This window comes from Teichococcus aestuarii, from assembly GCF_003116135.1.
In the GTDB taxonomy this organism is placed as follows: domain Bacteria; phylum Pseudomonadota; class Alphaproteobacteria; order Acetobacterales; family Acetobacteraceae; genus Pseudoroseomonas; species Pseudoroseomonas aestuarii.
Map to the genome: position 1 here is coordinate 54,993 of NZ_PDOA01000014.1, position 47,329 is coordinate 102,321.

Here is a 47,329-nt window from a genome sequence, read left to right on the forward strand (position 1 = left end):
CCGGGCGCCGATCCTGGTAACGGTCTACCTCACCGGCGCCACCGCGCCGGCCGAGGCGCGGGACGCCGCCATCGCGGCGGTGGCGGAGGCGGTGGTGCGGGCCACCGCCTGAAGGGCGGGGGGCGCCGCCCCCGCCGGCCTCAGCGCAGGGGCGGGGCGAACATCAGCCCGCCCTGGTCCCACAGGCGGTTGTTGCCGCGCTCCAGCCCCATCGGCCGCACATTGCGCTCCCACATCTCGCCATAGTTGCCGACGGCGCGGATGGCGGCCAGCGCCCAGCCCTTCTCCAGCCCCATGCTGGGGCCGACCTCGCCCTCCGCCCCCAGCAGGCGGCGGATGTCGGGGTTGGCCGAGGCCGCCTGATCCGCGGCATTGCCGGCGGTGACGCCCATCTGCTCCGCTGCCACCAGGGCGAGCTGGGTCCAGCGGACGATGTCCAGCCAGCCATCGTCGCCCTTGCGGATGAAGGCGCCGAGCGGCTCCATCGAGATGAACTCGGGCAGCAGCGTGTACGCCTCCGGCTTGCCCTGGCGGGAGCGGAAGCCGGAGAGGCCGGTCAGGTCGCGGGTGAAGGCGTCGCAGCGGCCGCTGAGGAAGGTGGACTGGATCTGGTTCGGGTCGTCGATCACCACGGGCTGGAAGCTGACGCCGTTCTTGCGCGCCCAGTCCTGCATGATCAGCTCGGTGGTCGAGCCGGGCGGCACGCAGACCGAGGCGCCGTCCAGTTCCTTCAGCGTCTTCACGCCGAGCCTGGAATGCACCAGGAAGCCCTGGCCGCTGTAGTAGTTGGCGCCGGCGAAGATGAGGCCGAGCGCGCTCTCGCGCGTCGTCGTCCAGGTGGTGCTGCCGAACAGCACGTCCACCTCGCCGCTCTGCAGCGAGGGGAAGCGCGTCAGCCCGGTGATGGGGCGGATGGTGACCTTCGCGGCATCGCCCAGCGTGGCGGCGGCGAGCGCCCGGCAGGAATCGACATCCATCCCGCGCCACTGGCCCTGGCTGTCGGGCAGGGAGAAGGGCGGATTGTCGTTCTGCACGCCGCAGACGACGCTGCCGCGGGCGCGGATGCCGGCGAGCGTGCGGGAAGCGGTGGGCGGGTCGGCCGCCGGCGCCGGACCGGCCGCCAGCATCCCGAAACACAGGCCCGCCAGGGCCAGGGCCGTCTTGCGCAGCGTCATGACCAGCCATTCTCCGTGGAAAGAAGGGCAGGCTAGGCCGCGCTCCTCCGGCTGTGAAGCCGGCGCCGCCTCAGGCCTTGCGCAGGCCGAGCAGGGTGATGTCGTCCGCCTGCGGCGCCCCGGCGGCGAAGCCCTCCACCGCCCGCAGCACCGCCTCCACCGCCTGCCGGGCCGGCGCCGTGGCGTGCGGGGCGAGCAGGCCGTGCAGGCGCTCGCGGCCGAAGAATTCGCCCCCGCCATCCTCCGCCTCGGTCACGCCGTCGGTGTAGAGCAGCAGCCCTTCGCCGGGGGCGAGGGCCAGCGCGTCGCTGGCGTAGGCGAAGCCCTCCAGCACGCCCAGGGCGGGCTGCCGGGTCAGCCCCGGCAGCGGCGCCACGCCGCCGGCGGCGGAGAGATGGAAGGGCGGCTCGTGCCCGGCCAGGCACAGCCGGCCCGCGCCGCTGGCCGGGTCGATGATGGCGAGCACGAGGGTGACGAAGGTCTGGTCCTCATTGCCGCGCGCCAGGTCGTCATTGGCGCAGGCGACGATGGCAGCGGGGTCGGGCAGCGCGCCGCCGGCCGAGAGCAGCAGCGCGGTGGCGCGGATCAGCCCGAGGCTGCGCGCCATGGTCAGGCCGGCCGGCGCGCCCTTGCCGGCCACGTCGCCCACCGTCACCAGCAGCGCGCCGGAGGGCAGGCGGAAGGCGTCGTACAGGTCGCCGCCCACCTGCCGCGCCGGCACCATCGCCGCCCAGAGGTCGAGGCCGGGGGGCGCGATGGCGGCGAAGTCGCGCGGCACCAGGGAGAGCTGGGCGGCGCGGGCGCTCTCCAGCTCCGCCTCCAGCAGGGCCAGGCGCTGCTCGGCGAGGCCGCGCAGCCGCTTCTTCTCCAGCACCGCGCCGAGGCGGGCGCGCAGCAGCGGCGGGTCGAAGGATTTCGGCAGGAAATCCTCGGCGCCGAGCTCGATGCAGCGGACGATCTTGTCCATCTCGGTCAGCGCCGAGATGACGATGACGGGCGGCGCCGTCCCGCGCCCGGCATGCAGCCGCTCCAGCACGCCGATGCCGTCGAGATTGGGCATCTCGAGGTCGAGCAGCACCACGTCGAAGCGCTGCGCGGCGATGGCGGCGAGCCCCTGCGTGCCGTCCTCGGCCATGGTGACGTTGAGGTAGCCCAGCGCCTGCAGCCGGCGCTGCAGCATCAGCCGGTTGAACGGGCTGTCATCGACCACCAGCAGCGCCACGCCGGCGGCGCCTCCCGCCTCGCCGCTCATGCGCCGCGCCCCGCCATGCTCTCCACCACGCTGCGCGTCTCCGAGGCGAGCTTCGCCAGGTCGATCATGGTCACGGTGATCTCCTCCGCCGCCGTGGCGTTGGACTGGCCGATGCGCGCCAGCGTGTCGACGCGGGCATTGATCTCGACCACCGTCGCCTGCTGCTGCTCCATCGCCACGGCGATGACGCCGGAGAGGCGGGCGCTCTCCGCCACGAAGCGCTCCAGCGTGTCCATGTCCTCGCCCACCGCGGCGGCGGTGCCGCTGCCCTCGCGCGTGCGCCGGCCGGCCACGCGCACGACATCGGCGATCTCCTGCGCCATCTGCTCGGTGCTGGCGGCCAGCGCCCGCACCTCCTCGGCCACCACGGCGAGGCCGCGGCCATGCTCGCCGGCGCGCGCCGCCTCGATCGCGGCGTTGATCGCCAGGATGTTGGTCTGCGTCGCGATCTTGGCGATGGTGGCGGCGATGCGCGTCACCCGCTCGGTGTCGTCGCCCACCGCGTCCACCAGCCCGATCAGGCTGCGCACTTTGGCCAGGTTGGCGGCGAGCAGCGCCTGCGCGTCCTGCGCCCGGTCGTTGGAGAGGATGGTGGTGCGCGCCACCTCGCCGATCGCCTCCCGCGTCTGGGAGAGCGCCTCGCCCACCTGGCGCAGCTCGGTGAGCTGGGTCAGCGCGCCGTCGCTCACCTGGCCGATGGCGTCCGAGGCCTGGGTGGTGGCGATGGCGGTGCGGCGCGCATTCTCCGCCGCCTGCTCGGTCAGCCGCCGCGTCGCCAGCAGGCTGTCCTTGAACACCAGCACGGCGCGGGCCATGTCGCCGAGCTGGTCGGCACGGCCGGTCTCGGGCACCTCGGCCTCCAGCTGGCCGTGCGAGAGCGCGTCCATCGCGGCGGCGATGCGGGTGACGGGGCGGGCGATCAGCCGCACCAGCACCACCAGCACCAGCAAGCTGACGGCCAGCCCGGCGATGGCCACGGCCAGCACGATGCGCCGGGCCTGCGCCGCCAGCGCCTGCGCCTCCTCCACGCTGCGCGCCCCGCGTTCCTGCACCAGCGCGCGGGCGGCCTGGGCGACGCGGCCATAGGTCGTCATGTGGTCCAGCCATTCCTCGTGCAGCGGGCCGAGCGGCTCGCCGGACGGGCCGAGCAGGGCGGCGCGGATGCGCGCCACCAGCGCCGGCAGGCGGGCGGCCATGTCGCGGCCGCCGCCCAGCAGGGCGGGGTCCAGCTCCTGCCGCAGCAGCGCATCGACGCGGGCGAAGCTTTGCAGGACGGCCGCGCTGCCCTCCTCGACGCGGGGCGCCGCCTCGCGGGGGCGCAGCATGCCGGCCAGCACGCCGGCGAAGCGGGCGGAGAACTCGGCCACGTCGTGCGAGAGGGCGTCCACCGCCGCATCGGCCTGCCGGTCACGCACGCCGATCTGCTCGATCAGGGCGGCCTGGTGCCGGCTGGTGAACAGGGCGGTGCCGCTGAGCAGCAGCACGACGGCCAGCACCAGGGCGGCGATCACCATGGCGCGCGCGCCAATGCGGCCGAACCAGATCGACAGGCGGTCGGGCCCGGCCGCGCCGCCACGCACGGCCCATTGCGGCTGCGGAGCGGCGGGTTGCGGCGCGGAGCCGGCTGACAAGGGTGGCGTGGCGGCCGGCCGGCTGGCGTCCATGCTGCTCCAGGTGGTGGAAAGGCGGTGGATGGAGAGGCGGGGTTGCGTGCGCCCGCCACGCTACTCTCTCGGGCCCCGGGGCGCCAAGCCACGGGCCGGAATTCGGCCGCCGCGGGTTTGACCCGGGGCCGGCACGGGGCGAAGCTTCCCGCAGAGCCAGGGGAGGAAACACATGGCCGAATACCCGTTCACCGCCGCCGATCTCGAGGCGCTGCGGGCCTGGGACACCCCCACCATCTGCAACGCGCTGGAGCTGGTGGCGCCGCAGCGGCGCGGCCACGGCTACACGGTGCGGCCGCTGGTGGCGGCCGATGTGACGCTGCGGCCGGTCTGCGGCCTGGCGCGCACCGGCACGATTCGCGCCGCCGCCCCCTCCGGCCGTCCGGCGGAGGTGGACCACGCCGTGCGCACGGGCTGGTACGAATACGTCGCCGAGGCGGCGATGCCGACCGTCGTGGTGCTGCAGGACCTGGACGACACGCCGGGCTACGGCGCCTTCTGGGGCGAGGTGCATTCCGCCGTGCACAAGGCGCTGGGCGCGCAAGGCTGCGTCACCAACGGCTCCTTCCGCGACATCGACGCGCTGGCGCCGGAGTTCCAGATTCTCGGCGGGGTGGTGAACCCGAGCCATGCCTATGTCCACATGGTGGCCTATGGCCAGGACGTGTCGGTGCATGGCATGGCCTGCGTGCATGATGCCGTGGTGCATGCCGACCGGCACGGCGCGGTGGTCATCCCGCACGAGGCGGTGCGCCAGATCCTGCCCGCCATCGAGCTGGGGGCACGGCGGGAAAAGGTGATCCTCGACCTGTGCAAATCCGGCGACTTCTCCGTGGCGAAGCTGCGGGAGGCGCTGTCGCGATCGAAGGAGATCCACTGAGCCATGCCCGCCGCCCTCCGCCGCCTTGGAGTCGTGCTGTCGATCGCGGGCGCCATGCCCGCCCTGGCGCAGGAGGGGGAGGGCGGCTTCGCCCGCCTTCCGCAGATGGCGCCGGCCCTGGTGGCCTGCCTGCAGGCGGCGCCCGGGAGCGCGGCAACGGCGGCGCTGCCGATGAACCATGGCAGGGCGCTGGTGCGGCTGGAGCGGCCAGATGGCGAGCGGCGGGAATGCGTGGCGGAGCTGGGCCCGGCGGGGCGGCCGGCGCGGGTGGAGAGCGACCGCCCGGTGGGGGCGGCGCCGCCGCTGCCGGGCGAGGGAGAGCGGCGCTTCACGCTGCGCCCCCTCTGCGGGGGCGCGGCCGCCGTGCGGGACGAGGCCGGCACGGCGGCAGGCTGGCTGAACCCTTCCGCCTGCCGCTGAGTGGGAGCGGCGGGCGGGCGGGGTTCGGCCTCCCCTTGCTCGGCCCCTTACTCGGCCGGCTGCACCAGGCGCAGCAGGCGGCTGTCGTCGTTGTCCTCGTCCATCTCGATGTCTTCCTCGACCGGCGCGCAGCCGAGGGACATCAGCCGCTCGGCCGCGTCCACTTCCATCAGCGCCTCGAGGATGGTGGACCGGCTGGGCGCGGGGCGCTCCTGCAGGGCGTCCAACAGCAGCGCCTGCGCTGCCTGGATGCGCAGATGCGCCAGAGTCTGAGGATGCTCCATGTCGATCATGTTCGGGACGCCTATGGGGGGGAAAGGATGCGAATTCATCCTATGCGCGCTTTCGGGTAACGCACATGCTCCGTTCACGCTTAACACCTAATGTTGATGCGATTGCGTTACGCTTTCTTACAAGGGAAAGTCTTCGCGAGGAGCGGCCAAATTTTTGTGCGTAGCCACATCTTGGAAAGGAAAAAATGAATTCACGGAGTCGGGAGAGGCCCTGTGGTTTTCTCAGTACTTGCGGGGGCTTCTTCTACCGTTTTCTGTGATCGAGGCCGCCGGGCCGCCCACCGCCGGACCGGAGCGCGCCCGGCCAGGGCCACGCTCCGTCGCTCGCCCCGGCCGGTGCCGCTTCAGTCGAGCAGATTGCCGTAGATCCAGCCCAGCTCCGTTCCGTTCGGCAGGAAGACGTGCTGCCAGCCATATTCCTCGCCGGCGATCCGGACCTCGGCGCCCGTCTGCACGGTGCGCACCACCGGCGCCGATCCGGAGGGTGCCGCGCGGACATTCGCATCCATCCGCACCCGTGCAACCCGGCCCATGGCGGGCGCTGGCGCCGCGGGAGCCGTGGCCGCCGGCGGTTCCGGGGCGGCCGGGGGCGGCAGCGGCAGGGGTGGGGGCAGATCGATGGTCGGCACCGGCTCCAGCGCCAGCGGGGCCGCGGGCACGGCGCCGGAGGGTGGCGCGGCGGCCGATGGAGCCGCGCTGGCGGCCGGCGGCGCGGAAGCCGGGGCGGGGGGCGCGGCGCGCTGGGTCTCGGCCACCCGCGCCGGGGCTTCCGCCGTCTGCTGCTGCGGCGCCACCAGCAGATTCACCAGCAGCCAGGCGCCACCCAAGGCCGGGATGACTCCGAGCCAGGCCCATTTCAGCCCGCCCTGGCGCCGGGCGCGCGCCGGGGAGCCTGCGGCCGGAAGCGCCGGGGCGCTCGCCAGCGGGCCCGCCGCACGGCGCACGATCCGCGCTCTCTGGTTGCGCGGCGGCGGGGGCGGCGGTGTGGCGGGGGCGCTGAGCTGACGATACGGGTGCAGGCTGCGGTAGGGCCGCTCCGCCAGCACCTCCAGATAGTTCCGGTATGCCGCCACGAAGGCGCCGCCCAGCGCCGTGTTGCTCACCGCGATGGATTTCTCCAGCCCTTCGCCGCTGATGTCGATGCGCAGGTACTGGGCCAGCGGCCGGCCATCCTCATGCCCGACGATCTCCGCATCGCCGGAGGGCGTGTTCTCGACGAAGCGGAAGGAGCCGACATCCATCGCCAGGCGCGTGGCATCCAGCACCCGCTCGCTGCCCTGGAAGCGGCCGGGCAGGAATTCCCAGAAGCCGACGCCCATGAGCAGGACGGTGCTCTCATCCTCGCCGAGGCCAGGCTCAGGGCGCGTGGTGATGGTCAGGTGGCGGGGCAGATGCCGGAAGGCACCGCCGCCGGCATCCGGCCGCGTCACGACCTCGAACACCAGCCCGGCCTTGGCAAGGTCGGCGGCGGTGCGGACGAACTGCCGGAAGGCCTCACGCAGGCCAGGCCGCTCCAGATAGGCGCGCGCATCCTGCAGCAGGGCGATCCGGGCCTCATCCGGCGCATCCGGGGTTCCGGATCTCGCTGTTTCCTTCGCCGGAGCCGGGGTGCGGCCCAGGGGGCGTGGGGAGGGGCTGGGCGGGGGAGGTGCTGCCGCCGGGCCGGGCCGGGCCAGGCCGGGGGCCGGGCCTTGCCCGGCTGGCATGCGCAGGAAAGGCTGCGCCCGATCGCCCTGAGCGAGATCCGCCCTCTCGGGGGAAGTGTTGAGGCGGGGTGACATGCCGTGGAACCTCGCACAGCGCGAGAGCCGGTCAAGTCAATAGGAGGGAACAGAACGAGGATACTGGGGTGTGCAAGGTCACAATTAAGAGGAAACGTAAAGTAGAATAAGGCACGTTCTCTGCACCTCCTCTCGACCGGCAAACGAGAACCTCACGGGGGCGTTATTATTTTAATTTCCTTTCTGGTTGAGGCTTTGCGCGTTTTGCGGGACGCCCGGGATTCCTCCCTGTGGGTTTGACAAGACAATGAAAATAAAGGGTTTTCGCTGGTTTTTCTGCCTCGCCCTCCGCCTCTTTCTTCTTGAGCGATGATGCGGCAGATTCGACGGACGACCAAATATTGAGACGCTCTCGTATTTCTGAACACCCGTGGAGGCGCCGCGAGGCATCACGGGGTTTGAACCGGAAGTGGAGTGTCTGTTAAGGAAAAGTCATGAGGAGTTCGTGCTTCCCGCACGGCGCGATCATGACGATCACGCCGCCATAATCTTCCGGACTGGCCCGTGGTGCCAGGCCCGCCGTCGCGTGCGTCTCCGGGGCAGTTCCTGCCCGGCCGGAAGCGTCCGATGTGCCGTGCCGCGCAGACCAGGGCATCCGCCAGGCCATCCGGCCTGACAGCACTCCCGATTCTTCCGACCTGAATTCCCCCACGGGGCCTGCCTGCGCAGGCCGCGCGCGATGAGGAATGGCCGCATTGTCGAACGAGATCCCCCGTGCCCCGACGGGTGCCCCCGATTCCTCGCCGCATCGTACCGCCGCGCCCTCGCCGGCACCCGCCGCGGGCATCTCGGCGCCACATCCCCCACCCCCGCGGGACGGGGGGACGGACCCCTCGGAGCGCCGCGCCGCGCGCCGCTTCCTGCTCACGGTCCTGGCGCTGATCCTGGCCGGGGCCGGCGTGCTGGCCGGCGGGCACATGGCTCTCGCCCGGATCGGCCGGCTGCCGGACCCGCCGCTGACCGCCACCTGGTGCATCGACGAGAAGCTCGCCGCGCTGCGCGACGTGGCGCTGGAGGACCGCGTCCTGCTCGCCCTCGGCTCCTCCGCCACCTGGCGCAACCTCGACATGCCGCTGATCGCCAGGCAACTGGGGGATGAGCGCGTCTACAACGCCGCGCCCTGCTATCTGCACATCGACCAGACCGCCTTCCTGGCCGGCTTCCTGCTGGACCGGGCGCCCCAGGTGCGGACGGTGATGGTGGTGCTGGCGCCGCGCGACTTCGAATCCTGCCCCGCCGAGGCCACCGCCTTCTTCGACACCGCCCTGGGCGATGCCTACCTCTCCGGCCTGGTGCCGTCCTGGCTGCCCTATGTCACCGGCTTCCGGCCGCTCTACCTGGTCCGCGCCGCCGCCGGCGCTGTCGATGGCGCGCCGCTCAGCCCCGAGGCGGTGGCGGAGGACGGGCTGGGCTCCAGCATCCTGCGCAACCCGCATTCCTGGCGCCCCGCCCCCGCCTTCGACGAGGCCTGCTACGCTGGCCTGGCCGAGCTGGAGCGAGTGGTGGCGTCGCACGGCGCGCGGCTGGTTCTGGCCACCCTGCCGGTGATGCCGGAATGGCGCGACAGCTTCGACCCCGATGGCCGGCTGATCGAGACCTGGATGCGCCGCATGCGCGAGACGCTGCGCCAGCCCGACACGCTGCTGGTCGATGGCCGCGGGCTGCGCTGGACGGATGAGCACTTCGCCGACCCGGTGCACCTGCGCTATCCGCACCACACCGCCTTCACCGCGCTGATCCTGCGCGCCATGGCCGCTTCTCCCCACCAGGGCGCCCGCGCGCCGCAGGCCGGGAGCTGAGGCACCCATGCTGTTCAACTCGCATGTCTTCGTGCTGGCCTTCCTGCCCATCACCATGCTGGGCTTCTTCCTGCTCGGCCGGCTGCACAGCACCCGGGCGGCGCGGCTCTGGCTCGTTGCCGCCTCGTTGGTGTTCTACGGCTGGTGGAGCTGGCTCTATCTCGGCCTGCTGCTGCTCTCCATGCTGGCCAACTTCACCCTGGGCAACGCCATCCTCTCGGCGCGGGAAGGGGCGCCGGGGCGCGCGCGCGCGCTGGTGGCGGGCGGCGTCGCGGCCAATGTCGCGCTGCTTGGCTGGTACAAATACGCCACCTTCGTGGCCGAGAACGTCACGGCCCTCACCGGCATCGAGTTCGCCGTCGGCGGCGTGGTGCTGCCGCTGGCCATCTCCTTCTACACCTTCCTGCAGATCGCCTATCTGGTCGATTGCGGGCGCGGCCGGGCGGAGCGCTACAGCTTCCTCGACTACGTGCTGTTCGTCTCCTTCTTCCCGCACCTGATCGCCGGGCCGATCGTCCACCACCACGAGCTGATCCCGCAGTTCCAGCAGCGGGAGAATTTCCGCTTCCGCGCGCCGGAGGTAGCGGCGGGGCTGGCCTTCTTCGCCATCGGCCTGATGAAGAAGCTGCTGATCGCCGACCCGGTGGGGGCGCTGGCCACGCCGGTCTTCGCCGGTGCGGCGCTGGAGGGGGCCGCGCCCGGCCTGGTGGAGTCCTGGACCGCCGCCACCGCCTTCTCGGTCGGCCTCTACTACGATTTCTCCGCCTATTCGGACATGGCGGTCGGCCTGGCGCGGATGTTCGGCATCCGCTTCCCCTACAATTTCAACTCCCCCTACAAGGCCGTCTCGATCATCGATTTCTGGCGCCGCTGGCACATGACCCTGTCGCGCTTCCTGCGCGACTACGTCTACATCCCGCTCGGCGGCAACCGCCGCGGCGCCTCCCGCCGGCACATGAACCTGATGGCCACCATGCTGCTCGGCGGGCTGTGGCACGGCGCCGGCTGGACCTTCGTCATCTGGGGCGGGCTGCACGGCTTCTACCTGCTGGTCAACCATGCCTGGAGCGGCGCCGCGGCACGTGCCCGGGCCGAGGGCCGCAGCCTCGGACTCGGCGCCGCCCCGGCCCGGGTGCTGACGCTGCTGGCGGTGGTGGTGGCCTGGGTGTTTTTCGCCGCGCCCAGCCTCGGCTCGGCGCTGGCCGTGCTGGGCGGCATGGCGGGGCTGAACGGCTTCGCCCAGCCGGAGACGGCGCTGCTGCTGGCCACCGCCCTGCGCGGCCCCGGCGCGCTGGCCGGCGCGATCGGCGGCATGGCCACGCTGAGCTGGGCCATCAGCCTCGGCATGCTGGGCCTGGCGCTGCTGATCATCGCCCTCGCGCCGAACTCGCAGCAGATCGTGGACGGCCGCGCCGCCGAGATCGACGAGCCGCGCCGCTGGCCGCGCCTGCACTTCCGCCCGCGCCTGGTCTCCGCCTGCGCCACGGCCGGCGCCTTCCTCCTCGCCCTGGCACTGATGGCGGACGTCAAGGAATTCGTTTACTTCCAGTTCTGAAGGCGCGCGGTCCCGGTTCTGGCCGTCCGCCGGCCAGGGCGGCAACCGGACCGGGATCGAGGCGTGATGAAGGCAGGGCGAGACGGACGGCACGGCGCGGAGGAGCACCCTGCCAGCCCCGCCCCGGCAGGGCCGAGATCCATCGGCCTGCGCAGCCTGCTGGCGATGGCCTTCGGGCTGATCGGGCTGCTGGCGGCCGGCACCACCGCGCTGGTGGCCTCGCAGGGGGTCTACGCCCAGCTCCGCCAGGATGCGGGCGCGGAACTCGCCGCCGCCGCCGAGCGGGTGGCGGACCTGCTGGACCGTGGCCTGTTCGAGCGCATGCGGGATCTCGAGATCGCGGCGGTTTCCGAGACGCTGCGGAACCCGGGGTACGGCCTGCCGGCCCGGCGCGCCCTGTTGCGGCGGCTGCAGGAGACCTACCCCTACTACGCCATCCTGCTGCAGATCGGGCCCGACGGGCAGATCCTGGCGACGGACCGGGGGCTGCTGGAGGGGCTCGACGTCTCGCAGCGCGTCTACTTCCAGCAGGGCCGCCACAGCACCTTCCTGGGCGATGTGCATGAGGCGCAGCTGATGGCGCCCTACATGCAGCGCTCCGACGATGAGCCGCCGCGTGTCCTGGACCTGGCGACTCCGATCCTGGATGAGGCGGGAAGGCTGAAAGGCGTCCTGGCGGCGCATCTCTCGGTCGACTGGGTGGAGGGAATCGAGCGCAGCGTGATCCAGCCGCTGTTGCAGCGGCACCCCGGCGTGCGGGCGCTGGTGCTGGATTCGCAGGGCAGGGTGGTGATCGGCCCCCGCGGCCCCGGGCGGCGGCAGGCGCCGCTGCTGCCGGAGGAGATCCGGCAGCAATTGCAGAAGGGCCCGGGCAGCCACGTCATCGAGCGGAGGGAGGGTGCGCGGCTCGTCGGCTTCGCCCCGCTCGACGGGCATCGCCATGTGGGCAGCCTCGGCTGGTCCGTGCTCGTCATGCACGAGGCCACGGATGCCTTCGCCCCGGCCGAGGCGCTGCGCTGGCGGCTGCTCGCCATCGGCTTCCTGGCGGCGCAGCTTGCGGCGGCGGTGGGCTGGGTGGTGGCGGGGCGCATCGCCCGGCCGCTGGAGCGGCTGTCCCAGGCGGCGCTGCGGCTGCGCGAGCAGCCCGAGGCCGTGCTGCCCGCGCCCGGCCGCCTGTCCGAGGTGGCGGCGCTGCATGGGGCGCTGGGCGCGCTGCACCGCTCGCTGCGCCAGCGCGAGCAGGAGCTGAGCGACAGCGAGGCCCGGATGCGCGCGGTGCTGGAGCAGATGCCAATAGGCGTGGCCCTGGCCGAGCGGCCCTCGGGGCGGGTGATCTTCCAGAATGCCTGCGCCACCGAGATGCTGCGTCATCCCATCGTCGTGGCGGACAGCGTGGCCGACTATGTGCGCCTGGGGGGGCAGTACCCGGACGGGACGCCGCTGCGGGCCGAGGACTACCCTCTGGCGCAGGCGGTGCTGAAGGGCAGGCCGGTGCAGCATGCCAGCCTCTCCTACCGGCGGGGCGACGGTGTCACGATCTGGCTGTCGGTCAATGCCGCGCCGGTGCGGTCCGCCGGGGATGGCGCGGCCCTGGCCGTCTGCACCTTCGAGGACGTCACCGAGATGCGCGCGGCGGCGGAGCGGCAGCGGCTCCTGGCGCAGGAGGTGGACCACCGCGCCCGCAACGCCCTGGCCGTGGTGCAGGCGACGCTGCGCCTGTCGCGGGCGGACACGCTGCCGGGCTTCGTGCAGTCGCTGGAGGGGCGGGTGGCGGCGCTGGCCCGCGCCCAGAGCCGGCTGGCCGCGGCCGCCTGGAAGGGCATCGAGCTGGGCACGCTGCTGGAGGAGGAGATCGGCGCCGCCGCCCGAGGCATCCCGAAGGTGGCCGAGCGGATCGACCTGCTCGGGCCGCGCCTGGTGCTGGCGGCCGAGATCGCCCAGCCCATCTCCCTGATGATCCATGAGCTGACGGCGAATGCCATGCAGCACGGCGCGCTCTCGCAGCCCGGCGGGCGGATCACGGTGGAGTGGCGGGCCGATGCGGCGCAGGGCATGCTGCGCCTGCGCTGGCAGGAGCAGGGCGGCCCCGCCGCCGGGCCGGAGGAGCCCCGCTCCGGCTTCGGCCTGCGGATGATCGAGGCGACGCTGGGCAACCAGCTCAGCGGCCGCTACCAGTTCGAATGGCGGGAGGAGGGGCTGCTGCTCTCCGCCTGGCTGCCGCTGGCCCGCATCGTCTCGCAGGAGAGGGCGGCCTCCGCCTGAGCGGGGGCAGGGCTGCGCAGCGCGGCCCCCAACCCCCATGGCCCTGCGCGCGGGACGGTCCTAGCCTGGGCGCGTGCCCGACGAAACGAAGCTTCCCGAATCGAAAATCCCCGACCCGCGGGTGATGGCCGCCATCGTGGCCAGCGCCCTGTTCATGCAGAACCTCGACGGCACGGTGGTGGCCACCGCCCTGCCGGCCATGGCGCGCTCGCTGGGCGAGCCGCCCGTCACCATGGGGGTGGCCATCACCACCTATCTGGTGGCGCTGACGGTGTTCATCCCGCTCAGCGGCTGGGTGGCGGACCGGTTCGGCGCCAAGCAGGTGTTCATGGCGGCCATCGCCACCTTCACCGTGGCCTCCGCCTTCTGCGGCCTGGCGGACAACCTGGCCGAGATGGTGGCGGCGCGCGCCCTGCAGGGCCTCGGCGGCGCCATGATGGTGCCGGTGGGGCGCCTGCTGCTGCTGCGCCGCATCCGCAAGGAGGAGCTGCTCTCCGTCACCACCTGGCTGACCATGCCGGGGCTGCTGGGGCCGCTGCTGGGGCCGCCGGTGGGAGGGCTGCTCACCGACCTGATCTCCTGGCGCGCCGTGTTCTGGATCAACATCCCCGTCGGCATGCTGGGGCTGCTGCTGGTCTGGCGCATCATTCCGGCCCTGCCGCCGAGCCTGCCGCCGCCGCCCGACCTGCGCGGCCTGACCCTGGTGGGCACGGCGCTCGCCGCGCTGATGGCCGCCTTCGAGACGCTGGGCCGCGGCCTGCTGCCGCCCGGCGTGCCGGAGGTGCTGCTGGCCGCCGGCTTCGGGCTCTCGGCGCTGGCGGTGTGGCACTGCCGGCGCACGCCGAACCCGGCGCTGGATTTCAGCCTGCTCGCCATCCCGAGCTTCCGCGCGCCGCACACGGCGGGGCTGGTGTTCCGCATCGGCGCCGGCGCCGTGCCCTTCCTGGTGCCGCTGACGCTGCAGCTCGGCTTCGGCGCCAGCGCGGCGCAGAGCGGCATGGTGAGCTTCGCCACCGCCCTCGGCGCCTTCGCCATGAAGCCGATGGCGCAGTTCGCGCTGCGCCGCTTCGGCTTCCGCAACGTGATGATTTGGAACGCCGTCTGCGCGGCGCTGACCATCGCCGCCTGCGCCGCCTTCCGCCCCGGCTGGCCGATGGCGGCGGTGTTCGTGGTGCTGCTGCTGGGCGGGCTGTTCCGCAGCCTGCACTTCACCACCCTCAACACCCTGGCCTATGCCGACGTGCCGCAGGAGAAGCTCTCCGCCGCCACCAGCCTCTACAGCACGGCGCAGCAGCTGCCGCTGGCGCTCGGCGTGGTGGTGGCCTCCGCCTCGTTGCAGGTGAGCATGGCCTTCGCTGGGCGCGACGCCGCCGCCATGCCGGACTTCACCGCGGCCTTCCTGGTGGGCGCGCTGCTGACCCTGCTGGCGGCGCCGCTCTCGGTCAGCCTGCCCCGGGACGCGGGGGAGGGGATCGTCAGCGGTCGGAGGCGCTGAGGCGCGCATGCGCCGCTTCGGCAACCAGCGCGGTGGCCAGGCCGAACAGCACATGCATGCCGAGCCGCTGCGCCGCCAGGGCGGGGCCGGCCCGCCGCTCGCCCTCGGTGATGCCGAGGCGCGGCGCGATGCCGGCGATGCCCACCGCGTAGAGCCCGGCCCCGTAGGCGGTGCCGAGCAGGGCCGGGGAGCCGTGCGGAAGCTGCGCGCGCAGGGCGCCGTAGCCGGCGCCGAAGGCCAGCGAGGCCATGCCGTGGCCGGATTGCTCCAGCAGCGTCGTGCCGGCCTCGCCCAGCCGCCGGCGGGTGCCGGCCATGCGGTCCAGCCAGTCCTCGCCGCGCCGGTCCAGCGTATCGTGCAGCAGGCCGGCCTGGCGGCCGCCCTTCATCGCCACGGACGTCGCCACGCCGCCGGCCAGGCCGCCGAGCAGCCCCGCCACCATCCACCGGATCATCCCGCCGCCTTTCCCGCTCCGCGGCCCAGGAGGCGGGCCGCCACGGGGGATGAACGCGCGGCCGGGCGCCGCGGATGCGGCGGCCCTATTCCGCCGGCTGGTGCGCCCCGGCCGGGCCGCGGCTGAAGCGCCGCGCCAGCCCCTCGAAGGCGAGGTAGAGCACCGGCGTCACGAACAGGGTCAGCGCCTGCGAGACGGCGAGGCCGCCCACCACGGCCAGGCCCAGCGGCTGGCGCAGCTCGGCCGCCGCGCCCCAGCCGGCGGCGATCGGCAGCGCGCCCGCCGCCGCCGCCAGCGTCGTCATCATGATCGGGCGGAAGCGGATGATGCTGGCCTCGCGCACGGCGGTCAGCGGGTCCTCGCCGGCGCGCTGCCGGGCCAGCGCCACGTCCACCACCATGATGGCGTTCTTCTTCACCAGCCCGATCAGCAGCAGCACGCCGATCACCGCGATGACGGACAGCTCCAGCCCGAACCACCACAGCGTGGCCAGCGCCCCCAGCGCCGCCGGCGGCAGGCCGGAGAGGATGGTGAGCGGGTGCACCAGCGACTCGTAGAGCACGCCCAGCACCAGGTACATGATGAGCACGGCGGCCAGCAGCAGCATGCCCTGGCCCGCCAGCGCCTGCTGGAAGATCTGCGCCGTGCCGGCATAGCCGGTGACGATGGTGGGCGGCAGGCCAAGCTCCCGCTCCACCTGGGCGATGGCCTGGGTGGCCTGGCCCAGCGCCACCCCCGGCGGCGTGTTGAAGCCGATGGTGACGGCGGGCAGCTGCCCCTGGTGCGCCACGGTGAGCGGACCCACGCGCCGCTCGATGCGGGCGATGCCGGCCAGCGGCACCAGCCGCCCGCTGCTGCTGCGGAGGTAGATCTTGGAGAGGCCGCTCTCGTCCTGCTGGTCGCGCGGCAGCGCCTCCAGGATGACCGAGTAGCTGTCCGACGCGCCGAAGATGGTGCTGATCTGCCGCGCGCCATAGGCCGAGTAGAGCGCCTGCCGCACCTGGTCCACCGTGACGCCGAGCGCCGCGGCGCGGTCCCGGTCCACATTCACCGAGAGGATGGGGGCGGCCATCTGCAGGTCGGTGTTCACGTCCTGCAGCTCGGGCAGGCGGCGCAGCGCGGTGGCCATGCGCTCGGACCAGTCGTACAGCTCCTCCGAGCGCAGCCCCTGCAGCGTGTACTGGTAGAGGGTGCGGGAGGAGCGGGCGCCGAAGTTCAGGTTCTGGATCGGGTTGAAGTAGACCCGCATGCCGGGGATGCCGCCCGTCTGCCGGCGCAGCTCCTGGATCAGCGCGCCGATCGGCGCCCGCTCGGCGCGTGGCTTGAGCTGCACGAACATGCGCCCCTGGTTCAGCGCCTGGCTGTTGCCGCCGATGCCGACGATCGAGTTCACCCGCTCCACCGAGGGATGGGCGCGGATGATCTCGGCCACGCGCTCCTGCCGGGTCGCCATGTCGTCGAAGGAGGCATCCTGCGGCCCCTCGGTGCCGACGCTGAGCAGGCCGGTATCCTCCACAGGGAAGAAGCCCTTGGGGATGCTCACCGCCAGCCAGACGGACAGCCCGATCGAGGCCAGGAAGGTCAGCCAGACCAGCGGGCGGAAGCGCAGCGACTTGTCCAGCATCCAGCCATAGCCGCGCTCCACCGCCTGGAAGCCGCGCTCCAGCGCGGCGTCGAAGCGGCTGGGCTTGCCATGGGCGGGCAGGCGGCTGGCCATCAGCGGCGTGAGCGTGAGGGAGACCACGCAGGAGACGATGACGGCGAGCGACACCGTGGCGGCGAAGGCGTTGAACACTCGCCCCACCACGCCGCCCATCAGCAGGATCGGGATGAACACCGCGATCAGCGAGAGGGTGATGGAGATGATGGTGAAGCCGATCTCCTTCGCGCCGCGGATGGCGGCGGCGAAGGGCTTCATCCCCTCCTCCATGTGCCGGACGATGGCCTCCAGCATGACGATGGCGTCGTCCACCACCAGCCCCACGGCGAGCGTCAGGCCGAGCAGGGTGATGTTGTCGATGCCGTAGCCCAGCGCGTACATCAGCCCGAAGGTGCCGGCGAGCGAGATCGGCACCGCGATGCCCGGGATCAGCGTGGCGCTGACCTTGCGCAGGAACAGGAAGATGACCAGCACCACCAGCCCGATGGCGATCATCAGGTGGTGCTGCACGTCGTGCACCGCGTCGCGGATCGAGACGGAGCGGTCCAGCATCACGGTGATCTCGGCGCCCGGCGGCAGTGCGGCCTGGAGGGCGGGCAGCGCCGCCTTCACGCCATCGACCACCTCCACCGTGTTGGCGTCCGGCTGGCGCTGCACGGCCAGCGTCAGGCCGCGCGTGCCGTTCATCCAGGCGGCGATGCGGTTGTTCTCCACCCCATCGACCACGGTGGCGACATCCTGCACGCGGATCGGCGCGTTGGGCCGGCCGCCGATGATGAGGCGGCCGAATTCCTGCGCGTCCTGCAACTGGTCGTTGGCGCGGAGCGTGAGCTGCTGGCGCGGGCCGTTCAGCGTGCCGACGGGGGTGTTGGAGTTGGCCGCCGCGATGGCGCGCTGCGCCTCGTCGAAGCCGAGGCCGAGCGCCGCCACCCGGTCCGGGTCGAGCTGCACCCGCACGGCGTATTTCTGCTCGCCATAGGTGATGACCTGCGCGACGCCCGGGATGCGGGAGAGGGCGGGGGAGATCAGCACCGCCGCCACCTCGTTCAGTCGGTAGAGCGGCACGTCGCCGCCGCGCAGGTTCAGCAGCACCACCGGCGCGTCGGCCGGGTTGGATTTGCGGAAGCTGGGCGGCGTCGTCATCTCCGCCGGCAGGCGCCGCTGGGCGCGGGAGAGGGCGGACTGCACGTCGAGCGCCGCCGCGTCGATGTCGCGGCCGAGCACGAATTGCAGCGTGATCTGGGTGGTGCCCTGGCCGCTGGTGGAGGACATCTGGTCGATGCCGGCGATGGTGGAGAATTCGCGCTCCAGCGGCAGCGCCACCGAGTTGGCCATCGTCTCCGGGCTGGCGCCGGGCAGGCTGGCGCTGACCGAGATGACGGGGAAATCGACCCGTGGCACGGCCGCCACGGGCAGCTGAAGATAGGCCACGATGCCGGCGATGATCGCCGCCACGGCCAGCAGCCCGGTCATCACCGGGCGGCGGATGCAAAGCTCGGAGAGGTGCATCGCGGCGGCGCCTTCAGCTCTGCGGGGGGCGGGGCGGGGTGGCGCGGCCGGGGCGCTCGGCCACGCGGGCGCCGTCGGAGAGGAGCTGCGTGCCCTCGATCACCACCTTGTCGCCGGCGGCGATCTCGGCCTCCAGCACGGCGCGGCCGCCCACCACGCGGCGCATCGTCACGGCGCGGCGGCGGGCGCGGCTCTCGGCATCCACCACATAGACGTAGCGGCTGCCCTCGCTGCCGGTCTGCACGGCCTGCACGGGCACGCTCAGCGCGTCCGGCTCCACCCGCGGCACCAGCACCACGTTGACGTACTGCCCCGGCCACAGCGCGTTGTCGGGGTTGGGGAAGCGGGCCTTGAGCTGCACCGTGCCGGAGGTGGTGTCCACCTGGCTGTCGACGAAGACGAGGCTGCCGCGCACCGGCGGGTGGCGGTCCCCCGGCGGGTGGGCGGTGACGGGCGGCTCGCCCTGGCGCATCGCCTCCTTGATCTCGGGCAGCCAGCGCTCCGGCACGGAGAACTGCACCTGGATCGGGTCGGTCTGGGTGATGGTGGCGAGCGGCGTGCTCTCGCCCGCGCGCACCAGATTGCCCTCGGTGATGGGCAGGGCGCCGAGGCGGCCATCCAGCTCGGCGCGGATGGTGGCGTAGTCCAGCGTCAGCCGGGTCTGTGAGATCAGCGCCTCGCCGGCCTTCACATTGGCCTCCGCCGCGGCGGCGTCGGCCTGCGCCTGCTCGTAGCGCTGGGCGGCGGCGAAGCCCTCGCCGCGCAACGCGGTGTAGCGCGTGGCGTCCGAGCGGGCGCGCAGCGCCAGCGCCTTGTCGCGCGCCAGCTGCGCCTCCTGCTGGGCGAGCAGCGCCTGGGCCATGCGGGAATCGAGGGTGAACAGCACCTGACCCCGCTCGACGCGCTGGCCTTCCTGCACGTGCAGCTTCTGGATCTGCCCGTCCACCCGGCTGCGGACGGAGACCGTGGCCTCGGCCACCACATTGCCGTTGGCGGTGATCTCCAGCGGCACAGGGCCGCGCTCGGCGGCGCTGACCACGACGGGAATGGCGGGAGGCCCTGCCGGCGCCTGGGCATGGAGCGGCGCGGGCATGGCGAGAATTGCCAGCCCGGCGCTGAACGCGCCCGCCAGCAGGGGGAAAAGCGAACGCGGTGACTGCATGGACCGGGACGGTAGGGCCGTTGCGCACCGCCGCAAAGCATCCGTTACACGGCGCAACAAAAATTTGCATCCAGACGACGAAACCCGCCAGGCCAGGGGCCGGGCGGGTTGTCGCCGTTCAGGAAGGCGGCGGATGCGCGGGGCATGCCGCCTTGAAACCGGTCCCTGGCCAGCCCGTCCTCCCGAGGGGAGGGACGCCCGCCAGGGCAGGGGGCTCAGAAGCCCTCGCGCTCCAGCCGCTTGCGCTCGACCTTGCGGGCGCGGCGGACAGCCTCGGCGGCCTCGCGGGCGCGGCGCTCGGAGGGCTTCTCGTAGTGGCGGCGCAGCTTCATCTCGCGGAAGACGCCTTCGCGCTGCAGCTTCTTCTTGAGGGCCTTGAGGGCCTGATCGATATTGTTGTCCCGAACGACGACCTGCACGCTGTGCGGTATCCTCTATGAGCAGGCCTGGTCAGCTCTCTGGGCAAACCAGGTTGTGTGAAAACGAAAAGCACGAAGCGACGGGCCAACCGCGCCCGTGCCTTCCTGCAAGGTCCGCGGCGTTTAGCACGGGCCGCGCGCAGATTGAAAGCCCTTCCCGCCGCGCCCCTGCCTCCCAATTCTAGGACTCCCGCAACGGAGACCGCGCATGGCCATCCTGAAAATCGCCCGCATGGGCCACCCTGTGCTGCTCCGCGCCGCCGAGCCGGTGGCCGACCCAACCAGCTCCGAGGTGCGGCGGCTGGTGCAGGACATGGCCGAGACCATGCTCGATGCCGGCGGCCTGGGCCTGGCGGCGCCGCAGGTGCATGTTCCGTCACGCATTTTTGTCTGGCGCAACGGCGACAGCGTGGCCGCGCTGATCAACCCGGAGATCGAGCTGCTGACGCCGCCGGACCAGCGCGGCTGGGAGGGCTGCCTCTCCATCCCCGGCCTGCGCGGCAATGTGGAGCGCGCCGCGCGCATCGCCTTCCGCGGCCTCGACATCGAGGGCGACTCGGTGGAGGGCGAGGCGGAGGGCCTGCTCGCCCGCGTGATGCAGCACGAATACGACCACCTGAACGGCGTGCTCTACCCGATGCGCATGAGCGACCTCGGCCTGTTCGGCTTCACCGACGAGCTGAGCCGGGCCGCCGTGGCGCAGCACAGCGCCGCCGCCCGCGCCGAGGGAGTGGCCGCCCGATGAGCCTGGAGCGCAGCGCCGAGCGCGACGAGGCCCTGCAGGCCATGCTGCCGCATGTGCCCCGGCTGGGCTGGAGCCGGGCCGCCCTGCGGGCCGGCCTCGCCGCCACGGGCGGCAACCCCGATGCCGCCGCCTGGCTGTTCCCGCGCGGCCCGGTGGGGATGGTGGAAGCCTGGGCCGACCTCGCCGACCGCGGCATGGCCGAGGAGGCCGCCACGCGGGGCATCGAGTCCCTGCGGGTCTCGCAGCGCATCCGGGCGCTGGTCGCGCTGCGGCTGGAGCGGCAGGCGCCGCACAAGGAGGCGGTGCGCCGCGCCGTGGCGCTGCTGGCGCTGCCCTGGAACGCCCCCGCCGCCGCCCGCGCCACCGCCCGCACGGTGGACGCCATGTGGCTCGCCGCCGGCGACGCCTCGGCCGACATCTCCTTCTATACCCGACGCGCGACGCTGGCCGGCGTCTATGCCGCCACCCTGGCCTACTGGCTGCAGGACCCGGACCCGGAGCGGCACGCCACGCTCGCCTTCCTCGACCGCCGGCTGGCGGAGGTGGCCCGCCTCAACCGCCCCCGCCGCGCCGCCTGAGCCGGCGGAAGGGCAGGCCGGGCGGGACTCCCGCCCGGCCTGCCGGGGGGCGGATTCGCGTTTTGCGATGGACATTCCGCCCCTGTCGCGGCACAGCCCGGCGCCTGGTCTCTACTGCCGCAGGATCCCCTCCCGTGACCCAATCTCCTCCCGCGCCGCTGGTCGGCATCATCATGGGCAGCCGTTCGGACTGGGAGACGATGCGCCACGCGGCGGAGACGCTCGGCCGGCTCGGCATCGCGCACGAGACGCGGGTGGTCTCCGCCCACCGCACGCCGCAGCGGCTCTATGACTATGCCACCGGCGCCGCCGGACGGGGCCTGCGCGCCATCATCGCCGGCGCGGGCGGCGCCGCCCACCTGCCCGGCATGGCGGCAGCGATGACCCGCCTGCCGGTGCTCGGCGTGCCGGTCGAGAGCCACGCGCTGAAGGGCATGGACAGCCTCCTCTCCATCGTCCAGATGCCCGCCGGCATCCCGGTGGGCACGCTGGCCATCGGCCGGGCGGGGGCGGTGAACGCGGCGCTGCTGGCCGCCGCCATGCTGGCCACCACCGACGCGGCCCTGGCCGCGCGGCTCGACGCCTTCCGCGCCGAGCAGACCGCCGCCGTGGCGGAGGAGCCGGCATGAGCCCGAAGCCCGGCTTCCCGCTGCCGCCCAACAGCACCATCGGCATCCTGGGCGGCGGCCAGCTCGGCCGCATGTCGGCCCTGGCCGCCGCCGAGCTGGGCTATCGCTGCCACATCTACGCGCCGGACGCGGACAGCCCGGGGATGCAGGTGGCCGCCGCCCGCACCGTCGCCGGCTACGAGGACCCGCAGGCGCTGGCCGCCTTCGCCGCCGCCGTCGACGTCGTCACCTTCGAGTTCGAGAACGTCCCCGCCCGCACGCTGGAGATCCTGGAGCCGCTGGTGCCCTGCCGCCCCGGGCGCAAGGCGCTGGCCGTCTGCCAGGACCGGCTGCAGGAGAAGGCGTTCTTCGGCGAGGCGGGCGTGCCCGTGGCGCCCTGGCGCGCCGTGCACAGCCTGGCGGAGCTGGAGGCGGCGATCGGCGAGATCGGCCTGCCGGCGGTGCTGAAGACCACCCGCCTCGGCTATGACGGGCGCGGCCAGGCGGTGATCCGCGCGCCGGAGGAGGCCGCGGCCGCCTTCGCCCGGCTGGAGCCGAAGCCGCTGATCCTGGAAGCCTTCGTGCCTTTCACGCAGGAGATCTCGGCGGTGGCCGCGCGCGGCGCGGACGGCGCCACGGCGGTCTATGACGCGGTGGAGAACCGCCACCACCACCACATCCTGGACCTGTCCTTCGCCCCGGCGCGCATCCCGCAGGCTGTGGCCGATTCGGCCCGGACGCACGCGGCGCGTGTGGCGGCGGCGCTGGAACTCGTGGGCGTGCTGGCGGTGGAGTTCTTCCTGCTGGCGGATGGCCGGCTGCTGGGCAACGAGATCGCCCCGCGCCCGCACAATTCCGGCCACTGGACGATGGATGCCTGCCAGGCCAGCCAGTTCCACCAGCACATGCGCGCCGTGGTCGGCCTGCCGCTGGGCAGCCCGCGCCGCCATTCGGACGCGGTGATGCGCAACCTCGTGGGCCCGGAGGGCATGGCGAAGCTGCCGCTGTTGCAGGGCAGCCCCGACATTTCCGTGCATCTCTACGGCAAGGCCGCGGCGCGCGAGGGCCGCAAAATGGGCCATGCGAACCGGATTTTCCCCCTGGGAAGCCTTGAGACGGCCGGAGACGCGGCGCTGCTCTCGGACCTGTGACCAAAATGCCCACCCCGCCTGTGGCGCCGCTGCCACAGCGTGGCGGAAACTCCGGAGCCTGTGCTGCACACCGGCGAAGGTAGTGCTAATTGAAGTCACACGCGGCGCCGGACTCGAGGGATGACCTTCGCGGATGAGCGCAGCGAGCATGCCTCTGGTGGATCGAGGAGAATTCTAATGAGCCTCAAGAAGGCGCTTCTGGCCGCGACCGTTCTGGCGCTGCCGCTCGCGGCTCAGGCGCAGCCTGTCACGGGCGTGTATGTCGGCGCTGGCGCTGGCTATAACTACCTGCAGGATTCGGACATTTCCGTCTCCGGCGGCGGCGTCCTGGGCACGGCCCGTGGCCCCTCGCGCAAGCTCGACGGCGAGTTCGACAACGGCTTCGGCGGTGTCGTCAGCCTGGGCTACGGCTTCGGCAACGGCGTCCGCGCCGAGATCGAGGGCAACTACCGCGAGAACGACGTCTCGTCGCTGTCCACCAATGCCGGCCCGCTGCCGGGCATCGGCGGCACGGCCCGTAGCTACGGCGTGATGGCGAACGCCCTGTACGACTTCAACCTGGGCCTGCCGATCGTCCCCTACATCGGCGCTGGCGCCGGTTATGTGTGGCACGACTACGACACCGTCCGTAGCCGCGGCAACGCCGGCAACGCCGCGCTGAACAGCGTGACGATCGACGACGAGGAAGGCACCTTCGCCTTCCAGGGCATCGTCGGCGCCGCCTTCCCGATCGCCGCCGTCCCCGGCCTGGCGATCACCGCCGAGTACCGCTTCCTCGGCACGCTGCAGCCCGAGTTCACTGCGGTGTCCCGCTCGGTGACCGGCGCCGCGACCCGCACCAAGGTCGAGGTGGACAACTACAACCACTCCGCCTTCATCGGCCTGCGCTACGCCTTCAACCAGCCGGTGCCGGCCGCGCCCGTGCCGGTCGTGGCCCCCGCGCCCGCCGCTGCCCCGGCTCCGGCCCGCACCTACCTGGTGTTCTTCGACTTCGACCGCGCCGACCTGACGGACCGCGCCCGCCAGATCATCGCCGAGGCCGCCCAGAACAGCAGCCGCGTGCAGGCGACCCGCATCGAAGTGGCCGGCCACGCCGACCGCTCGGGCTCGCCGCAGTACAACCAGCGCCTCTCGCAGCGCCGCGCCGACGCGGTCGCCGCCGAGCTGGTCCGCCTGGGTGTTGCCCGCTCCGCCATCACGGTCCAGGCGTTCGGCGAGAGCCGCCCGCTGGTCCCGACGGCCGACGGCGTGCGCGAGCCGCAGAACCGCCGCGTCGAGATCGTCCTGCGCTAATCCCGCAGAACGGTTCCGCACGGAACGAGAGGGGGGCGCCGCGAGGCGCCCCCTTTTTCGTTCGCCCGGCGCTTCCGCGCCCGGGCATGAAAAAGGCGCTGCCGGCTGGCAGCGCCTTTTTCTGTCTCCGATACCCGGGCGGGACTCAGCGCGTTGCGGCGGCGACCTGGGTCTGGCGCGGCGCCTGGGCCGTGCGCACCGGGCAGGCAGCCGGGCTGTAGGGGTTGGGCACGGCCTGGCCGCTGGAGAGCGCCGCCAGCCCGGCCAGGTCGGGCTTCGCCGCCAGCGCCTGCTGGAAGAGCGGCGCCGCGTTCTGGCAGAAATGCGAGCCCTGGCGGATGCCTTCCTGCGACTGGGCATTGGCCAGGGTGGTGATGAACTGGTCGAGCTGGCGCTGGCCGCCCGCGCCATGCACGCGCCGGAAATGCGCCGCCACCTGCCGGTAGGCCTGGCCCAGCTCACGCTGGTTGCGGGTCACGAAGGCGTTGTAATGGTCGTGCTGCCCGCAGGAGAGCGCCACCACCATCAACTGGCTCTGCAGCGCCCGCACCGAGAAGGCGGTCTGCTCCGCCGGCTGCAGGCAGGTCTGCGCCGCCAGGGGCGAGCTGACAGCCAGCGCCAGGGCGCCGGCCAGGATCGTGCGGATTTTCGTCATCGCGGCCGGGACCCCCATCCCGAAGCTGGTCGGGGCGGTGGCCCCGTTACGGGATCATATCAGAAGCGGGATCGGGCGCGATAGGGCAAAGCGGTTTGTTCACAACCGCTTCCGGCCAGGCTTGAAGATGCCGGATGAGGCGCGCCCCAGGCGCGCGGGGCTCAGGCGATGATATCGGGCACCAGCCGGCTTTCCAGCCAGGCGATCTCGTCCTTCAGCTTGAGCTTGCGCTTCTTCAGCCGCTGAAGCTGAAGCTGGTCCAGAAGGGAGGTCTCCAGGCGCGCGATCACGGTGTCCAGGTCACGATGCTCGCTGCGGAGCTCGTGCAGGCGGCGGAGCAGGCTTTCACGGTCGGCCAGGATGAGCCTCATGGGTTGTCGGTTTGAGTCGCATCTGGGTGGGAAAGCGCCATATCATGTCCGGGCGTGGTCGCCCAGCATGGTCTATCGGTCGCCGGGGCTGCCAGGGTCATGGCAGGGTCGCGAAGAGACCGGGACAGCGAAGCCCACGCCTCGGGGGCCCACCGGCGGCCCGATCGTCGCCGGTTCCAGGCTTCCCGGGTCAACCCTGACTGGAGGATAGCGCGCCGATGATGCAACAGCCCCGCCTGCGCAGCCTGCAGGAGCGTCACGCCACGCTCGAACGGCAGATCGCCGAGGAGGGAAATCGCCCGCAGCCCGATCCGGGGGCGCTCTCGCGCCTGAAAAGGGCCAAACTCCGTCTCAAGGAAGAGATGCACAGGCTGAGCGCCGGCCGCTGACCACGGCGTTTGGCGAAAGGGTGCCCCCGTGGCCGTGATGCCACGGGGGCATTTCGTATGTCGGCTCCGTGACGCTTCGGCTCGCAATCCGTGTTCCGGGCCCTAGGTAAAGGGGACAACCAGGGCCTATAAGCCCGCGACCCCCACAAGGAGCACGTTGCACGGCATGGAAGCCTCGGACATCACGCGGGTGCAGACCTATCTGCGTCGCCTCTTCGGCACGGAGCGCATCAACATCCTGCGCCCGGCCAGGCCCGGCCTGTCCGTCGAGGTGGCGGTGGAGGACGAGGTCATCGGCACGCTGCATCGCGATACCGAGGATGGGGAAATCTCCTATTCCCTCCACCTGACCATCCTGGAGGAAGACCTGCCGCCCGCGCCGAAGGCGGACAAGGCGCCGCCGCGCCGCCGCGCCTGAGGCGCGGAGCCGGCCCGGCAGGGCCGTGCCAGGCGCGGAGGGCGTGGCAGGAGGGCGGCGATGGGGCATGGCCCCGCCCGCCGCCGGGGATCAGGCGGCGTCCTCGTCCTCGCCCAGCGCCGCCGGCGCGGCCGGGTTGCCGCCCGCCGCCAGCACCGCCGCGTTCAGGTCGGACTGGCTGCACAGGCCGAGGATCACCGGGTCGCGCGGCTTGATGTTGGCGCTGTTCCAGTGGGTGCGGTCGCGCACCTTGGCGATGGTGTCCTTGGTGGTGCCGAGCAGCTTGCCGATCTGCGCCTCGGAGAGCTGCGGGAAGTTGCGCAGCAGGAAGGCGATGGCGTCCGGCCGGTCGTTGCGCTTGGAGACGGGGGTGTAGCGCGCGCCCTTGCCGCGGCTCTTCGGCACCGGGCTGGCGGTCTCCATCAGCCGCAGCCGGGCATTCGGGTCGGCCTCGCAGCGGGCGATCTCCTCGCGCCGCAGCTGGCTGTTCTGCACCGGGTCGTAGCCGACAATGCCCTGCGCGACCTCGCCATCGGCGATCGCCTGCACTTCCAGCGGATGCATGCCGACGAAGTCGGCGATCTGCTCGAAGCTCAGGGACGTCTTCTCGATGAGCCACACAGCGGTGGCCTTCGGCATCAGCGGCAGGGTCATCGGAAACCTTACAAGTCTGTCGGGCGGGTCGCGCGGCCACGCCCCGGATGCCGTTGCATATAGAGAGGGGGAGGGAGAGGGTCAAAGCCCGAGCGCATCGGCCGGCCTGAACGCTTGGCGAGAATGTGGCCGGCACCGCATGCTTGGCGCTGCCCGGGCCGCCCCATATCGTCCATGCAGAGGACGAGCTGGAGTTCAGGGCATGACCAAACGACGTCTTGCGGTGGTGTTCGGCGGGGCGGGCTTCATCGGCCGGCACCTGGTTCCGCGCCTGGCGCGGCAGGATTACGAGGTGCGGGTGATCACCCGCAACCCGGAGGCGGTGCGGCCGATGATGACGCAGGGCCGGCTGGCCCAGGTGGTGCCCTGGGCCACCGACCTGCGCTCGGACGCGGCGCTGGCGCGGGCGGTGGAAGGGGCCACGCTGGTCGTCAACCTGATCGGCATCCTGGCCGAGAAGCGGCGCGGCGACTTCCAGCGCCTGCAGGGCGAGCTGCCGGGCCGCATCGGCCGCGCCGCCGCGGCGGCGGGGGTGGAGCATGTGGTGCATGTTTCCGCCATCGGCGCCGACCCGAACAGCGAAAGCGCCTATGCCCGCAGCAAGGCGGCGGGCGAGGCGGCGCTGCGCACGGCCTTCCCCCGCGCCGTGATCCTGCGGCCCTCCATCATCTTCGGGCCCGAGGACCAGTTCTTCAACCGCTTCGCCAATATGGCGCAGCTGCTGCCCTTCATGCCGGTGGTCTGCGGCGCCACGAAGTTCCAGCCCGTCTATGTGGGCGATGTGGCGGAGGCCATCCTCGCCGCCACGCGCCGGCCGGAGGCGGCGGGCCGCACCTATGAGCTGGGCGGGCCGCGCGTCGCGAGCTTCCGCGAGCTGATGGGCTATGTGCTGGAGGTGACGGGCCGGCCGAAGCGCCTCGTCGCCCTGCCGGACGGGCTGGTGCGGCTGCAGGCGCGGCTGGGCGAGTTCCTGCCCAGCCCGCCGCTGACGCGCGACCAGCTCGCCCAGCTGCGCCGCGACAATGTCGTCTCGCCCGGGGCCGAAGGGCTGGAGGCGCTCGGCATCGTGCCGCAGGCGATGGAGGCGGTGGTGCCGGGCTATCTGGCGCGCTTCCGGCCCGGCGGGGGGCGGCGGTCGGTCATCCCCTCCTGATGGACCGAATCGGACCTATCGGCCGGAACGGTTTCTCGTGACCCGGCCTTTTCCGATACTCGGGCTATTTTAAAGGTAAGCATTGCTGACTCTTCGGCGCGAATAGGACTCGCGCATGGCCCCTGACTATGGCAAAGCTGCGTCGGCCGGGGTGAAAGCCCCGCCCGGCGCCCCTGCGCCGTGGCGGCGAGCGCCTTCGGTCCCTAGTCCGACCTGCCTGCCGAAGGACCCGTGCCCATGGCCGAGCGCATGCTGCAATTCGTCCGCCTTTCGCAACAGACGCCGGACAAGCGCTCGGCCGAGGCACGACGGCAGGATTTCGGCGAGATCTACCAGCGCTTCAGCGCCGAGCGCGCCAGCGCCCAGGCCAGCCGTTGCAGCCAGTGCGGCGTGCCCTTCTGCTCCATCCACTGCCCGCTGAACCAGCACATCCCGGACTGGCTGAAGCTGACGGCCGAGGGGCGGCTGGAGGAAGCCTACGAGGTGAACGCCGCCACCAACACCTTCCCCGAGATCTGCGGCCGCGTCTGCCCGCAGGACCGTCTCTGCGAGGGCAACTGCGTCATCGAGAAGGGCTTCGACAGCGTCACCATCGGCGCGGTGGAGAAGTACATCACCGACACCGCCTGGGAGCAGGGCTGGGTGAAGCCGCCGACGCCCACGCGCGAGGTGGCGCATTCCGTCGGCATCGTCGGCGCCGGCCCGGCCGGGCTGGCGGCGGCCGAGCGGCTGCGGCGGCGCGGCTGGCAGGTCACGGTCTATGACCGCTACGACCGCGTCGGCGGGCTGATGATCTACGGCATCCCCAACTTCAAGCTGGAGAAGGAGGTCGTGCTGCGCCGCCACGCGCAGTACGCGGAGGGCGGCATCGAGTTCGTGCTGAACTGCCAGATCGGCCGCGACATCACCCTGGCGGAGCTGCGCGCGAAGCACGATGCGGTGCTGATCGCCACCGGCGTGTACAAGGCGCGCGACATCGGCGGTCCCGGCGCCAATTTGGGCGGCATCGTGCCGGCGCTCGATTACCTGACCGCCTCCAACCGCCAGGGCCTTGGCGATGCCGTGCCGGACTTCGAGAGCGGCGCGCTGAACGCGGCCGGCAAGAAGGTGGTGGTGATCGGCGGTGGCGACACGGCGATGGATTGCGTCCGCACCGCCATCCGCCAGGGTGCCGAGAGCGTCACCTGCCTCTACCGCCGCGACAAGGCGAACATGCCCGGCTCCATGCGCGAGGTGAGCAACGCCGAGGAGGAGGGCGTGCGCTTCGCCTGGCTCTGCGCGCCGGAGGGCTTCGAGGGGGAGGGGCATGTCTCGGCGGTGCGCGCGGTGCGGATGCATCTCGGCCTGCCCGACGCCACCGGCCGCCAGCAGGTGGAGCCGATCCCCGGCAGCGCCTTCGCCGAGCCGGCCGACCTCGTCATCAAGGCGCTGGGCTTCGACCCTGAGGACCTGCCCACCCTGTTCGGCGAGCCCGGCCTGACGGTCAGCCGCTGGGGCACGCTGACGGTGGACCGCCGCAGCATGATGACCAACCTGCCGGGCGTCTTCGCCGCCGGCGACATCGTGCGCGGCGCCAGCCTGGTGGTGTGGGGCATCCGCGACGGCCGCGACGCGGCCGACCAGATCGAGAAGTACGTGGCGGCCAAGAGCGCGCCGGCGATGGCGGCGGAGTGAGCGACATGACCCAGTTCGAGAACGGCGAGGCCTTCGCCGAGACCTATGCCCGCAACGCCGCGCTGCTCTCCGGCAGCGCGCATGTGGACGTCATGGAGCACGATGCCTGCGGCGTCGGCCTTGTCGCGGCGCTCGACGGCAAGCCGCGGCGCGACGTGGTGCAGGCCGGCATCGACGCGCTGAAGGCCGTCTGGCACCGCGGCGCCGTGGACGCCGACGGCAAGACCGGCGACGGCGCCGGCATCCATATCGAGATCCCGCAGGATTTCTTCGCCGAGGTGGTGGAGCGCGGCGGCGACCGGCTGCGCCCGGGCCGCATCGCGGTGGGCCAGGTCTTCCTGCCGAAGACCGACCTCTCGGCGCAGGAGCGCTGCCGCCAGATCGTCGAGACCGAGATCCTCAACGCCGGCTACAGCATCTATGGCTGGCGCCAGGTGCCGATCGATGTCTCCTGCATCGGCGAGAAGGCCAACGCCACGCGGCCCGAGATCGAGCAGATCCTGATCTACGACCCGGAGCAGCGCGACATCGCGACGATGGAGCGCGACCTCTACGTCATCCGCCGCCGGATCGAGAAGCAGGCCCTGCTGGCCCAGGTGCCGGAGCTGTACCTGTGCAGCCTCTCCGCCCGCTCGATCATCTACAAGGGCATGTTCCTCGCCGAGAACCTGACCGACTTCTACCCCGACCTGCTGGACGAGCGCTTCGTCAGCCGCTTCGCCATCTACCATCAGCGCTACTCGACGAACACGTTTCCCACCTGGCGCCTCGCCCAGCCCTTCCGGATGCTGGCCCACAACGGTGAGATCAACACCGTCCACGGCAACATCAACTGGATGAAGAGCCACGAGACGCGGCTCGCCCACAGCCTGCTCGACCCCTTCATGGAGGACATCAAGCCGGTGGTGCAGGCGGGCGGCTCCGACACCGCCACGCTCGACAACGTCTTCGAGCTGCTGGTGCGCGGCGGGCGCGACGCGCCGATGGCCAAGGCCATGCTGATCCCCGAGAGCATCGGCAGCAACGCCACCATGCCGGCGGCGCACCGCGACCTGTTCATGTACTGCAACGCGGTGATGGAGCCGTGGGACGGCCCGGCGGCGGTGTGCGCCACCGATGGGCGCTGGGCCATCGCCGGCCTCGACCGCAACGGGCTGCGCCCGATCCGCTACACCGTCACCAGCGACCGGCTGCTGATCGTCGGCTCCGAGACCGGCATGGTGAAGGTGGCGGAGAGCGAGATCGTCGCCAAGGGCCGCGTCGGCCCCGGCCAGTGCATCGCCGTCGATCTCGACGAGGCGCGCTTCTATGGCGACACCGCGCTGAAGGACCTGATGGCCGCCCGCCACCCCTTCGGCGACTGGGTGAACCGCACCACCCGCATCGACGACATCGTGCGTGCCGAGGTGGACGAGGCGCCGGCGCTCTCCGGCGAGGCGCTGCGCCGCCGCCAGCTCGCCATGGGCGTGACGCTGGAGGACCTCGAGACCATCCTGCACCCGATGGCGGAGGAGGCGGCCGAGGCGATCGGCTCGATGGGCGACGACACGCCCATCGCCGTGCTCTCCAACCACTATCGCGGCCTGCACCACTACTTCCGGCAGACCTTCGCGCAGGTGACCAACCCGCCGATCGACAGCCTGCGCGAGACGCGGGTGATGACGATCAAGACCCGCCTCGGCAACCTGGGCAACATCCTCGACGAGGACCCGACCCAGTGCGACATGCTGATGCTGGACAGCCCCGTGCTCTCCAACGCCGAGTTCGCGGCGATGCGCGGCTACATGGGCGACACCGCCTGCGAGGTGGACAGCACCTTCCCCGTGGCGGAGGGCGAGGCCGGGCTGCGCCGCGCGCTCGAGCGCATCCGCCGCGAGGCGGAGGAGGGGGTCCGCTCCGGCTGCGCCCATGTCATCCTCACCGATGAGAAGCAGGGCCCCGAGCGCGCCGCCATCCCGATGATCCTGGCGGTGGGTGCGGTGCACACGCATCTGGTGCGCCACTCCCTCCGCACCTTCACCAGCCTGAACGTGCGGGCCGGCGAGTGCATGGACGTGCACTATTTCGCGGTCCTGATCGGCGCCGGCGCCACCACGGTGAACGCCTACCTGGCGCAGGAGAGCATCGCCGACCGGCACCGCCGCGGCCTGTTCGGGCAGAAGTCGCTGAAGGACTGCGTGGCCTCCTACCGCAAGGCGGTGGACAAGGGGCTGCTCAAGATCATGTCCAAGATCGGCATCTCCGTCCTCTCCTCCTATCGCGGCGGCATGAACTTCGAGGCGATCGGCCTCTCCCGCGCGCTGGTGGGCGAGTTCTTCCCCGGCATGCAGAGCCGCATCTCGGGCATCGGCCTCTCGGGCATCGCCCGGCGGGTGCTGGCGATGCACGGCAAGGCCTGGAGCGGCGACACGCCGGTGCTCTCGGTGGGCGGGCTCTACAAGCTGCGCCGCCGCGGCGAGGCGCACGCCTTCGAGGGCAGCCTGATCCACATGATGCAGCACGCGGTGGAGACGGACAGCTACCAGACCTTCAAGCGCTACTCGGACGCGGTGCGCAAGCTGCCGCCCGTGGCGCTGCGCGACCTGCTCGACTTCCGCGCCGAGACGCGCAGGCCCATCGCCATCGAGGAGGTGGAGAGCATCACCGAGATCCGCAAGCGCCTCGTTGCGCCCGGCATCTCGCTCGGCGCGCTGAGCCCCGAGGCGCATGAGACGCTCTCCATCGCCATGAACCGCATCGGCGCCCGCTCGGATTCCGGCGAGGGCGGCGAGGACGCGGCCCGCGCCCGGCCGCGCGCCAATGGCGACAACGCCAACTCCGCCATCAAGCAGATCGCCTCGGGCCGCTTCGGCGTCACCGCCGAGTACCTGAACAACTGCAAGGAGATCGAGATCAAGGTGGCGCAGGGCGCCAAGCCCGGCGAGGGCGGGCAGCTGCCCGGCTTCAAGGTCTCCGGCATCATCGCGAAGCTGCGCCACGCCACCCCGGGCGTCACCCTGATCAGCCCGCCGCCGCACCACGACATCTACTCGATCGAGGATCTGGCGCAGCTCATCTACGACCTGAAGCAGATCAACCCCGAGGCGACGGTCTGCGTGAAGCTGGTCAGCCGCTCGGGCATCGGCACCATCGCGGCGGGGGTGGCGAAGGCCAAGGCGGATGCCATCCTGGTTTCCGGCCATTCGGGCGGCACCGGCGCCTCGCCGGTCTCCTCGATCAAGTATGCCGGCCTGCCCTGGGAGATGGGGCTGTCCGAGACGCACCAGGTGCTGCTGCTCAACCGGCTGCGCCACCGGGTGAAGCTGCGCACCGATGGCGGCCTCAAGACGGGGCGCGACGTGGTGATCGCCGCCATGCTGGGCGCCGAGGAATTCGGCATCGGCACCGCCTCGCTGGTGGCGATGGGCTGCATCATGGTGCGGCAGTGCCACTCCAACACCTGCCCCGTCGGCGTCTGCACCCAGGACGAGGCGCTGCGGCAGAAGTTCGAGGGGACGCCGGAGAAGGTCATCAACCTGTTCTCCTTCATCGCCGAGGAGATCCGCGAGATCCTGGCCGGGCTCGGCTTCCGCCGGCTGGAGGAGGTCATCGGACGCACCGACCTGCTGAAGCAGGTCAGCCGCGGCGCCGAGGACCTCGACGACCTCGACCTCAACCCGCTGCTGGTGCAGGCCGATGCCGGCCCCTATGCGCGCCACTGCACGCTGGAGGGCCGCAACGAGGTGCCGGAGACGCTGGACGCCGACATGATCCGCGACGCGGCCGCGCTGTTCGAGCGGGGCGAGAAGATGCAGCTCGCCTACAACATCCGCAACACGCACCGCGCCATCGGCACCAAGATCAGCAGCAAGATCGTCCGCAAGTTCGGCATGGAGGGGCTGCAGGCGGGACACCTGACGGTGCGGCTGCGCGGCTCGGCCGGGCAGTCGCTCGGCGCCTTCGCCGTGCGCGGGCTGAAGCTCGAGGTGCTGGGCGACGCCAACGACTATGTGGGCAAGGGCCTCTCGGGCGGCACCATCGTGGTGCGGCCGGCGCCCTCCTCGCCGCTGGTCTGGAACGAGAACGCCATCGTCGGCAATACCTGCCTCTATGGCGCGACGGCGGGCGAGTTCTTCGCCGCCGGCCAGGCGGGGGAGCGCTTCGCCGTCCGCAACTCCGGCGCCACGGCGGTGGTCGAGGGCGTCGGCGCCAATGGCTGCGAGTACATGACCGGTGGCGTGGTGGTCATCCTCGGCAGCGTGGGCGACAATTTCGGCGCCGGCTTCACCGGCGGCCAGGCCTTCGTCTACGACGCGGATGGCACCTTCGAGCAGCGCCTGAACCCGGACACGCTGCTCTGGCGCCGCCTCGGCTCGGCCCATTGGGAGGGCGTGCTGCAGGCGCTCATCGCCCGCCACGCGGCCGAGACCGGCTCCCGCCACGCGGCGCGGCTGCTGAACGACTGGGACAGCGAGCGTGGCCATTTCTGGCAGGTGGTGCCCAAGGAATATGCCCGCTACCTGCCGCAGCCGATGGAGGCCGTGGCGATCGCGGCGGAATAATGGCCAAGATTGCGTGACCGGCGGCTGAAAGGCCGGTTGCGAGCTCACGATTTCGTGAGTACCATCTTTGCGGCAGGGGGGGCGGCGTGCGATAAGCGCCGCCCCTTCCAGTTCCGGCGCGGTGCATGCGAATCCTCTACCATCTGCCTCTCTCCCCCTATGCGCGCAAAGTGCGTCTGGTCCTGAGTGAGAAGCGCATTCCGTTCGAGCTGCGGGTCGAGCGGGTCTGGGAGCGGCGGGAGGAATTCCTGCACCTGAACCCGGCCTGCACCGTGCCGGTGCTGGAGGAGGAGAACGGCCTCGTCCTGGCCGACAGCTACGCCATCTGCGAGTATCTGGACGAGGCCTATCCGGACCTGCCGCTGCTTGGCCGGACGCTGGGGGAGCGGGCGGAGGTGCGCCGCCTCGTCGCCTGGTTCGACGGCAAGTTCGCCCGCGAGGTGACGGAGAACCTGCTCTACGAGAAGCAGATGAAGCGGCTGCTCGGCCGCGGCAACCCGGATGCGGCGGCGATCCGCGCCGGCTACGCCAACCTCAAGCCGCATTTGGACTATCTCGGCTGGCTGGCCGAGACGCGGCTCTGGCTGGCCGGCAACGCTCTCTCCCTGGCCGACCTCGCCGCCGCCGCGCATCTCTCGACGCTGGACTATATCGGCGACCTCGACTGGTCGCTGAACGAGAGCGCCAAGGACTGGTATGCCCGGGTGAAGTCCCGCCCCGCCTTCCGCTCGCTGCTGGCCGACCGGGTGAGCGGCGTGAACCCGCCCGTCCACTACGCCGACCTCGACTTCTGAGGAACAGCGCCGGGGGAGGGGCTTCCTCCCCCCCCGGCGCCGCCTCAGGGCACCACCCCCTCGGGCAGTGTCAGCACATGGTCGAGGATGCCGCCGGCGGTGGTGATCCAGACCTCGTCCCGCTCCGCCACGATCCGCTCCAGCGCCCCGCGCAGCGCCCGCAGCCGGTAGGGCTGCCCGACCAGGTAGGGGTGGAGCGCGATGCCCATCACCTGCGGCTGTCCTTCCCGCGCCACCTGCCGCAGCCTTTCCTCGAAATCGGCCACGATCATCGCCGCGAACTGCTCCGCCCCGTCCTTGCGGGCGACGATGGCGGGAATGTCGTTCACCTCCTGCGGGTAGGGGATGGCGAGCAGCCGCCCCGCCTGGGTGCGCATCCAGATGGGCTGGTCGTCGGCGCACCAGTTCAGCGTGTAGCGGTAGCCGGCCTCGGCCAGCAGGTCCGGGGTGAAGGCGCTCTCGGCGATCCAGGGGGAGAGCCAGCCGCGCGGCGGCGCCCCCTCGGCGGCGGCGATGGCGGCGGTGGCCTCCGCGATCAGCAGCGCCTCGGCGGCTTCGCCCAGGGTGTTCTGCCGCTCGCTGTTGGTGCGGCCATGGCCGGCGATTTCGTCGCCCCGCGCGCGGTGGGCGGCGACGAGCTGCGGCGCGTAATCATACATCGCGCTGTTCAGCAGCACGGTGGCGGGCAGCGAAAGCTCGTCCAGCATGTCGAGCATCCGCCAGGCGCCGACGCGGTTGCCATAGTCCCGCCAGGCATAGTTCAGCACGTCCGGCTGCGGGCCGCCGCCGCCATTGGGGCCGGGCGCCAGCTCCGCCCCCAGCCCCTGGCCGAAGGCGAAGTGCTCCAGGTTGAGGCCGAGATACACCGCCAGCCGCCTCTCTCCCGGCCAGGCATAGGCGGGGCGGCCGCGCCAGGGGTGGTAGTCGTAGCGGCCGTGGCTGGGCAGCATGGAATCGACTCCGCAAAAGCACAGCAAAACACAGCCCCGCCTAGCAAGGGGCAGGCCACATGCCTGCACGGTTCCCCCTGCGCGTGAAAACCGCTAGAACCCGGCCATGTCCAAGCCCCCGCCGGCCGAGGCGGCCCGGGCCCGCGCCCTGCTCTCCGCGACCGCCCGTGCGGGCCGGGCGCGGCTGGCGCGACCCATCCTGCTCGGCCTTGCCTCGATCGCCTGCGGCATCGCCCAGGCCTGGCTGATCGCCACCGTGCTGGCCGCGCTGCTCGGCCATGGCGATGGCGGATGGGCCGAGCTGGCCGGCGCCGCCTCGCTGGCGCTGCTCGCCACCGGCCTCACCGTGGCGCAGGAGCGCGCCCAGGCCGATGCCGGCGCCAGCGCCCGCGCCGGGCTGCGCCGCCGCGCCTTCGCGCGCCTGCTGCGCGCCGGCCCCGCCGATGAGCGCCCGGTGGGCGAGCGCGCCGCCCTGGTGGTGGACCGCATCGAGGCGCTGGACGGCTATTTCTCCCGCTGGCTGCCCGCCGCGGCGCTGGCCGCCGCCGGGCCGCTGCTGATCGCCGTCGCCGTCGCCACCGAGGACCCGCTGAGCGGCGTGATCCTGTTCGCCGCCGGCGCCATGGTGCCGGTGGGCATGGCGCTGACCGGCATCGGCGCCGCCCTGGCCAGCCGGCAGCAGTTCGACGCGCTGCAGGCGCTCTCGGGGCGCTTCCTCGACCGCATGCGCGGCCTGCCGCAACTCGTGCTGTTCCGCCGGCAGGAGGCCGAGGCGCAGTCCCTCGGCGCCGCCGCCGACGAACTGCGCCGCCGCACCATGCGCGTGCTGCGCGTGGCCTTCCTCTCCGGCCTGGTGCTGGAGGTGATCTTCGCCGCGGTGCTGGGCTGCCTCGCCTGGCGGCACGGCAACCTGCTGGTGGGCGGCCACCCGGACCCGCAGGCGGCGCTGTTCTGCCTGCTGATGGTGCCGGGCTTCTTCGCGCCGCTGCGCGCCTTCTCCGCCGCCTATCACGAGCGCATGTCGGCCAACGGCGCCGCCGCCGCCCTGGCCCCGCTGCTGGACGGGCCGGATGAGGAGGACGGGCTGCAACTGGCGGAGATCCCGCCCAGCGTGGTGGTCACCTTCGAGCATGTCGGCCTGACCTACGACCCGGCGCGCGGCCCGGCCCTGACCGACCTCTCCTTCCGCGTGCTGCCGGGCGAGGCGCTGGTGCTGGCCGGCCCCTCCGGCTCCGGCAAGTCCTCCGTGCTGCGGCTGCTGATGGGCTTCCGCGCCCCCGATGGCGGGCGCATCGCGCTGAACGGGCGGGACGCCACCACGCTGCGCCCGGCCGAGCTGCGCCGCCTCTCCGCCTATGTCGGGCAGAAGGCGCACCTGTTCCGCGCCAGCATCCGCGAGAACATCCTGCTCGCCCGCCCCGAGGCCACGCCGGCCGAGGTGGAGGCGGCCGCCCGCGCCGCGCATGTCACGGAATTCGCCACGGCCCTGCCCGAGGGGCTGGACACGCTGGTGGGCGAGGGGGGCTATGGCCTCTCCGGCGGGCAGGCGCAGCGCGTGGCCATCGCCCGCGCCTTCCTGCGCAACACGCCGCTGGTGCTGCTCGACGAGCCCACCGCGCATCTGGACCCCGGCACGGAGGCGCAGGTGCTGGACAGCCTGCGCCGCCTCTGTGCCGGGCGCACCGCCATCATCGCCACCCATTCGCCGGCGCTGCGCGCCCGCTTCAGCCGCGCACTGGAACTCGAGCAGGGCCGCGCCATCCTCTCCCGGATGGCCGGGGAGTGAGCGCCATGCGGCAGGACCTGACCCGTGTGCTCGGCCTGTGGGGGGCGCGCCGCGCCTGGCTGCTGGCCGGCGTGGCCATGGCCGTGCTGGCGGCGCTGGCGGGGGTGGCGCTGCTGGCCTTCGCCGGGCGCGGCGTCTCCGAGGGGCTGCGGACCGGCGCGCTGACCGGCGCCGCCATCGGCTCGCTGCTGCTGCTGCGGCCGCTGATGGTGCTGCGCCCCGGCGCCCGCTACCTGGAGCGGCTGGTCACCCATTCCGCCACCTTCCGCGCCCTGGCCGACACCCGCATCTGGTTCTTCCGCCGGCTGGCCGAGCGCCTGCCCGCCGGCCTCGGTCTGCGCGGCGCCGGCGACCTGCTGGGCCGCCTCGTCTCCGATGTCGAGGCGCTGGACGGGCTGTACCTGCGCGCCCTGGTGCCGGGCACCGCCGCCATCGCGGTGGTGCTGGCGGTGGCGGTGCTGCTGGGCGCCGCCGAGCCGGCGCTGGCCGCCATCGTGGCGCTGCCGCTGGCGTTGGCCCTGCTGCTGCCGCCGCTGCTGGCCCCCGGCGCCGCCCGCGCCGCCGGCCGCGTGGCCGAGGCCCAGGGCGGCCTGCGCGCCGCCGCGGTGGACCCGCTGCTGGGGCTGGAGGACACGCTGGCCGCCAATGCCGAGCCACGCGCCGCCGCCCGGCTCGACGAGGCCGGCCGCGCCCTGGCCGCCACGCAGGACCGGCTTTCCCGCCGTTCCGCCTGGGGCGGCGCCACGGGCAGCCTGCTGGCGCAGGCGGCGCTGCTTGGCGCGCTGGGCTATGGCCTGGCGGGTGGCCCCGGCGCGGTGGGCGCCACCATCATCGGCCTGTTCCTGGCGCTGGCGGCGGGCGAGGTTCTCGCCGCCCTGCCGCGCGCCGGCACCGCGCTCGCCGCCGCCGGCGCCAGCGCCCACCGGCTTTTCGAGGCCGCCGATACGCCGCCCCCCGTGGCCGAGCCGGAACACCCCGCCGAGGCCCCGAGCGGCCACGCGCTGCGCGCCGAGGGCGTGCGCTTCGCCTGGGCGGCGGACCGCGCGCCGGTCTTCGAGGACCTTTCCTTCGACCTGCCGGAAGGCGGGCGGCTGGCGCTGCTCGGCCCTTCCGGCGCCGGCAAGTCCACCCTGGCCTCGCTGCTGCTGAAGCTGGCGGCGCCGCAGGAGGGCCGCCTGCTGATCGGCGGTGCCGACATCGCCACCCTCTCCGCCGATACGGTGCGTGCCCGCATCGCCTGCCTGACGCAGGATGCCCGGCTGTTCGATGACAGCATCGCCGCCAATCTCCGCCTCGCCGCGCCGGAGGCGGATGACGCGGCGCTGTGGCGGGCGCTGGAGCGTGCCGGCGTGGCCGATGTGGTGCGCGCCCTCCCTGAGGGGCTGGAGACGCGCTGTGGCGAGGGCGGTGCGCGTTTCTCGGGCGGGCAGGGGCGGCGGCTCGCCCTGGCCCGCGCCCTGCTGGCCCCGGCCGACATCCTGATCCTCGACGAGCCTGGCGCCGGGCTGGATCCCACCGCCGAGCGCGCCTTCCTGGAGACGCTGGAGAGCGCCACGGAGGGCCGCAGCGTCATCCTCATCGCGCACCGGCTGATGGGGGTGGAGCGGCCGACGCGTATCCTGCGCCTCGTCGGTGGCCGCGCGCTGCCGGCGATGGGGTGATCTTCTTCTTTTTCTGAAGAAAAAGAAGCAAAAAGACTTTGTCAGTTTGGAGGATTGCTTGCCGCTGGCGCTCCGCCAAACTGACAAAAAGTTTTTGGTTCTTTTTTCAAAAAGAAACCCTTTTTACCGACTTCTCAATTCTCAACCCCAGCGCCCGCAACTCCGCTTCCGGCCGCGCCAGCAGCATCATCGCCATCTTGCCGAGGAAGCCCGGTGAGCCCTGCGCGGCGGCGGCCTCGAACCAGCGCAGCGCGGCGGGAATGTCGCCCGCCGCCGTCGCCAGCGTGCCCAGGTTGAACTGCGCGCGGAAATCGCCCAGGGCGGCGGCGCGGGCGTAGAGGGCGCGGGCGGCGGCGGGGCCGCGCGGCGTCTCCCAGCCTTCCTCCAGGAAGCGGCCGAGAACGGTCATCGCCTTGGCGTGCTCCTGCGCGGCAGCGCGGCGGAACCAGGCCAGCGCCCCGGCGCGGTCGCCTTCCTGCGCCATCAGGCTGGCGAGGTTGTACTGCGCCCAGTCGTAGCCCTTCTCCGCTGCCTCCCGGTAGAGCGCCGTGGCGCGCGCCCGGTCGACCGGCGTGCCCCAGCCCAGCTCGTGGCAGCGCCCGACCATGGTGAGGCCCTTCAGGCTGCCGGCACGGGCGGCGGCCTGGAACCAGCCGAGCGCGGCGTGCCGGTCTTCCGCCACGCCGCGGCCTTCAAGCAGGATCTGCCCGTAGAGGATCTGCGCCTCCAGCATGCCGGCGCGGGCGGCGGCGGCGATCCAGCGGGCGGCCTCCTCGGGTGGTCCGTTGAAGGCGGCCTCGAGCTGTTCGGCGCTGGCCTCGCGCACGGCGGAGAGCGGGATGGACATGCCCGCCCTCTAGCGTTGTTGCGAGCGTCTCGCAACTGACTGTGTCAGGCCAGGGCGCGCAGCATCCCGCCCTGCTTCACCCGGCCCGGCAGCGGATGGCCGACGACATCCTCCGCCAGCCGCCCGGCCTCGATCAGCTTCTCCAGGTCCAGCCCTGTCTCGATGCCGGATTCCGCGCAGAGCAGCGCCAGGTCCTCGGTGCAGATGTTGCCCGCCGCCCCGGCATGCCTGGCGAAGGGGCAGCCGCCCAGCCCGGCGATGGCGGCATCGAAGCGCGCCACGCCGAGGCGCATCCCCTCCCAGGCATTGACCATGGCCATGCCGCGCGTGTCGTGCAGGTGCAGGGACAACTCCAGCTCCGGCCACTTCTCCCGCACCGCGCCGACCACGGTGGCGATGCGGCGCGGCGTGGCCCAGGCCATGGTGTCGGCCAGCGAGATGACGGGCGGCGGCAGCCCCACGCCCCCCGCCAGCGCCAGGATGGCGGCGATGCGGTCGGTCACCGCGCTCACCGGCACCTCGCCCTGGAAGTTGCAGCCGAAGGCGGCCATCACCGTGGCGCGGGCGAAGGGGATGTTGTTCTCGGCGTAGAGCGCCATCAGCGCGGCGGCGGCGGCGAGGTCCTGCTCGCGGTCGCGGTTCTGGTTGCGCTTGCCGAACACCTCGGAGGCGGAGACGGAGACGCTGCCGTCGATGGTCAGGTTGGGCGCCACCAGGGCGCGCAGGAAGCCCTTGGCGTTCAGCCACAGCGCGCCGAAGGCGACGCCCGGCGGCGGCCGCAGCGCCTGGCAGACGGCTTCCGCATCGGCCATGCCCGGCACCCGGCGCGGATCGACGAAGGAGACGGTCTGGATGCGCTTCAGCCCGGTCCCGGCCAGGGCCTGGATCAGCGCCACCTTGCGGTCGGTCGGGATCTCGCCCTTCTCGAACTGGAAGCCCTCGCGCGGGCCTTCCTCGCGGATCTCGATGCGGGGGGGCAGGCTCATGCGATGTTCTCCTCCGGCAGCGTCAGCACGCCCGCGCCGCGCAGCGTGGCGATCTCCTCCTCCGAAAGGCCGAGCCCCGCCAGCACCGCCGCCCCCCCTTCGCCGATGCGTGGCGGCTGCTGCCGCAGGGTGATGCCGGCGGTCTCGAAGCGCAGCGGCGTCATCGGCAGGGCGGCGCGCAGCGTGTCGGAGAGCGCCGTCTCGCCCATGATGCCGCTGGCGGCGAGGTGCGGGTCATCGAACAGGTCTTCCGGGTGGGCGACGGGGGCGCAGGGAATGCGGGCGGCCCGGCAGCGCTCCAGCACCTCCGCCACCGTCATCGCGCCGAATATTCTTTCGAGTTCCGGCATGATGCGGTCGCGGGCGGCGACGCGCTGGCCGTTGGTGGCCAGCGACGGGTCGGCGCCCAGCGCCTCCAGCCCGAACTGCGCGCAGAGGCGCTGCCAGTGCTGGTCGCTGGTGACGCCGACGAAGACCTGCCCGTCGGCGGCGGTGAAGACGTCGTAGATGGCCCAGGTGATGCGCCGCGCCGTCATCGGCGGCACGCGGCTGCCGGCGATGGCGCCCGCCGCCATGTGCTGCCCCACCATGAAGGCCACGCTCTCGAACAGCGCGGCCTGCACCTTCTGCCCTTCGCCCGTCGCTTCCCGCTGCCGCAGCGCGGCGAGGATGCCGACGACGCCGAACACGCCGCCCATGATGTCCACCACCGAGGTGCCGGCGCGCAGCGGGCGGCCGGGCAGGCCGGTCATGTGGGCCAGGCCGCCCTGCATCTGCACCACCTCGTCCAGCGCCGGCAGGTCCTCATAGGGGCCGGGCAGGTAGCCCTTCAGCGCGCAGTAGACCAGGCGCGGGTTGAGGGTGCGGAGATGCTCCCAGCCCAGGCCCAGCCGCTCCATCGTGCCGGGGGCGAAGTTCTCCACCAGCACGTCGGCGGTGGGGACGAGGCGCTCCAGCACCGCCTTGCCGCGCTTGTCCTTCAGGTCCAGCGCCAAGCTGGCCTTGTTGCGGTTGTAGGTGCCGAAGAAGCCGGTGCCGAAGCCGCCCAGCCGCCGCGTGCGGTCGCCCTCCGGCGGCTCGATGCGGATGACCTCGGCGCCGAGGTCGGCCAGCACGACGCCGCAGGTGGGGCCCATCACGGTGTGGCCGAAATCCAGCACCCGCAGGCCGGCCAGGGGGAGGGTGTTCATTGACACGGCTTCGTTCCGTCAGACAGAATGGCGTTCTGTCTGTAAGCATGGAGAAACCCCGCATGCCGGTCAAGCCGGATGCGCCCGCCGAGGGGGTGGGCGCGGTGGATCGTGCCCTGTCCATCCTCTTCGCCTTCGAGCCAGGCGATGCGGGGCTGACCCTGGCGGAGCTTTCCCGCCGCACCGGCCTCTACAAGAGCACGCTGCTGCGGCTGATCGCCTCGCTGGAGCGGGCGCGGATGCTGGTGCGGCCGGGGCCGGAGGCACGCTGGCGGCTGGGCCCGGCGCTGGTGACGCTCGGGCTGCGCGCCGAGGGCGGCACCGCCCTGCTGCGCGAGACGGTGCCGCCGGTGCTGCGCCGGCTGGTGGCGGAGACGGGGGAGAGCGCCAGCTTCTACATCCGCGAGGGCGAGGCGCGGCTCTGCCTGCTGCGCGAGGAAGGCCGGCACGCGGTGCGGGACCAGCTCCCGCCCGGCACGCTGCTGCCGCTCTACCGCGGCGCCGCCGGCCATGTGCTGAGCGGCGCGGCGGAAGGGCTTTCCGTCACCATCGGCGAGCGGGACCCGGAGCTTGCGGCGATCGCCGCGCCGGTGCGTGGCAGCCAGGGGCTGCTGCTCGGCGCACTCTGCCTCTCCGGCACCGCGACACGGCTGCGCGAGGCCCGCTACCGCGCGCCGCTGGAGGAGGCGGTGCGGCGCGAGGCGGCGGGGCTGACGGCGCTGTTGGGAGGGTGAAAGAGAAGGGTTCTTTTTTGGAAAAAAAGAACCAAAAAACTTTTGTCAGTTTGGCGGTGCGCCATCGGCCAATGAACCGCCAGACTCGAAAAGTCTTTTTGCTTCTTTTTCTTCAGAAAAAGAAGATGCCTGAAATTAATCCCGTTCCATACGCGCGACGCTCCATTGCCAGAGGCAGAGCAGCGGCGTCACCACCAGTTCCATGCCGAGGCCGAACAGCATGGCGCCGGGCGGCGTGCCCTGCACCGCCAGGCCCAGCAACCGGCCGAGCCCGCCCAGCACCACGATGACGGTCAGCAGCCGGAAGCGCGGGCCCTGCTCCTCGATGCGTGAGAGCGTGCTCCAGAAGCCCAGCCCGATGCCGAGCAGCAGGCCGGAGAGGTAGCGGTAGTGGCTGTCCAGCGCCACGGCGCGCAGCATGGGCGGCGCCTCCGAGGCCGGGAGCATGTCGAGCCCGAAGAGCAGCCCGGTGAGGCCGGCGGTGACGGGCACCACGCCGCCCAGCGCCACGGCGGCGCGCAACAGCATACGGTGATGGCGGGAGGTCATGGAGGCTTGCGGTTCCGGGCCGGGGTTGGGGGAGGCAGGGGTGGGCGTGCCGCACGAGTCACGCTTTCAGTGATTCCACCCCGGCCGATCATGCTCTAGGCAGAAGGCAGCGGCGCCGTCCCCGGTTGCCGCGCGGCGAGACGAAGCGGGAGTGGCCGGATGGGCGATGGCGGGCGTGGCATCCTGATGACCCTGGCGGCGCTGGCCGCGCCCCTGGCCGTGGCGCCGGCCCAGGCGCAGGTGCCCGCCGGCCCGCCCGCCACGCGGCCGCAACTGACCATCGGCATCAACCAGTATCCCGGCACCTTCCACCCCAACATCGAGAACATGGCGGCCAAGGCCTACATCCTGGGCTTCGTCCGCCGCCCCGTCACCGCCTACGATGCCGACTGGGCACTCACCTGCCTCGCCTGCGAGCGGCTGCCGAGCCTCGAGAATGGCGATGCGGTGCGGGAGACGACGCCCGACGGCAAGCCCGGCCTGCGCCTGACCTACCGCCTGCGCGAAGGAGAGGCATGGGCCGACGGCACGCCCGTCAGCGCCGAGGATCTCCGCTTCGCCTGGGAGGCGGGGCGCGCCTTCGAGACCGGCTTCGGCCCCGCCGAGTTCTACCGCTCGGCCTATGAGCTGATCGTCGAGGATCCGCGCACCGTCACGCTGCGGCTGGACAAGGTGACCTACGACTTCGCCGCGCTGGGCGACTTCCAGCCGCTGCCGGCGCGCATCGAACGGCCGCGCTGGGAGGCGGACCGCCAGGGCTACCGCAACCGCACCGCCTACGACACCGAGACCACCAACCCTGGCCTCTGGAACGGCCCCTACCGCATCGGTGCCGTGCAGCCCGGCGCCGGCGTCACGCTGGAACGCAACGCCCATTGGGCGGGCACGCGCCCGGCCTTCGACCGCATCGCCATCCGCACGGTGGAGAACACCGCCGCGCTGGAGGCACAGCTCCTCGCCGGGCAGCTCGACATGATCGCGGGGGAGCTGGGACTGCCACTGGAGCAGGCGCTGGCCTTGCAGAAGCGCACGGGCGAGCGCTTCCGCTTCGCCTTCACCCCCGGCCTGACCTACGAGCATATCGACCTCAACCTGGACAACCCGATCCTCGCCGACCGGCGCCTGCGCCAGGCCCTGCTGCTGGCCGCCGACCGCAAGCAGATCGTCGAGCGGCTCTATGAGGGGCGCCAGCCCGTGGCCGATGGCGGCGTCCATCCGCGCGACCGGATGTATGATCCCGGCCTGCCGAAATACCCCTTCGACCCCGCCCGCGCCGCCGCCCTGCTGGAGGAGGCCGGCTGGCGCCCGGGCGCGGACGGCATCCGCCGCAACGCCGCCGGCGAGCGTCTCTCGCTCGAATTCATGACCACCGCCGGCAACCGGTCGCGGGAGCAGGTGCAGCAGATCCTGGCCGGCATGTGGAAGGCCGTGGGCGTCGAGGCGCGCATCCGCAACGAGCCGCCGCGCATCTTCTTCGGCGAGACGGTGAGCAAGCGGCGCTTCGGCGGGCTGGCGCTCTTCGCCTGGATCAGCAGCCCGGAGAACGTGCCGCGCAGCACCTTCCATTCCGACGAGATCCCGCGCCCCGAGCGCAACTGGTCCGGCCAGAACTACACCGGCTACCGCGACGCCGAGGTGGACCGGCTGATCGAGGCGATCCCCGTCACGCTGGAGCCGGAGGCGCGCCGCCCGCTGTGGTCCGAATTGCAGCGCCGCATCGCCACCGACCTGCCGGCCCTGCCGCTCTGGCACCGCTCGGACGCGCATGTCTGGCCGCGCTGGCTGGAGGGGGTGCGCCCCACCGGCCACCAGAACTATTCCTCCCTCTGGGTGAGCGAATGGCGGGTGCGGTGAGCCTCGCCCCATGCTGAGGCCCACATGCTGAGAATCATCGCGCTGCGCCTGCCGCAGATCGCGCTGACCCTGGTGCTGCTCTCGCTGGCGGCGTGGTTCGCCATCGGGCTGATGCCGGGGGACCCGGCCTCGCTCGCCCTGGTCTCGGACCCGCGGCTGACGGCGGAGGATGCCGCCCGGCTGCGCGCCCTGCACGGGCTGGACCAGCCGCTGATCGCCCGGTACCTCGCCTGGGCCGGTGCGCTGCTGCGCGGCGAGCTGGGCTATTCCCGCCTCTACGCCCAGCCGGTGGCCGATGTGCTGTGGCCCGCGCTCCGCTCCACCCTGGTGCTGGTGGGCAGCGCGGTGGGGCTGGCGGCGCTGGCGGGGGTGGCGCTCGGGGGCCTCGCCGCGCTGCGGCCGCGAACAGCGCCCTTCGTCGATGCCGTGGCGCTGCTGGGCCAGGCCATACCGGGCTTCTGGCTGGGCATATTGCTCATCATCCTGTTCGCCGTCGGGCTGGGCTGGCTGCCAGCGGGCGGCGCGCCGCAGCCGGGCGAGGCGGGATGGCCCTTCCTGGTGCTGCCGGTGGCCACCATCGCCTTCGGGCAGATGGCCGCCTATGCGCGCCACGCCGCCGCCGCCCTCTCGGCCGAGCTGCACCGCCCCTTCATCACCAGCGCCCGGGCGCGCGGGGCGGGGGAGGGGCGCATCCTGTGGCGCCATGCCCTGCCCAACGCCGCCGTGCCGCTGCTGACCCTGCTGGCGCTGGATGCCGGCGCCCTCGTCTCCGGCGCGCTGGTGACGGAGACGGTCTTCGCCCGCCCCGGCATGGGCAAGCTGCTCTACGATGCGGTGATGGGCAACGACTACAACCTCGCCCTGCTGGCCCTGCTGCTGGTGGCGCTGGTGACGATGCTGGCGACGCTGGCCGCCGACCTCGCGCAGCGCTGGCTCGACCCGCGGATCGAGGAACGATGACGCGCCTCCGCCTCGGCCTCCTGCTGCTGGCGCTGCTGGCGCTGGCCGCCCTCTCCGCGCCCCTGCTGGAAGGCTGGATGGGGCGCGATGCCTTCGCGCCCGACCTCTTCGCCCGCTACGCGCCGCCCTCGGCCGAGTACCCGCTCGGGGCGGACGAGCTGGGGCGGGACCTGCTGCTGCGGCTGCTCTACGGGGCGCGGGTGTCGCTCGGCGTCGGGGTGGCGGCGGCGCTGGCGGCGGCGGTGCTGGGCACCGCTCTCGGGCTGCTGGCCGCCTGGCGCGGCGGCTGGGTGGATGCGGCGCTGATGCGGCTCGCCGACGGGCTGCTGGCCCTGCCGGCCCTGCCGATCCTGGTGCTGCTGGCGGCAGTGGACCCGGCGGCGCTCGGCCTGCCGCGCGGTGCGCTCGCCACCGACATGCTGCGCATCACCGCCATCCTGGTGCTGTTCGGCTGGGTGGGGGTGGCGCGGCTGGCGCGGGCCACGGCGCTCACCCTGCTGGCGAGCGACTATGTGCGTGCCGCCCGCGCGCTGGGCGTGACGGAGGCGGGCGTGCTGTGGCGGCACGTGCTGCCCGGCCTCGCCGCGCCGGTGGCGGTGGCGAGCGCGCTCGCCGTGGCCGGCGCCATCCTGGCCGAGAGCGTGCTGAGCTTCCTCGGCCTCGGCATCCAGCCGCCCGTGCCCTCCTGGGGCAACATGCTGGCCAATGCGCAGGAGGCGGTGTTCGCCGCGCCGCTCGCCGCCGTGTGGCCAGGGTTGGCCATCCTTCTGGCGGTGGCGGCCTGTGCGCTGGTGGCGGATGGGGTGGCAAGGAAGTAAGGGTTCTTTTTTGGAAAAAAGAACCAAAAAACTTTTGTCAGTTTGGCGGTGCGCCATCGGTTAAGGCCTGTTAGAGCTTGAATGCTACTCCCATGTTTTGGGTATGGCGAAGGGCAAGGACGAGCAGCTTCTCACGGATGCGACCTGGGCGGTGTGGGAGCCGCTGATCGAGGCGGCCAGGCCTCACGGT

At 72.3% G+C, this 47,329-nt stretch carries 41 protein-coding genes (1 of these 41 running past the window's edge); 24 read left to right on the forward strand and 17 right to left on the reverse strand.

The features are described from left to right. Positions 1-112 carry the 3' end of a class A beta-lactamase gene (gene bla / locus CR165_RS17785; protein ID WP_109518284.1) on the forward strand. It extends 785 nt beyond the left edge of the window, so 112 of the gene's 897 nt are visible here — the last part of the coding sequence; the start codon falls outside the window, past its left edge; the stop codon is at positions 110-112. A gap of 28 nt (positions 113-140) precedes the next feature. Here the strand turns inward: bla and CR165_RS17790 are convergent, their stop codons facing one another. From CR165_RS17790 to CR165_RS17800, 3 genes are all read right to left on the reverse strand, one after another. Further along, entirely contained in the window at positions 141-1,175 is a 1,035-nt protein-coding gene (locus CR165_RS17790; protein WP_109518285.1) for an amino acid ABC transporter substrate-binding protein, read from the reverse strand. Positions 1,176-1,245: 70 nt separating this feature from the next. Continuing rightward, complete coding sequence (locus tag CR165_RS17795; RefSeq protein WP_109518286.1) at positions 1,246-2,427, reverse strand: PP2C family protein-serine/threonine phosphatase; 1,182 nt, start codon at positions 2,425-2,427, stop codon at positions 1,246-1,248. Beyond that, entirely contained in the window at positions 2,424-4,091 is a 1,668-nt protein-coding gene (locus CR165_RS17800; protein WP_109518287.1) for a methyl-accepting chemotaxis protein, read from the reverse strand. The genes CR165_RS17795 and CR165_RS17800 overlap by 4 nt, the downstream gene beginning before the upstream one ends. 172 nt (positions 4,092-4,263) lie before the next feature. Here CR165_RS17800 and CR165_RS17805 point away from each other — a divergent pair, with 172 nt between their 5' ends. Together CR165_RS17805 and CR165_RS17810 are read left to right on the forward strand one after the other, a co-directional pair. Further along, on the forward strand, positions 4,264-4,971 hold the full coding sequence (locus tag CR165_RS17805; protein ID WP_109518288.1) for an RraA family protein: 708 nt from the start codon (positions 4,264-4,266) through the stop codon (positions 4,969-4,971). A gap of 3 nt (positions 4,972-4,974) precedes the next feature. Continuing rightward, the gene (locus CR165_RS17810; RefSeq protein ID WP_109518289.1) at positions 4,975-5,391 is read left to right on the forward strand and encodes a hypothetical protein; all 417 of its coding nucleotides are present in this window, start codon (positions 4,975-4,977) and stop codon (positions 5,389-5,391) included. A 47-nt stretch (positions 5,392-5,438) separates the two neighbouring features. Here CR165_RS17810 and CR165_RS17815 read toward each other — a convergent pair whose 3' ends face one another. Both CR165_RS17815 and CR165_RS26040 read right to left on the reverse strand, forming a co-directional pair. Continuing rightward, positions 5,439-5,684: a hypothetical protein gene (locus tag CR165_RS17815; RefSeq protein WP_109518290.1), complete on the reverse strand. Its 246-nt coding sequence runs from the start codon at positions 5,682-5,684 to the stop codon at positions 5,439-5,441. Positions 5,685-6,028: 344 nt separating this feature from the next. Continuing rightward, on the reverse strand, positions 6,029-7,390 hold the full coding sequence (locus CR165_RS26040; RefSeq protein WP_109518291.1) for an SH3 domain-containing protein: 1,362 nt from the start codon (positions 7,388-7,390) through the stop codon (positions 6,029-6,031). A 770-nt stretch (positions 7,391-8,160) separates the two neighbouring features. Between CR165_RS26040 and CR165_RS17825 the strand changes: the two genes are divergently transcribed. From CR165_RS17825 to CR165_RS17840, 4 genes are all read left to right on the forward strand, one after another. Further along, positions 8,161-9,264 (forward strand): hypothetical protein, encoded by a 1,104-nt coding sequence (locus CR165_RS17825; protein WP_109518292.1) that lies wholly within the window; start codon positions 8,161-8,163, stop codon positions 9,262-9,264. A gap of 7 nt (positions 9,265-9,271) precedes the next feature. Then, the gene (locus CR165_RS17830; RefSeq protein ID WP_109518293.1) at positions 9,272-10,819 is read left to right on the forward strand and encodes an MBOAT family O-acyltransferase; all 1,548 of its coding nucleotides are present in this window, start codon (positions 9,272-9,274) and stop codon (positions 10,817-10,819) included. Positions 10,820-10,885: 66 nt separating this feature from the next. Next, positions 10,886-13,081 (forward strand): HWE histidine kinase domain-containing protein, encoded by a 2,196-nt coding sequence (locus CR165_RS17835; protein ID WP_109518294.1) that lies wholly within the window; start codon positions 10,886-10,888, stop codon positions 13,079-13,081. Positions 13,082-13,154: 73 nt separating this feature from the next. Then, positions 13,155-14,576: an MFS transporter gene (locus CR165_RS17840; RefSeq protein WP_245906555.1), complete on the forward strand. Its 1,422-nt coding sequence runs from the start codon at positions 13,155-13,157 to the stop codon at positions 14,574-14,576. Here CR165_RS17840 and CR165_RS17845 read toward each other — a convergent pair. From CR165_RS17845 to rpsU, 4 genes are all read right to left on the reverse strand, one after another. Beyond that, positions 14,557-15,030: a hypothetical protein gene (locus tag CR165_RS17845; RefSeq protein WP_219929781.1), complete on the reverse strand. Its 474-nt coding sequence runs from the start codon at positions 15,028-15,030 to the stop codon at positions 14,557-14,559. The genes CR165_RS17840 and CR165_RS17845 overlap by 20 nt on opposite strands. An 85-nt stretch (positions 15,031-15,115) precedes the next feature. Next, positions 15,116-18,199 carry an efflux RND transporter permease subunit gene (locus tag CR165_RS17850; protein ID WP_109518296.1) on the reverse strand — a complete coding sequence of 1,028 codons (3,084 nt, stop codon included), beginning with the start codon at positions 18,197-18,199 and terminating at the stop codon, positions 15,116-15,118. Between the two features lie 13 nt (positions 18,200-18,212). Next, a complete protein-coding gene (locus CR165_RS17855) occupies positions 18,213-19,292 on the reverse strand; it encodes an efflux RND transporter periplasmic adaptor subunit (protein ID WP_245906557.1) in 1,080 nt (359 codons plus the stop codon). Between the two features lie 284 nt (positions 19,293-19,576). After that, the gene (gene rpsU, locus CR165_RS17860) at positions 19,577-19,780 is read right to left on the reverse strand and encodes a 30S ribosomal protein S21 (RefSeq protein ID WP_007006360.1); all 204 of its coding nucleotides are present in this window, start codon (positions 19,778-19,780) and stop codon (positions 19,577-19,579) included. Positions 19,781-19,988: 208 nt separating this feature from the next. Here rpsU and def point away from each other — a divergent pair, with 208 nt between their 5' ends. The 5 genes from def (at position 19,989) to CR165_RS17885 (ending at position 24,155) form a co-directional block, all read left to right on the forward strand. Beyond that, a complete protein-coding gene (gene def / locus CR165_RS17865) occupies positions 19,989-20,525 on the forward strand; it encodes a peptide deformylase (RefSeq protein ID WP_109518298.1) in 537 nt (178 codons plus the stop codon). Next, complete coding sequence (locus CR165_RS17870; protein WP_109518299.1) at positions 20,522-21,103, forward strand: COQ9 family protein; 582 nt, start codon at positions 20,522-20,524, stop codon at positions 21,101-21,103. Before def ends, CR165_RS17870 begins: the two co-directional genes overlap by 4 nt. A gap of 173 nt (positions 21,104-21,276) precedes the next feature. Next, positions 21,277-21,732 carry a 5-(carboxyamino)imidazole ribonucleotide mutase gene (gene purE, locus CR165_RS17875; RefSeq protein ID WP_109518330.1) on the forward strand — a complete coding sequence of 152 codons (456 nt, stop codon included), beginning with the start codon at positions 21,277-21,279 and terminating at the stop codon, positions 21,730-21,732. Then, the gene (locus CR165_RS17880; protein ID WP_109518300.1) at positions 21,729-22,862 is read left to right on the forward strand and encodes a 5-(carboxyamino)imidazole ribonucleotide synthase; all 1,134 of its coding nucleotides are present in this window, start codon (positions 21,729-21,731) and stop codon (positions 22,860-22,862) included. The genes purE and CR165_RS17880 overlap by 4 nt, the downstream gene beginning before the upstream one ends. A 177-nt stretch (positions 22,863-23,039) precedes the next feature. Beyond that, positions 23,040-24,155: an OmpA family protein gene (locus CR165_RS17885; RefSeq protein WP_109518301.1), complete on the forward strand. Its 1,116-nt coding sequence runs from the start codon at positions 23,040-23,042 to the stop codon at positions 24,153-24,155. Between the two features lie 145 nt (positions 24,156-24,300). Here CR165_RS17885 and CR165_RS17890 read toward each other — a convergent pair whose 3' ends face one another. Both CR165_RS17890 and CR165_RS17895 read right to left on the reverse strand, forming a co-directional pair. Then, complete coding sequence (locus tag CR165_RS17890; protein WP_109518331.1) at positions 24,301-24,810, reverse strand: hypothetical protein; 510 nt, start codon at positions 24,808-24,810, stop codon at positions 24,301-24,303. Positions 24,811-24,971: 161 nt separating this feature from the next. Beyond that, entirely contained in the window at positions 24,972-25,172 is a 201-nt protein-coding gene (locus tag CR165_RS17895) for a YdcH family protein (RefSeq protein ID WP_109518332.1), read from the reverse strand. 227 nt (positions 25,173-25,399) lie between these two features. Between CR165_RS17895 and CR165_RS17900 the strand changes: the two genes are divergently transcribed. Both CR165_RS17900 and CR165_RS17905 read left to right on the forward strand, forming a co-directional pair. Then, positions 25,400-25,570, forward strand: a complete 171-nt coding sequence (locus tag CR165_RS17900; protein WP_109518302.1) for a YdcH family protein — start codon at positions 25,400-25,402, stop codon at positions 25,568-25,570. A 166-nt stretch (positions 25,571-25,736) separates the two neighbouring features. Beyond that, positions 25,737-25,988: a DUF3126 family protein gene (locus CR165_RS17905; RefSeq protein ID WP_109518303.1), complete on the forward strand. Its 252-nt coding sequence runs from the start codon at positions 25,737-25,739 to the stop codon at positions 25,986-25,988. Between the two features lie 90 nt (positions 25,989-26,078). On the opposite strand, the gene CR165_RS17910 is transcribed toward CR165_RS17905, so the two are convergent. Continuing rightward, positions 26,079-26,642 (reverse strand): DUF1013 domain-containing protein, encoded by a 564-nt coding sequence (locus CR165_RS17910; protein ID WP_109518304.1) that lies wholly within the window; start codon positions 26,640-26,642, stop codon positions 26,079-26,081. 202 nt (positions 26,643-26,844) lie between these two features. Between CR165_RS17910 and CR165_RS17915 the strand changes: the two genes are divergently transcribed. The 4 genes from CR165_RS17915 (at position 26,845) to fzlA (ending at position 34,804) form a co-directional block, all read left to right on the forward strand. Beyond that, positions 26,845-27,795: a complex I NDUFA9 subunit family protein gene (locus CR165_RS17915; protein ID WP_109518305.1), complete on the forward strand. Its 951-nt coding sequence runs from the start codon at positions 26,845-26,847 to the stop codon at positions 27,793-27,795. Positions 27,796-28,032: 237 nt separating this feature from the next. Next, positions 28,033-29,469 (forward strand): NAD(P)-dependent oxidoreductase, encoded by a 1,437-nt coding sequence (locus CR165_RS17920; RefSeq protein ID WP_109518306.1) that lies wholly within the window; start codon positions 28,033-28,035, stop codon positions 29,467-29,469. A gap of 5 nt (positions 29,470-29,474) precedes the next feature. Then, positions 29,475-34,010, forward strand: coding sequence for a glutamate synthase large subunit (gltB, locus tag CR165_RS17925; RefSeq protein ID WP_109518307.1), 4,536 nt, complete (start codon positions 29,475-29,477; stop codon positions 34,008-34,010). 125 nt (positions 34,011-34,135) lie between these two features. Continuing rightward, a complete protein-coding gene (gene fzlA / locus CR165_RS17930) occupies positions 34,136-34,804 on the forward strand; it encodes an FtsZ-binding protein FzlA (protein WP_109518308.1) in 669 nt (222 codons plus the stop codon). A 44-nt stretch (positions 34,805-34,848) separates the two neighbouring features. Here fzlA and CR165_RS17935 read toward each other — a convergent pair whose 3' ends face one another. Further along, positions 34,849-35,754 carry a polysaccharide deacetylase family protein gene (locus tag CR165_RS17935; protein ID WP_109518309.1) on the reverse strand — a complete coding sequence of 302 codons (906 nt, stop codon included), beginning with the start codon at positions 35,752-35,754 and terminating at the stop codon, positions 34,849-34,851. 106 nt (positions 35,755-35,860) lie between these two features. Here CR165_RS17935 and cydD point away from each other — a divergent pair, with 106 nt between their 5' ends. Continuing rightward, entirely contained in the window at positions 35,861-37,540 is a 1,680-nt protein-coding gene (cydD, locus tag CR165_RS17940) for a thiol reductant ABC exporter subunit CydD (protein ID WP_109518310.1), read from the forward strand. Between the two features lie 5 nt (positions 37,541-37,545). After that, positions 37,546-39,201, forward strand: a complete 1,656-nt coding sequence (gene cydC / locus CR165_RS17945; RefSeq protein ID WP_109518333.1) for a thiol reductant ABC exporter subunit CydC — start codon at positions 37,546-37,548, stop codon at positions 39,199-39,201. Between the two features lie 106 nt (positions 39,202-39,307). Here the strand turns inward: cydC and CR165_RS17950 are convergent, their stop codons facing one another. From CR165_RS17950 to CR165_RS17960, 3 genes are read right to left on the reverse strand one after another with little or no spacing between them, the layout of a single operon-like run. Then, positions 39,308-40,048 carry a tetratricopeptide repeat protein gene (locus CR165_RS17950; RefSeq protein ID WP_109518311.1) on the reverse strand — a complete coding sequence of 247 codons (741 nt, stop codon included), beginning with the start codon at positions 40,046-40,048 and terminating at the stop codon, positions 39,308-39,310. 44 nt (positions 40,049-40,092) lie between these two features. After that, complete coding sequence (locus tag CR165_RS17955) at positions 40,093-41,034, reverse strand: hydroxymethylglutaryl-CoA lyase (RefSeq protein ID WP_109518312.1); 942 nt, start codon at positions 41,032-41,034, stop codon at positions 40,093-40,095. Further along, a complete protein-coding gene (locus tag CR165_RS17960) occupies positions 41,031-42,224 on the reverse strand; it encodes a CaiB/BaiF CoA transferase family protein (protein WP_109518313.1) in 1,194 nt (397 codons plus the stop codon). Before CR165_RS17960 ends, CR165_RS17955 begins: the two co-directional genes overlap by 4 nt. Positions 42,225-42,286: 62 nt before the next feature. On the opposite strand from CR165_RS17960, the gene CR165_RS17965 reads away from it, so the two are divergent. Beyond that, entirely contained in the window at positions 42,287-42,958 is a 672-nt protein-coding gene (locus tag CR165_RS17965) for an IclR family transcriptional regulator (RefSeq protein WP_181378220.1), read from the forward strand. A 135-nt stretch (positions 42,959-43,093) separates the two neighbouring features. On the opposite strand, the gene CR165_RS17970 is transcribed toward CR165_RS17965, so the two are convergent. Next, the gene (locus CR165_RS17970; protein WP_109518315.1) at positions 43,094-43,507 is read right to left on the reverse strand and encodes a DUF4345 domain-containing protein; all 414 of its coding nucleotides are present in this window, start codon (positions 43,505-43,507) and stop codon (positions 43,094-43,096) included. A gap of 159 nt (positions 43,508-43,666) precedes the next feature. On the opposite strand from CR165_RS17970, the gene CR165_RS17975 reads away from it, so the two are divergent. Genes CR165_RS17975 through CR165_RS17985 form a run of 3 tightly spaced genes read left to right on the forward strand, consistent with a single transcriptional unit; the run spans position 43,667 to position 47,139 of the window. Then, complete coding sequence (locus CR165_RS17975) at positions 43,667-45,361, forward strand: peptide ABC transporter substrate-binding protein (RefSeq protein ID WP_109518316.1); 1,695 nt, start codon at positions 43,667-43,669, stop codon at positions 45,359-45,361. Positions 45,362-45,385: 24 nt separating this feature from the next. Further along, the gene (locus tag CR165_RS17980; protein WP_109518317.1) at positions 45,386-46,321 is read left to right on the forward strand and encodes an ABC transporter permease; all 936 of its coding nucleotides are present in this window, start codon (positions 45,386-45,388) and stop codon (positions 46,319-46,321) included. Further along, entirely contained in the window at positions 46,318-47,139 is an 822-nt protein-coding gene (locus tag CR165_RS17985) for an ABC transporter permease (RefSeq protein WP_109518318.1), read from the forward strand. The genes CR165_RS17980 and CR165_RS17985 overlap by 4 nt, the downstream gene beginning before the upstream one ends. The last annotated feature ends 190 nt before the right edge of the window (positions 47,140-47,329 follow it).

Excerpts from the sequence above, each read along its gene's own strand:
- CR165_RS17790 (WP_109518285.1), bottom strand. The coding sequence starts at position 1,175 with ATGACGCTGCGCAAGACGGCCCTGGCCCTGGCGGGCCTGTGTTTCGGG.
- CR165_RS17795 (WP_109518286.1), bottom strand. The coding sequence starts at position 2,427 with ATGAGCGGCGAGGCGGGAGGCGCCGCCGGCGTGGCGCTGCTGGTGGTC.
- CR165_RS17800 (WP_109518287.1), bottom strand. The coding sequence starts at position 4,091 with ATGGACGCCAGCCGGCCGGCCGCCACGCCACCCTTGTCAGCCGGCTCC.
- CR165_RS17805 (WP_109518288.1), top strand. The coding sequence starts at position 4,264 with ATGGCCGAATACCCGTTCACCGCCGCCGATCTCGAGGCGCTGCGGGCC.
- CR165_RS17810 (WP_109518289.1), top strand. The coding sequence starts at position 4,975 with ATGCCCGCCGCCCTCCGCCGCCTTGGAGTCGTGCTGTCGATCGCGGGC.
- CR165_RS17815 (WP_109518290.1), bottom strand. The coding sequence starts at position 5,684 with ATGATCGACATGGAGCATCCTCAGACTCTGGCGCATCTGCGCATCCAG.
- CR165_RS26040 (WP_109518291.1), bottom strand. The coding sequence starts at position 7,390 with ATGCCAGCCGGGCAAGGCCCGGCCCCCGGCCTGGCCCGGCCCGGCCCG.
- CR165_RS17830 (WP_109518293.1), top strand. The coding sequence starts at position 9,272 with ATGCTGTTCAACTCGCATGTCTTCGTGCTGGCCTTCCTGCCCATCACC.
- CR165_RS17835 (WP_109518294.1), top strand. The coding sequence starts at position 10,886 with ATGAAGGCAGGGCGAGACGGACGGCACGGCGCGGAGGAGCACCCTGCC.
- CR165_RS17845 (WP_219929781.1), bottom strand. The coding sequence starts at position 15,030 with ATGATCCGGTGGATGGTGGCGGGGCTGCTCGGCGGCCTGGCCGGCGGC.
- CR165_RS17850 (WP_109518296.1), bottom strand. The coding sequence starts at position 18,199 with ATGCACCTCTCCGAGCTTTGCATCCGCCGCCCGGTGATGACCGGGCTG.
- CR165_RS17855 (WP_245906557.1), bottom strand. The coding sequence starts at position 19,292 with ATGCCCGCGCCGCTCCATGCCCAGGCGCCGGCAGGGCCTCCCGCCATT.
- def (WP_109518298.1), top strand. The coding sequence starts at position 19,989 with ATGGCCATCCTGAAAATCGCCCGCATGGGCCACCCTGTGCTGCTCCGC.
- CR165_RS17870 (WP_109518299.1), top strand. The coding sequence starts at position 20,522 with ATGAGCCTGGAGCGCAGCGCCGAGCGCGACGAGGCCCTGCAGGCCATG.
- purE (WP_109518330.1), top strand. The coding sequence starts at position 21,277 with ATGGGCAGCCGTTCGGACTGGGAGACGATGCGCCACGCGGCGGAGACG.
- CR165_RS17880 (WP_109518300.1), top strand. The coding sequence starts at position 21,729 with ATGAGCCCGAAGCCCGGCTTCCCGCTGCCGCCCAACAGCACCATCGGC.
- CR165_RS17885 (WP_109518301.1), top strand. The coding sequence starts at position 23,040 with ATGAGCCTCAAGAAGGCGCTTCTGGCCGCGACCGTTCTGGCGCTGCCG.
- CR165_RS17890 (WP_109518331.1), bottom strand. The coding sequence starts at position 24,810 with ATGACGAAAATCCGCACGATCCTGGCCGGCGCCCTGGCGCTGGCTGTC.
- CR165_RS17900 (WP_109518302.1), top strand. The coding sequence starts at position 25,400 with ATGATGCAACAGCCCCGCCTGCGCAGCCTGCAGGAGCGTCACGCCACG.
- CR165_RS17905 (WP_109518303.1), top strand. The coding sequence starts at position 25,737 with ATGGAAGCCTCGGACATCACGCGGGTGCAGACCTATCTGCGTCGCCTC.
- CR165_RS17910 (WP_109518304.1), bottom strand. The coding sequence starts at position 26,642 with ATGACCCTGCCGCTGATGCCGAAGGCCACCGCTGTGTGGCTCATCGAG.
- CR165_RS17915 (WP_109518305.1), top strand. The coding sequence starts at position 26,845 with ATGACCAAACGACGTCTTGCGGTGGTGTTCGGCGGGGCGGGCTTCATC.
- CR165_RS17920 (WP_109518306.1), top strand. The coding sequence starts at position 28,033 with ATGGCCGAGCGCATGCTGCAATTCGTCCGCCTTTCGCAACAGACGCCG.
- gltB (WP_109518307.1), top strand. The coding sequence starts at position 29,475 with ATGACCCAGTTCGAGAACGGCGAGGCCTTCGCCGAGACCTATGCCCGC.
- fzlA (WP_109518308.1), top strand. The coding sequence starts at position 34,136 with ATGCGAATCCTCTACCATCTGCCTCTCTCCCCCTATGCGCGCAAAGTG.
- CR165_RS17935 (WP_109518309.1), bottom strand. The coding sequence starts at position 35,754 with ATGCTGCCCAGCCACGGCCGCTACGACTACCACCCCTGGCGCGGCCGC.
- cydD (WP_109518310.1), top strand. The coding sequence starts at position 35,861 with ATGTCCAAGCCCCCGCCGGCCGAGGCGGCCCGGGCCCGCGCCCTGCTC.
- cydC (WP_109518333.1), top strand. The coding sequence starts at position 37,546 with ATGCGGCAGGACCTGACCCGTGTGCTCGGCCTGTGGGGGGCGCGCCGC.
- CR165_RS17950 (WP_109518311.1), bottom strand. The coding sequence starts at position 40,048 with ATGTCCATCCCGCTCTCCGCCGTGCGCGAGGCCAGCGCCGAACAGCTC.
- CR165_RS17955 (WP_109518312.1), bottom strand. The coding sequence starts at position 41,034 with ATGAGCCTGCCCCCCCGCATCGAGATCCGCGAGGAAGGCCCGCGCGAG.
- CR165_RS17960 (WP_109518313.1), bottom strand. The coding sequence starts at position 42,224 with ATGAACACCCTCCCCCTGGCCGGCCTGCGGGTGCTGGATTTCGGCCAC.
- CR165_RS17965 (WP_181378220.1), top strand. The coding sequence starts at position 42,287 with ATGCCGGTCAAGCCGGATGCGCCCGCCGAGGGGGTGGGCGCGGTGGAT.
- CR165_RS17970 (WP_109518315.1), bottom strand. The coding sequence starts at position 43,507 with ATGACCTCCCGCCATCACCGTATGCTGTTGCGCGCCGCCGTGGCGCTG.
- CR165_RS17975 (WP_109518316.1), top strand. The coding sequence starts at position 43,667 with ATGGGCGATGGCGGGCGTGGCATCCTGATGACCCTGGCGGCGCTGGCC.
- CR165_RS17980 (WP_109518317.1), top strand. The coding sequence starts at position 45,386 with ATGCTGAGAATCATCGCGCTGCGCCTGCCGCAGATCGCGCTGACCCTG.
- CR165_RS17985 (WP_109518318.1), top strand. The coding sequence starts at position 46,318 with ATGACGCGCCTCCGCCTCGGCCTCCTGCTGCTGGCGCTGCTGGCGCTG.